Raw genomic sequence first — 57,671 nt, 5'->3', positions numbered from 1 at the left:
CTCAGACGAGTGAGCGCAGCACGTACTGCAGGATCCCGCCGTTGCGGTAGTAGTCGGCCTCGCCGGGCGTGTCGATGCGGACGACGGCGTCGAACTCGACCGTGGGCTTGCCCTCGGCGGAGAACTCGCTGGGAGCCGCGGTGACGTGGACCGTCTTGGGGGTCACGCCCTCGTTGAGCTGCTCGAGACCCGTGATCGAGACGATCTCGGTGCCGTCGAGGCCCAGCGAGTCCCAGCTCTCGCCGGTGGGGAACTGCAGCGGCACGACGCCCATGCCGATGAGGTTCGAGCGGTGGATGCGCTCGAAGCTCTCGGTGATGACCGCCTTGACGCCCAGCAGGCTCGTGCCCTTGGCCGCCCAGTCGCGCGACGAGCCCGAGCCGTACTCCTTGCCGCCGAAGACCACGAGCGGGGTGCCCTCGGCCGCGTAGTTCATGCACGCGTCGTAGATGTACGACTGGGGACCGCCGGCCTGCGTGAAGTCGCGCGTGAAGCCGCCTTCGACGACCTGTCCGTCGTTCACCGCGCTGACCATGAGGTTCTTCAGACGGATGTTCGCGAACGTGCCGCGGATCATCACCTCGTGGTTGCCGCGGCGCGACCCGTAGGAGTTGAAGTCCTTGCGCTCCACGCCGTGCTCGGTCAGGTACTGCGCGGCCGGGGTGCCCGGCTTGATGTTGCCGGCCGGGCTGATGTGGTCGGTGGTGACCGAGTCGCCGAGCGTGGCCATGACGCGCGCGCCGGTGATGTCGCCGACCGGGGTCAGCTCCATCGACATGCCTTCGAAGTACGGCGCCTTGCGCACGTACGTCGAGTCGGCATCCCACTCGAAGACGGGGCCGGTGGGCGTCGGAAGGGTCTTCCAGCGCTCGTCGCCCTCGAACACGGTGGCGTACTGCTTGATGAACTGCTCGCGCGAGATCGAGGAGTCGATGATCTCCTGCACCTCTTCGGGAGCGGGCCACACGTCCTTGAGGAAGACGTCGTTGCCGTCGGCGTCCGTACCCAGCGGGTCGGTCTCGAAGTCGAAGTTCATCGATCCGGCCAGCGCGTACGCCACGACGAGCGGCGGGGACGCGAGGTAGTTCATCTTCACGTCGGGGCTGATGCGGCCCTCGAAGTTGCGGTTGCCCGAGAGCACCGCGGTCACCGCGAGGTCGTTGGCGTTGACCGCGGTCGAGACCTCCTCGATGAGCGGACCCGAGTTGCCGATGCAGATCGTGCAGCCGTAGCCGACGGTGAAGAACCCGAGGCCCTCGAGAGCCTTGTCCAGGCCCGACTTCTCGTAGTAGTCGGTGACGACCTTCGAGCCGGGGCCGAGCGTCGTCTTGACCCACGGCTTGCTCTTGAGCCCCTTGTCGAGCGCCTTCTTCGCCAGCAGCCCGGCGGCGATCATGACCGACGGGTTCGAGGTGTTGGTGCACGAAGTGATCGCCGCGAGGGCCACCGAGCCGTGGTTCAGCGTGTACGACGCCCCGTCGGCGGTCGTGACCGGCGTGGGCTTGGAGACCGTCTTGGGTGCGTGCGAGTGGTGGTGGTGCTCGTGGTGGCTGTGCTCGTCCTCGGGCGACAGTCCGGGCGGGTCGGACGCGGGGAACGACTCCGAGATCGTCAGGTCGACCAGGTCGTGGTCGTCGTCGGCGTAGTTCGTCAGGTCGCTGTTGAACTGCTCCTTCGCGTCCGCGAGCAGGATGCGGTCCTGCGGGCGCTTCGGGCCGGCGATCGAGGGGACGACCGTCGAGAGATCGAGCTCCATGTACTCGCTGTACACCGGCTCGACGGCGGGGTCGTGCCACAGCGACTGCAGCTTCGCGTACTCCTCGACGAGGGCGACGGCCTGCTCGTCGCGGCCGGTGAGGCGCAGGTAGTCCAGGGTGACGTCGTCGATCGGGAACATCGCCGCGGTCGAGCCGAACTCGGGGCTCATGTTGCCGATGGTGGCGCGGTTGGCCAGCGGCACGGAGCCGACGCCGGCGCCGTAGAACTCGACGAACTTGCCCACCACGCCGTGCTTGCGCAGCATGTCGGTGATCGTCAGCACGACGTCGGTGGCGGTGACGCCGGCGGGGATCTCGCCGGTGAGCTTGAAGCCCACGACGCGCGGGATGAGCATCGACACGGGCTGGCCGAGCATGGCCGCCTCGGCCTCGATGCCGCCCACGCCCCAGCCCAGCACGCCGAGCCCGTTGACCATCGTCGTGTGCGAGTCGGTGCCGACGCACGTGTCGGGGTAGGCCCGCAGGACGCCGCCGACCTCGCGGTCGTAGATGACCTTCGCGAGATGCTCGATGTTCACCTGATGCACGATGCCGGTGCCCGGGGGGACGACCTTGAAGTCGTCGAACGCGGTCTGGCCCCAGCGCAGGAACTGGTACCGCTCGCCGTTGCGCTGGTACTCGATCTCGACGTTGCGCTCGAGGGCGTTCTCACTGCCGAACAGGTCCGCGATGACCGAGTGGTCGATGACCATCTCGGCGGGCGAGAGCGGGTTGATCTTGTTCGGGTCGCCGCCCAGCGCCGTGACGGCCTCGCGCATCGTGGCGAGGTCGACGATGCAGGGGACGCCGGTGAAGTCCTGCATGACCACGCGCGCCGGCGTGAACTGGATCTCGGTGTCGGGCTCGGCGCTGGGATCCCACGAGCCGAGGGCCTCGATCTGCGCCCTCGTCACGTTCGCACCGTCCTCGGTGCGGAGCAGGTTCTCCAGGAGGACCTTCAGGCTGAACGGCAGCTTGTCGTAGCCCGGCACCGTGTCGATGCGGAAGATCTCATAGTCGGTGCTGCCGACTGTCAGGGTGCTCTTGGCACCGAAGCTGTCAACACTGGACACGTGTGTCTCCTTCGTCGGCGGCGGGACGGGAGCCTTCCCATCCACGCCCATCTTCTCCCGCGCGCACAGCGTACTGCTAGTGAGGCAGTCCTAACCGCGCTCGGCGAATTTATCTCGATGTCGAGATAAATGTATCAGGTGTCCCGGCGCGGGTAGAGAGCGCGCACGGCGAGCCACGTCACCGCGACCATCGGCGCGAACAGGGGCAGCCCCATGATCAGCTTGAGCGTGCCCAGTGCGGTCACGTCGTCGGCGAAGTAGAACGGGAGCTGGACCGCGAGACGGGCGGCGAACAGGCCGGCCCACGCGATGGCGAGCCAGAAGTAGACGCGTCGCTTGCGACGATCGCCGCGCCACGCCGTCCCCTCCCCCATGAGGAAGCCGGCCGCGAGACCGATCAGCGACCAGCCGACGAGCGCAGAGACCAGGAACGCCGTCCCGTAGACCGCGTTGGTGATGAAGCCCGGCACGAAGTTGTTGGTGGCCTCCCCTGTCAGCAGCGCGAACACCGCCGCGACGCCGACGGCGACCAGTCCGCCCAGCGCCGCCGCGGCGGGCTGGCGGGCGATGAGCCGCACGAGGGTGAAGACGGCCGCGACGCCCACCGAGAGCCCGAGGGCGAGCCAGAGGGCGCCGTCGCCGGTGGCCGGGTCGATCGTCACGGTGTAGACGACGATGAAGATCAGTCCGGGCAGGACCGACTCCAGGATGCCGCGCCAGCCGCCCATCGCGTGCCACACGACATGCCCCGTCGAAGCGCCCTCGGACGGGTCGAGGCCCGCCCGCTTGGCGGCACCGCCGAGCGCCTGACCGAGCAGCTCCGAGGCGCTCGGCTCGGCCGCCGCCGGGTCGGAGGCGGCCGGTTCGGGCGCGGCCTCCTCGCGATCGCTCACGACGAGCCCGGCGTCGCGGGCATCCGCAGCGGGATGAGGTCGCGCGGGGGCATCGGCGTTCCGCCGCGCACCACGACGAGGGAGCGGAAGAGGTCCTCCACCTTCGCGGCGGCCTCGACGTCGGCGGTCGCCGCGCCTCCGATGACGCCGCGGAGGAACCATCGAGGGCCGTCGACGCCCACGAAGCGGGCCAGACGCGTGCCCGACGCGCCGCCGGCCGCCGTCACGGGCACCTCGGCGAGCAGCTCGGGGCCCAGCGGCCCCTCGCGCTCCTCGACCCGACCGCCCTGCTGCCGGATCTGACCGCGGATCTGCTCACGTGTCTCATGCCACAGTCCGCTGGAGCGGGGCGCGGCGAACGGCTGGACCTGGAGAGTCGACTCGGCGTAGTCCAGGCCCACGGCGACGATGCGCTTGGTCTGCTCCTCGACCTCGAGCCGCAGGTTGAGCCCGTCGCGCGGGAGGACCTTGATCCCTCCCAGGTCGATGTACGGCCTGACCGGATTGGCCTCGGACTCGTCGAACGGGCCGCCGGTGGTGCGATCGTCGGGCGCGGACTTCTCGGCGGGCCCGTCGGGTGTCGTGTCGCTCATGCCTGGACTTCTTCCTTCTGGTAGCCGGTCGATCCGAATCCGCCCTCGCCTCGGGTACTGTCGGGCAGGTCGTCGACCGGGATGAAGCGGGCCCGCGTGACGGGCATCACGATCAGCTGTGCGATGCGGTCGCCCACCGAGATGTCGAACGCCTCGGTGGTGTCGGTGTTCAGCAGCGCGACCTTGATCTCACCGCGATAGCCGGCATCGACGGTGCCGGGCGCGTTGACGATGGTGATCCCGTGCCGAGCCGCCAGTCCGCTGCGCGGGACGACGAACGCCGCGTAGCCGTCCGGAAGCGCGATGCGCACGCCGGTCCCGACCAGCGCGCGCCGGCCGGGCTCGAGCCGAAGGGCCTCGGCCGAGACGAGATCCGCGCCGGCGTCGCCCGGGTGGGCGTAGACGGGAGCCTCGGACGCGATAATGGGGACGTCCACGGATTCAGTCACTCCACGAGGGTAATGCAGATAACAGTGAGCCACGTCGACACCGCAGAGCCGTACCGAGAGCGCCTGAGTCCGTCACTCTGGGTGCTCGCCGCCGCCGGCGGCGCCGCGCCCATGGTCGCTTTGGTGTTCGCGCCTGTCGACACGACACTCGCGCTGGTCGTCGGCGCACTCGCCGGGGTCGCACTCATCGCGCTCCTGGTGCTGGCCTCGCCGGTGCTCGACGTGTCCGACGGCCGGCTCCGGGCGGGCCGCGCGCGCATCGACGTGACGCTGCTGGGCGCCCCCCAGGTGCTCTCGGATGAAGCGGCGCGCCTCGCGCGGGGCCAGGATCTGGACCCGCGCTGCTGGCATGTCATCCGCGGCGGCATCGACGGGATCGTGACGATCCCGGTGCTCGACCCGGATGATCCGGCTCCGGCGTGGGTGCTGTCGTCCCGCACGCCGGACCGGCTGGCGGCGGCGGTGCGCCGCGCTCAGGTCAGGCGGAGCACTCCGAGCAGATAGGGCCGTCCGCGCCGTCGTGGTCGAGCTGCGAACGATGCTTCACGAGGAAGCAGCTCATGCAGGTGAACTCGTCCTCCTGCGGCGGGAGGACGACGACATCGAGCTCGAGGTCCGACAGGTCCGCGCCGGGCAGCTCGAAGCCCGAGGGGTTGTCCGAATCCTCGACGTCCACCGAGCCCGAGCGCTTGTCGGGAACGCGCTCCTTGAGAGCCTCGATCGACTCGCTGTCGTCTTCGGACTTACGGGGTGCGTCGTAGTCGGTTGCCATAGGGGGATGTCTCTACTTCCGGAGTCTCGCAGGGCGCCCGGCGAATCGGGCGGCCATAGTTTGCATGAACAGGGGTCTTTTCGCAAATGGGATTTCATCGACCACTCGCGCATGGCCCGGAAACCCGCGCCACGCGCGGGATATTCCCGGCGCGTGCCGGGCGCTGTGTCAGCATGTTGCGCAGACGGCTGGATCGAAAGAGGCGTTCGCATGGAACAGCTCAGGCTCATTGGAACGGAGAACGACCGTCTCGTCATGGCGAACGAAGCCGGCGAGAGGTTCGCGCTCTCGCTCGACGAGGTGCTGCGCGCCGAGTTGCGCCGTGCGCGCCGTGAGCACAGTGCAGTGCCGGAACGCCCGCGCCCGAGCCCTCGCGAGATCCAGGCGCACATCCGCGCCGGACTGTCGACCGAGGAGGTCGCCGAGCTCCTGGACGCGCGCGTCGAGGACGTCCAGCGGTTCGAGGGGCCCGTGCTCGCCGAGCGCGAGCACATCGTCGGACAGGCCCTGGCGGTACCCGTGCTGGTCGCCGGCGACTTCGACTCCGACGCCAAGCCGACCTTCGGGGAGGCCGTTCGCTCCAAGCTGAGCGAAGCCGGCGCCATCGGCGAGCGGTGGACCAGCTGGAAGGAGCAGTCGGGCTGGATCGTCAAGCTCGAGTTCACGGCATCCGACGTCGACCACGACGCGCGCTGGGGATTCGAGCCGCGTCGCAGCACCCTGACTCCGAACAACGCCGATGCGGTCCAGCTCTCACGTCAGGGCTCTCTGCCCGAAGGACTGATCCCTCGCCTGCGCGCGCTCGACAACGCGGCGGAGAAAGACGAATCCCGATTCGACAGCGCGTCCTTCGACGCGCGACGCGAGCCCGAGCCCGACGCGCCGTCCGAGGTGCCCGATCTGGTGATCGCGCCGACGCCTGCTCAGGAGGCGGCGATCAAGCGTCGTGAGGAGCCGGTGTCAACATCCGCCGAGACGGCCGACCTCCTCGAGGCGCTGCGCCGTCGTCGCGGGCAGCGGGAGCCGCTGCCCGAGGCGGAGCCCGAGGAGTCCGAGAACCGGAATGCGCCGGTCGCCCTCTTCGACGCCCTGGAGCCCGGCTACGAGCCGGCGGCCGAGACCCCTCTCGAAGAGGAGGAGACGCCTCCTGCGCCCGCGGTCGCCGAGGCGGGCAGGCGCAAGGGCCGGACCTCGATGCCGTCGTGGGACGAGATCGTCTTCGGCGCCCGCACCGAGGACTGACTCACTCCGCCGCGAAGGCCCCCAGACGCAGCAGCGGGACGATGCGCTCCTCGTCGGTCAGCGAGCCGTGCTGGCCGACCATGCGCTGGGGACCCTTGTCGGCGAGGCGGTCGTCGTAGTACGCGATTCCCGCCCGCGCTGCGACGAGGACGTCGCCGATGCGGTCGCGCACATCATCGTCGACCGGGCCGAACAGGTCGGCGGAGACGGCTTCCGCGCGCGAGAGCACCCACGAGCGATGCCCCTCGGCCGCGCGCCACGCGGCGAGGACGTCGGCGGCCGCACCCTCCTCGACGTACAGGTGCAGCATGCGCGGCTCGCCGCCGATGAGCCTCACGCCCTCGGTGAGAGCGTCGCCCTCGCCCAGCAGCACATGCCGATGCCGGGGGACGTCGACCATGCCGTGGTCGGCCGTGATCACGATGCCCGTGGTCGGCGACGCGGCGTCGGCGAGCGTGCGGGCGGCGGCGTCGACGCGCTCGAGGACGCCGACCCACTCGTCGGACTCCCATCCGCGACGGTGCCCCATGGAGTCGAGCTCGGGTGCATACAGGTACGTGAAGGAGCCCGGATGGCGCCGCGCGAGGTCGGCGGCCACGTGCACGCGCTCGGCGAGGTCGTCCGCCCCGTGGAACTCGGCGCCGTCGAGCGTCACCCGCGTGAATCCCGTTCCGGAGTACTCCTGTTTGGTCACGGCGAAGCTCGGTCGCCCCGCGGCCGTCAGCGGCGCCGTCCGCTGCCACTCGTCGGCGATCTCGCCGGCGTCCCAGCCGCGAAGCTGGTTGACCACGTCGTCGGTACCCGGCACGCGCGCCCGGTAGCCGACGATTCCGTGGCGGCCGACCGGCGATCCCGTCAGCAGGCTCGTCAGCGCGCTCGCCGTCGTCGAGGGGAAGACGGTGCGCGCGACATCGCGCTTCGACCCGGCGCGGGCGAGGAATCGGGCGTGGCCGGCCCGCGCCGCCAGGTTCCGCGCCCCGAGCCCGTCGATGACGAAGGCGATGACGCTGTCGACGCCGGGGAACCATGCGGAGCGGCCGTCGAGCGATGCGATCATCTGCGACGCCACGTCGGTGAGGCTCCGGGCCCGAGCCGGGTCCACAGGTAGGCTGAGGGACATCCGGGCCAGTCTCGCACATCGCACTCCGGCCCCTTCCACCCGCCGTATCCCGAGGCCACCACATCGTCATGCCCGCATCCCGCACAGACTCCCCCGCAGCCGACCACGGCCGCATCGAAGACGTCGACGTCTCGACCGAGATGCAGGGGTCCTTCCTCGAGTACGCCTACTCGGTCATCTACTCCCGAGCGCTGCCGGACGCCCGCGACGGGCTCAAGCCCGTCCAGCGCCGCATCCTGTTCCAGATGTCGGAGATGGGCCTGCGGCCCGATCGCGGTCACGTCAAGAGCGCCCGCGTCGTCGGCGAGGTGATGGGAAAGCTCCACCCGCACGGCGACGCCGCGATCTACGACGCGCTCGTGCGCCTCGCCCAGCCGTTCTCGCTGCGCGTGCCGCTGGTCGACGGCCACGGCAACTTCGGCTCGCTCGACGACGGCCCCGCCGCCGCGCGGTACACCGAGGCCCGCCTGGCCGCACCCGCGCTGGCCCTCACGGAGAACCTCGACGAGGACGTCGTCGACTTCATCCCCAATTACGACGGCCAGTTCCAGCAGCCCGAGGTGCTGCCTGCGGCCTTCCCGAACCTGCTCGTCAACGGCGCATCCGGCATCGCCGTGGGCATGGCCACGAATATGGCGCCGCACAACCTCAACGAGGTCGTCGCCGCCGCGACACACCTGCTCGAGAACCCCGAGGCCACGCTCGAGGAGCTCATGGAGTTCGTGCCCGGGCCGGATCTGCCCTCGGGCGGCATCATCGTCGGGCTCGACGGGATCAAGGACGCCTACGCGCGCGGTCGCGGCGTCTTCCGCACGCGCGCCAAGGTCTCGATCGAGCCCATCGGCCCCCGCCGGACCGGGCTCATCGTGACCGAGCTGCCGTATCTGGTCGGCCCCGAGCGCATCATCGAGAAGATCAAGGATGCCGTCGGGGCGAAGAAGCTCCAGGGCATCGCCGACGTCACCGACCTCACCGACCGCCATCGCGGTCTGCGTCTGGTCATCGGCATCAAGACCGGGTTCGACCCGAAGGCGGTGCTCGAGCAGCTGTATCGCGTGACGCCTCTCGAGGACTCGTTCGGCATCAACAACGTCGCTCTCGTCGACGGGCAGCCGCAGACGCTGGGGCTGAAGGACATGCTGCGGGTCTATCTGGACCACCGGATCCGCGTCGTGACGCGTCGCAGCGAGTACCGGCTGGCGCGCCGGACCGAGCGCCTCCACCTGGTGGAGGGTCTCCTCATCGCGATCCTCGACATCGACGAGGTCATCCAGGTCATCCGCACGTCGGACGACGGCGATCAGGCCCGCACTCGCCTCATGGAGGTCTTCGACCTGTCGCAGGCGCAGTCGGAGTACATCCTCGAGCTCCGCCTGCGGCGTCTGACGAAGTTCTCGCGCATCGAGCTCGAGAAGGAGCGCGACACGCTGCAGGCCGAGATCGCGGAACTGCGCGAGCTCCTCGCCAGCGACGTCCTGCTGCGCGCCCAGGTGGCGAGCGAGCTCGAGGCGGCCGCCGAGGCGTTCGGCACCCCCCGACGGACGCTGCTGCTCAACGGCGGCCCCGTCACCGCCCGCGCCTCGCGGTCGAAGCAGGCGCCCGACCTCCAGATCGCCGATGCGCCGTGCCGTGTCTACCTCACGTCCACGGGCCGCATGGTGCGCGCCGAGCTGTCGGCCGAGGACCCGGCCGGAGGCATCGTGACGCCGACCCGCCGGTCGAAGCACGACGCGATCCGCTCGTCGGTGGACACCACGACCCGCGGCGACCTCGCGGCGGTCACCAGTGCAGGCCGCCTCGTGCGGTTCTCCCCCGTCGACCTCCCGTCGGTCCCGGGCAACTCGGTCCAGCCCGCCGCCGGCACGCGCGCCGACCAGTACCTCGCCCTCGACAAGGACGAGCACGTGGTCGCGATCGTGCCGCTCGTGGACTCGCCCCCGATCGCGCTGGGCACGGCTCAGGGCGTCGTCAAGCGCGTGTCGGCGACCGAGATCGCCGCGAAGCACGACGTCGAGATCATCGCGCTGAAGCCGGGCGACCGGGTCGTCGGCGCGGCGCCGGCGCCCGACGACAGCGAACTGGTGTTCGTCACGACCGATGCGCAGCTGCTGCGCTTCGGCGCCGACGCCGTGCGTCCCCAGGGCCGGTCGGCCGGCGGCATGGCGGGCGTCCGCGTCTCTGCGGACCACCGGGCGATCTTCTTCGGCGTCGTCGCGGCCGGCACCGAGGATGCCGTCGTCGTGACGGTCGCGGGAACGTCCGAGGCGCTCTCGGGCACGGATGCCGGTTCCGGAAAGGTCTCGGACTTCGCCGAGTACCCCGCGAAGGGCCGCGCCACCGGCGGAGTCCGTGCGCAGCGTTTCCTCAAGGGCGAGGACGCTCTCACGCTCGCATGGGTGGGCGCGGACCCCCGCGCGGTGGGAACCGACGGCGCGACCCGCAAGCTTCCCGACCCCGGCGCCAAGCGCGACGCGTCGGGCCAGATGCTCGACGCGGTGGTCGGCTCGGTCGGCACCGTCGTCCGCTGACCCCGCGGCGCACCGCGCACCGTCGCAGGGCGCGACGCCGTCTCCTCGGGCGACCCGGTCCGTTCTCGCCCGGTCCGTTCTCGCCCGCGTGTCGGCGCCATGTCCCACTTTCGGTCGCCCCGGCGCCGGACAAGCGACCAAAATCGGGACACCACCCCAGCAACTGCCGGAGCGTGTCCCACAATTAGCCGCCCCGGCGGCCGGCAAGCGACCAAAATCGGGACACCACCCCAGCAACTGCCGGAGCGTGTCCCACAATTAGCCGCCCCGGCGGCCGGCAAGCAACCAAATTCGGGACACCACCCGAGCAACTGCCGGAGCGTGTCCCACAATTAGCCGCCCCGGCGGCCGACAAGCAACCAAATTCGGGACACCACCCCAGCAGCTGCCGGAGCGTGTCCCACAATTAGCCGCCCCGGCGGCCGACAAGCAACCAAATTCGGGACATGGTGCGTCCCGGACGTGCCGGACGTCCCCGACGGGTCGGCGGGTCAGGCGTCGATGCGCTCGCGGGCCAGGCGATCCGACGCGTCGATGATGAACTCGCGCCGCGGCGCGACCTCATTGCCCATGAGCAGCTCGAACACGCCGGCGGCCGCTTCGGCATCCGACACCCGGACGCGGCGCAGCAGGCGCCCCGCACGGTCCATGGTCGTGCCGGCCAGCTGCTCGGCGTCCATCTCGCCCAGGCCCTTGTAGCGCTGGATCGGCTCCTGCCAACGCTTGCCGGCCTTGCCGAGCTTGGTCAGGAGCGCGTGCAGCTCCTTCTCGTTGTACGTGTAGATCGTCTCGTTGGGCTTGGAGCCGGGATTCATCACGACCACGCGGTGCAGCGGAGGCACGGCGGCGAAGACGCGTCCCTCTTCGATGAGCGGCCGCATGTAGCGGAAGAACAGCGTGAGCAGGAGCGTGCGGATGTGGGCGCCGTCGACGTCGGCGTCGCTCATGAGGATGATCTTGCCGTAGCGGGCCGCGCCGATGTCGAACGAGCGCCCTGACCCCGCACCGATCACCTGGATGATGGAGGCGCACTCGGCGTTGGAGAGCATGTCGCTGATCGAGGCCTTCTGGACGTTCAGGATCTTGCCGCGGATCGGCAGCAGCGCCTGGTGCTCGCTGTTGCGTGCGAGCTTGGCCGTCCCCAGCGCCGAGTCGCCCTCGACGATGAACAGCTCGGACTCGGCGACATCGCTCGAGCGGCAGTCGACGAGCTTCGCCGGCAGCGTCGACGACTCCAGCGCGTTCTTGCGGCGCTGGGTCTCCTTGTGGGCGCGCGCCGAGACGCGGGCCTTCATCTCGGACACGACCTTGTCCAGCAGCTGAGCCGTCTGGGACTTGTCGTCGCGCTTGGTCGACGCGAAGCGGGCGGCGAGCTCCTTCGAGACCACGCTCGAGACGATCTGACGCACCGCGGGCGTGCCGAGGACTTCCTTGGTCTGTCCCTCGAACTGCGGCTCGGCCAGGCGGACCGTGAGCACGACCGTGAGGCCGGCGAGCATGTCGTCCTTCTCGAGCTTGTCGCCTCCGACCTTGAGCCGGCGCGCGTTCTGCTCGACCTGCGCGCGCAGAACCTTCATCAGCCCCTGCTCGAACCCCTGCTGGTGCGTGCCGCCCTTGGGCGTCGCGATGATGTTGACGAACGAGCGTCCGACCGTCTCGTAGCCGGTCCCCCATCGCACGGCGACGTCGACGTGGCACTCGCGCTCGACCTCGGTCGGCACCATCGCGCCGCCGGGCTGCAGCACCGGGACGGTCTCGGTGAAGGTGCCGCTGCCGTCGAGCCGCCACGTATCGGTGACGGGCGCGTCGGGCGCGAGGAACTCCGCGAACTCCGAGATACCGCCGTCGTACTTGTAGGTGGTCTCGACGGGCTCGTCGCCGCGCTGGTCGGAGACGACCACTTCGAGGCCGGGGACGAGGAACGCCGTCTGGCGTGCGCGCTGCTCGAGCTCCTGGGCCTGGAAAGCGGCATCCTTGGTGAAGATCTGCGGGTCGGCCCAATAGCGGATGCGCGTGCCCGTGACGCCCTTGGCCGCACGGCCGACCTGGCGCAGCTGGCTGCTGTTCTCGAACGGCGTGAACGCCGAATCGGGTGCGCCGTTCGCGAACACTCCGGGCTCGCCGCGATGGAACGACATCGCCCAGGTCTTGCCGCCCCGGTCGACCTCGACGTCGAGGCGCTCCGACAGTGCATTCACGACGGAGGCGCCGACGCCGTGGAGTCCGCCCGAGGCCGCGTACGAACCGCCGCCGAACTTGCCGCCGGCGTGAAGCTTGGTGAAGACGACCTCGACGCCCGTCAGGCCCGTGCGCGGCTCGACGTCGACCGGGATGCCTCGGGCGCGGTCTCGCACCTCGACGCTGCCGTCGGAGTGGAGGATGATGTCGATGCGCGAGCCGTGGCCCGCCAGCGCCTCGTCGACGGAGTTGTCGAAGATCTCCCACAGGCAGTGCATCAGTCCCCGGGAGTCCGTCGAGCCGATGTACATGCCCGGGCGCTTGCGCACCGCCTCGAGGCCCTCGAGCACCTGCAGGTGATGAGCGGAGTATTCGGCGGTCACAATCTCCAAGAGTATCCGCGCCGTCCGCCTCACCCGCGCACAGACACGGTTCGGGCGCGCGCTCGTACGCGCTCAGCGAACTGTGACACGTTCGCGGCATTCTCGAAACAATCCCGTGGTTACATGTCAGCACCAGAAGAAGCACTGACCGCGAACGAGGAGGCACCGACATGACCACGATTTCCACGACCGCCGATCCCGCCGCCCTCATCGAGTACCGCCTGACCGCGGTGGACCGGTGCGACTCCTGCGGCGCGCAGGCCTACATCGCCGCCGAGGTCAACGGCAGCGAACTGCTGTTCTGCGCCCACCACGGCCGCAAGTACGAGGAGAAGCTCCGCTCCGTCGCCTCGACGTGGCACGACGAGACCGCTCGTCTGGCCGAGGGCGCCTGAGACCGCCGCGCGGCTCAGCGCCACCGACGCGGGATGCCGGGCGAGACCCGGACTGCGATCTCTTCGCCGATCGTATCGACGGCTTCCGCGAGCCCGGTCGCGGACGGCTCCCCTGCCCGACCGGGACCGAAGACGGTCACGACGTCGCCGGCGCCCGCTCCGGGCCACGTCTCGATGCGGCTCTCGTACGCGTCGATGCGGGTGAGACGCCGGGGGCCGGCGGGTGTGCCGACGTCCACGGCGCCCGCGAGGGACGACGGGATGCCGTGGAGCGCCCCCACGGCCGCCACGACGTGGTCGGCCGCGACACGCAGCACGGGCGCCCGGAGACTCGCGATCGGGATGATCCCCACGTCGCCGGCCGCCGGGCCGCCTGCGGGACGGATGCCGTAGGCGAACGCGCCGACCCGCACCATGTCGTAGCGGAACTCGGGGCGCGCGAACGAGGCGGCGCTGGCCGCCAGGTGCCGCAGGCGCGGTGACAGGCCGGCTTCGCGGACACGCGCCACGGCGTCGTCGAACAGCGAGCGGGCAGCGTCGTCCTCGGCGTCGGAGGCTTCGGCGATGTGACTCCACACGCCGATGACGTCGATGGCGCCGGCGCGCTGGAGCCGGGCGGCGCGAGCAACGAACGGGGCCCACTCCTCGGGTCGCACGCCGTTGCGGTGCAGGCCCGTGTCCGCCTTCAGATGGACGCGGGCCGGCAAGCCGCAGCGAGCGGCCGCGGCCGCGACGTCCTCGAGGAGAAGGGCGTCGCCGACGCCGATCTCGAGGCCTGCGGTGATCGCCTCCTCGGCCTCGGCCTGCGTTCCGACGATCCAGACGAACACATCGACGTCGTCTCCGAGCGCGGCGCGGACCGCCGCACCCGTCCGCACATCGAATGCGCCGAAGCGGCCGACCCCCGCGGCCCGGGCACGCACGGCGGTCTCCGCGAGCCCGTGGCCGTACGCGTCGTCCTTCACGACGAGCATGTGATGCGCCGGCGCGACACGGGCGCGGATCGCCTCGAGATTCGCGACGAACGCCTCACCGTCGATGACCAGCTCCGTCGTCACTCGATGACCTCCCTCACGGCGCGGACACCGATCACGGCGACGATCTCGGCGGCCGCGAGCCCGGCCGCGCTCTCCCATCCGGCCAGCGACGGCGCTCCCCGCTCGGGGTCGCCGAAGAACAGCACGTCGTCGCCGCGCTGCAGCGGAGCCGGGCCGACGTCGACCACGCACACGTCCATGGCGACGCGCCCGACGATCCCGTGCCGGCCGACGCGGCTGGCGACCTCGACGCGGTCGCCGAGCGACCGCACGATGCCCTGTGCGTATCCCCCGGTCACCAACGCGACGTTCGTGTCCACGGGCGCGCGATGGCGGTACCCGTACGAGACGCCCTCTCCGGCACGCAGCGGTTTGATCGAGAGGATCGAACCGCGCAGCGTGAGGACCGGCCGGGCGGCGTCATCGCCCCCGGGAAGCCCCAGGACGGTCCTGGTGTCGATCGTCGGCTCGGCGGACGACGAGACGGCATGGATGCCCGCTGCGCGCAGCACCGCCTCCGCCGCCGCGTCGACGCGCAGGACGTCGGCCCCGGCGCCCAGAAGCTCCTGCGCCGCCAGCAGGGCGCCGTGTCCCCAGGCATCCGCACGCACGTCGCCGACGATCCGGGCGCCGGGTGCGGCCGATCCGAGGGCGAGTCGGGCGTTGCGGGCGAGCGCGGCACGCGAGACCTGGGCGCGAGGAGAGCTGCCACCGGCGCGCGCAGGTCCGCCGAGGTTCGCCGCAGTCACGCCCCCTAGACTATCCGGGTCCCCCATCCCCGACTTTGGAGACCCATGCCCACGCTCGGCCTCGCACCCCGCCTCCGCTACCTCGCCGCCCGCGCCCGCCGCATCGACGTGGGCTCCGTGTGGGAGCGCGCCAAGGAGACCAGCGAGCTGCACGGCAAGTGGACTCCTGCCGTCGTCGTCGACATGCTGTGGTCGGCGGGTTTCCGGCAGGTCGGATTCCAGGACTACGTCGACTACGACTTCGCGATCCTCACGGCGGCCGAGCGCGCGACCTACATGACCCATCCGGTGTCCAACGAGCTGTCGCAGAGGTTCGACGATCCGGCCCACCGTCACGTCTTCCACGACAAGCTTGAGTTCGACCGCACGTTCTCGGACTTCCTGAAGCGGGACTGGATGGTGGTCGAGGAGGGCAACGCCGACGAGGTGCGCGCGTTCACCGAGCGGCTCGGAACCGTCGTGACCAAGGAGCCGATCGGTCAGGCCGGCACCGGCGTCCATCGCTACCACGCGTCGGAGGTCGAGGACTGGGAGGCCTTCCATCGCGGACTGCTGGAGCGCGGCGAGCTGCTGATCGAAGAGGTCATCCGGCAGCATCCGGATCTGGCCGCCGTGTGCCCTGGAACGGTCAACACGACGCGTGTGACCGCGTTCTTCGACGGTGAGAGGACGCACATCCTCGCGATGGCCCAGAAGTTCGGCCGCGGCGAGGTGAGCGACCAGATGACGTTCGGCGGCTTCTACACGATGCTCGACGACGACGGGCACGCTGTGGGCCCTGGCTACGACTCGCACGCCCACGTCCACGAGGTCCACCCGGACTCGGGGCTGCGCATCGCGGACTTCCAGCTGCCGATGGTCGAAGAGGTCAAGGCGTTCGTCGATCAGGTCGCCCGCGTCGTGCCGCAGGTGCAGTACGTCGGCTGGGACATCGTGGTGACGCCCGACGGGCCCGTCCTGGTCGAGGGCAACTGGGGCGCCGGCGTGTACGAGAACAAGCCGAGCGTCACCGGCATCCGCACCGGCCACAAGCAGCGCTACCGAGACGCCATCGGGTTCTGACGCGAAGTGGCCCCGGCCCGCCGAGGCGGGACCGGGGCCGGTGCATGCCGTGCGGGGCGTCAGACGGGGCGCACGATCCCGAGCGGTGTCGACTGGTGCCCCTGACCGAGCGGGTTGTCGCCCAGGATCTGCACCAGACGCTTCTCGCCGGCCGCGTCGAGCGTCGAGCCGAGGATGTTGCCGCCGAGGTCGTTGATGTCGACGACGGCGACCTCGACGCCGCGCGCCAGCAGCGTCTGCAGGTGGCGCGCGACCTCGCGAGGCTTGCTCGGGCCGAGCACGACCGCCTTGTTGTAGGGCGGGATGGTGCCGCTGGTGGGACCGTCGATGGCGCGTGCCTTGTCGCCGGCGATGCGGTAGAAGTCGCCCTTGCGCCCGAACGCCTTGGTGACGGCCGACACGGCCGCGGCGAACAGGATGCGGGGCGTGCCGCACTCGCGCAGCGCCATCTCCATCGTCTCGGGCATGCCGAGACCGATCCCGTACGGCGTGCGCGTGACGTACTTCGACAGGAAGAGCGCGAGCCTGCGTGGCTGGATCTCCTCGACCAGGTACGACCGGCCCTGCGTGATGGCCACGATCTTCTCGGTGACGAACAGGATGTCGCCCGCCTCGACGACGCCGGACGCGTACTCGCTGATGAACGCGTCCAGGTCGTCGCCGGGCATGACGACCCGCGTTCGGATCGGGATGCGCTGATACGACGCCCCGTCGACCTGGATCTCGAGTGCCTTGCCGGCGTTGGCCTGCCCGCTCACTCGAGGTAGTCCCGCAGCGACTGCGACCGCGAGGGGTGACGCAGCTTCGCCATGGTCTTCGACTCGATCTGACGGATCCGCTCCCGTGTCACGCCGAACGTGTCGCCGATCTGGTCGAGGGTCTTGGGCTGGCCGTCGCCCAGGCCGAAGCGCATGCGGATCACGCCCGCCTCGCGCTCGGAGAGCGAGTCCAGCAGCGACTCGAGCTGACGCTGAAGCATCGTGAAGCCCACGGCGTCCGCGGGGACGACCGCGTCGGTGTCCTCGATCAGATCGCCGAACTCGCTGTCGCCGTCCTCACCGAGGGGCGTGTGCAGCGAGATGGGCTCGCGGCCGTACTTCTGGACCTCGATGACCTTCTCGGGGGTCATGTCGAGCTCGCGGCTGAGCTCCTCGGGCGTGGGCTCGCGGCCCAGGTCCTGCAGCATCTGGCGCTGCACGCGTGCGAGCTTGTTGATGACCTCGACCATGTGCACCGGGATGCGGATGGTGCGGGCCTGGTCTGCCATGGCGCGCGTGATCGCCTGACGGATCCACCACGTGGCGTACGTCGAGAACTTGAAGCCCTTGGTGTAGTCGAACTTCTCCACGGCGCGGATGAGGCCCAGGTTGCCCTCCTGGATGAGGTCCAGGAACTGCATGCCGCGGCCGGTGTAGCGCTTGGCGAGGGACACCACGAGGCGCAGGTTCGCGCCGAGCAGGTGGCTCTTGGCGCGCTGGCCGTCGCGGGCGACCCACTGCAGGTCCAGGCCCAGCTGCGAGGACTTCTCGGCCGCCGACATGTGCGACAGCTTCTCCTCGGCGAACAGGCCGGCCTCGATGCGCATGGCCAGCTCGACCTCTTCGGCCGCGTTCAGCAGCGGGACCTTGCCGATCTGCTTCAGGTAGTCCTTCACCGGGTCGGCGGTCGCGCCCGTGATGGTGGTCGAGTAGACCGGGACCTCGTCCTCGTCGCCGGAGCGGATGACGATGGCGCCGGTCGGCAGCGGCTCGACGGCCGGCTTCGGGGCGCTGTCGTCATCGTCGTCGTCCGACGAGCCCTTGGCGCCCGACTTGCCCGAGTCGGCCTCGTCGGAGTCGTTGTCCGCGTCGAGATCGGCGGCCTCGTCGATGTCGACGTCCTCGTCGTCCTCGCCGTCGTTCTTCTTCTTCTTGGGCGCAGCCTTCTTCGGGGAGGCCTTGCCCTTGCGCGCGCCCGCGGCGGGCGCCTTCTTGGCGGGAGCCTTCTTCGCCGCCGTCGCCTGGGTCGCCTCGACGTCTTCCGTCTCGGTGTCCTTCGCTGCCGCTGCTCGTGCCTTGGTGTTCGTGCCTGGAGTCACGTCTCGCCTTTCACCGACGGTTCCCGTGCTGTCGCCGGTCGTCTTCGGACACTAGTAAGACCCTTGTCAAGTCCCCCCGGGCCGCACAAGTGCGTCCACGACACGGTTGACAACGGGTCAGAGCGTCCATTATCGCATACTCGTCGCGCGGGCATGGTGAATCGAACCGCGCGTCCACCCAGGTCCAACGCCCGCCGGCCGACGGGAATTCCCCGGGGCGAGAACGGATCCCCGTCCGAAGAGGCCGCGTGGCGAGGAAGGCCGACTCCCTCAGGACGAGAAGGGATCCTCATCCGAAGAGGGTCGCGTGGCGAGGAAGCGCTCGAGCTCCGCGGCCAGTTCGTCCGCGCTCGGCAGGTCGCCGGTGTGGACCATCGGCGTGGCGTTCGTCGACCCGGCCATGTAGGAGTCGTAGCGCTCCTCGAGCTGCTCGACCATGCGGGACAGCTCGTCGCTGGCCTCCACCTGCTCGTCGACCTTCGTGAGGTAGTCCTTGTTCTCCTCGCGCAGCGCATCGCCGTCGAACACGAGACCCGTCGCCGCGGTGAGCGAATCGAGCGCCGCCAGCGCGGCGGCCGGGTACTCGGTGTCCGCGAGGTAGTGCGGCACGAGCAGCACGAACGAGGCAACCGGCGTCCCGGACGCCGCGAGACGGTACTCGATCAGGTGGCCGGCGGTCGCCGGCACCTCGGTCTGGGGCTGCCACACCGAGTGCGCGGCCGTCAGCTCAGCCCGCGTGCCGCTCACCGTCGTCCCGAGGGGACGCGTGTGCGGCACCGGCATCGGGATCGCGTGGACCCACGTCACGGTCGAGACCGCGTACTCCTCGCACAGCTGGAGCACCGCCTGCGTGAAGGCGTCCCACGCGAAGTCGGGCTCGTAGCCGGCGAGGACGAGGAACGGTCGACCGTCGCTGTCGTGGGCCAGCGACAGCTCGAGGCGCGCGGGACGGAAGTCGCTGAGGTGGTCCTTGTCGAAGGCGATGACGGGTCGTCGCGCCCGGTAGTCCAGGAGCGTGTCGTTGGAGAAGACCGCCAGCGGGATCGGATCGAGGTCGTCCCGCACGAACGACACCACCTGGCTCACGGCGCTGCCCGCGTCGGTGAAGCCGGTGAGGGCGATCACCAGGGCGAGGCCCCGCGGCACGGGCGGCGCCGTGGCGGCGCGCTCGAAGATCGGTCCGGGAAACGGCATGGCTCAATGCTACGAGCCGCGCGCGACACCCGGCCGCACCAGGGTCCCGCTCTCAGCGAACACGACGTCCCTAGGATGGGTGTCATGTCGTTCCCCGACCTCGAGTCCCGAGCCGAGCCCATCCGAGAGTCCGACGCCGACGCCCTTCTGCTGGCGCTGCCTCCGGTCGCCGAGATCCCCGACGAGGTCCTGGCCGACTGGCCCGGACTGCGCGAGGCGCTCGATGCGACCGGGTTCAGCGGCGCCCCTTCGTCCTTCCAGCGGGTCTACGCCCCCGAGGCCACGACCCGTCCGCTCGCCGTCGTCGGGACCGGCCCCGCCCCCGATGCCGCGGCCGTTCGGCTCGCCGTCGGCGCGGCCGTGCGCACCCTCACCGGCTTCGAGCGCGTCGCCGTCTCCTCCCCCACCGCCCCGGAACTGTGGCGCGCGGTCGCCGAGGGGGCGGCGCTGGGCGGCTACCGGTTCGACGGGTACAAGTCCGAGTCCCCCAAGCCGCGAGCATCCGTCGTGCAGGTGCACGCGGGCGAGGCCGACGACGCGGTCCTGGATGCCGTGCGTGCGGAAGCGGCCGCCGTCGCGCTGGTGAAGGACCTCGTGTCGATCCCCGCCGAGTGGCTGGGGCCCGCCGACTTCGCGGTTCGAGCAGAGGAGGCGGTCGACGGCCTGCCGGTCACCGTCGAGGTGCTCGACGAGGACGCGCTGCGGGACGGGGGCTACGGCGGCATCCTCGGTGTCGGACAGGGCTCCGACCGCCCACCGCGTCTGATCCGCCTCGACTACGCGCCCGACGACGCCGCGCGCCACGTCGCGCTCGTCGGAAAGGGCATCACGTTCGACACCGGTGGGCTCTCGCTCAAGCCCTCGTCCTCGATGGTCGGGATGAAGTACGACATGGCCGGCGCCGCGACGGTGCTCGCCGTGCTGCGTGCCGTCGCCGCCGTCGGCGCGCCGGTCCGCGTCACCGCGTGGCTCTGCGTCGCCGACAACATGCCGTCCGGCCGCGCGACGCGCCCGGGCGACGTCCTGCGGATGGCGGACGGCACGACGGTGGAGGTCCTCAACACGGATGCCGAGGGCCGCCTCGTCCTGGCCGACGGGCTCGTCGCGGCCAGCCGCGAGGATCCCGACGTGATCGTCGACGTCGCGACGCTGACCGGTGCGATCACCGTCGCCCTCGGCACGCGCCACACCGGCGTGATGGGTGACGACGCCACGGTCGCCGAGTACCTCGAGGCCGCCGCCGGGGCTGCCGAGCATGCGTGGCAGCTTCCGCTGCCGGACCACATGGTCGACGAGCTGGACTCGCCCATCGCGGATCTGCAGAACGCCAAGATCGGCGACACGGCCGGCGGATCGCTGTTCGCCGGTCTCTTCCTGCGCCACTTCGTGGGTCGCTCCGGCGAGGGCGACGACGCTCCCCGGATCCCCTGGGTCCACCTCGACATCGCCGGCGCCGGCTGGAACAAGGGCGCCCCGCACGGCTACACCGACAAGGGTCCGACCGCCGCGTCCGTCCGGAGCCTCATCCGCTTCCTCACCGCGGAGCGCACCGCATGAGCGACCACGTCTTCGACCTCGTGGTCCTGGGCGGCGGAAGCGGCGGATACGCCGCGGCGCTGCGCGCCGCCGAACTCGGCAGATCCGTCGCGCTCGTCGAGAAGTCGAAGGTCGGCGGCACGTGCCTCCATCGCGGCTGCATCCCGACCAAGGCCCTCCTCCACGCCGCCGAAGTCGCACAGTCCGCGCGGGACGGCGCGTCGATCGGCATCCGGACCTCGTTCGACGGCGTCGACGCGGCGGGCGTCCGCGCGTACCGTGAGGGCATCGTGCACAAGAAGCACAAGGGGCTGGAGGGTCTGATCAAGGCGCGCGGCATCACCGTGGTGGCCGGCGAGGGGCGACTCGAACCGGGCCCGACGGTGCGGGTCGGGCACGACACCTACACCGGCACCGACGTCGTGCTGGCCACCGGCTCCTACAGCAGGACGCTGCCGGGCCTCGAGCTGGGCGGCCGCATCCTCGCCAGCGAGCACGCGCTGGACCTCGAGGAGATCCCGCGCACGGCGATCATCCTGGGCGGCGGGGTCATCGGCGTCGAGTTCGCCAGCATCTGGCGGTCCTTCGGCGTCGAGGTCACGATCGTCGAGGCGCTCGACCGGCTGGTGCCCGCCGAGGACGCCGCCTCCAGCAAGGCTCTCGAGCGCGCCTTCCGCCGCCGCGGCATCACGTCGCGACTCGGTGTGCGCTTCGCGTCGGCGACGCAGACGGCCGATGACGTCACCGTGGACCTCGCCGACGGGTCCAGCCTGACCGCGGACGTGCTGCTGGTGGCCGTCGGGCGCGGCCCCGCGACCGCGGGGATGGGCTTCGAGGAGGCCGGCGTCGAGCTGGACCGCGGCTTCGTCCGCACCGACGAGCGCCTGCGCACGGACACCGCGCACGTGTGGGCTGTCGGCGACATCGTCGCGGGCCCGCAGCTGGCGCACCGTGGCTTCCAGCAGGGGATCTTCGTGGCCGAGGAGATCGCCGGTCTCGCGCCGGTGCTCGTGCCCGACGACATGATCCCCAAGGTGGCCTATTGTTCTCCAGAGGTCGCTTCGGTCGGCCTCACCGAGACGGCCGCCGCCGAGGCGTTCGGCGCCGAGGCGGTGCGCGCGTACGAGTACAACCTCGCCGGCAACGGCAAGAGCGAGATCCTCGGCACGTCGGGGATCGTGAAGGTCGTCCGCCGCACCGACGGTCCTGTCGTCGGCGTCCACCTCGTCGGCGACCGCGTCGGCGAGCTCATCACCGAGGCGCAGCTCGCCATCGGGTGGGAAGCCCACCCGGAGGACATCGCCCCGTTCATCCATGCCCACCCGACTCAGAGCGAAGCCCTCGGCGAAGCGTTCCTCGCGCTGGCAGGCAAGCCCCTCCACGCGCTGTGACGTCCCGGGTCCACTCGCATCACTAAGCTAGACACCAATCAGGAATCCTGAAGGAGACATCCCCATGAGCACTTCTGTGGTCCTCCCCGCGCTCGGCGAGAGCGTCACCGAGGGAACGGTCACCCGCTGGCTCAAGCAGGTCGGCGACACCGTCGAGGCCGACGAAGGACTGCTCGAGATCTCGACCGACAAGGTCGACACCGAGATTCCCTCGCCGGTCGGCGGCGTCATCGAGGAGATCCTCGTCCAGGAGGACGAGACCGTCGAGGTGGGCGCCGTGCTCGCGAAGATCGGAGACGGCTCGGCTGCGGCCGCCCCGGCTCCGGCCGACGAAGCCGCCCCCGCCGCCGAGGCCGCCCCCGCCGCCGAGGCGGCTCCCGCTGCCGAGGCCGCTCCCGCCGCCGAGCCCGCCCCCGCGGCGGCGCCGGCCGCGACCGGAGGCAAGGACGTCGTGCTCCCCGAGCTCGGCGAGTCGGTCACCGAGGGCACCGTGACCCGCTGGCTGAAGGAGGTCGGCGACGACGTCGCGGTCGACGAGCCGCTGCTGGAGATCTCGACCGACAAGGTCGACACCGAGATCCCGTCACCGTTCGCCGGGACGCTGCAGGAGATCCTGGTCGCCGAGGACGAGACCGTCGAGGTCGGCGCCGCGCTCGCCCGCATCGGCGAGGGGGCACCTGCCGCCGCTTCCGCCCCCGAGGCCGCGCCGGAGCCTGCTCCGGCACCCGAGCCCGAGCCGGCCCCCGAGCCAGCCCCCGCGGCCGCGCCCGAGCCGGCTCCTGCTCCTGCCCCGGCTGCCGCTCCGGCCCCGGCTGCCGCTCCGGCCCCGGCTGCTGCTCCGGCCCCGGCTGCCGCGCCGGCCCCGGCTGCCGCGCCGGCTGCCGACGACTCGGTCACCTACGTCACTCCGCTCGTGCGCCGCCTGGCCCAGCAGCAGGGTGTGGATCTGACGACCGTCACCGGCACGGGCGTCGGCGGGCGTATCCGCAAGGAGGACGTCCTCAAGGCCGCGCAGGCCCCGGCTCCGGCCGAGAAGGCCGCCCCGGCCCCGACCGTGGAGGTCTCGCCGCTGCGCGGAACCACTCAGCCGATGTCGCGCCTGCGCAAGGTCCTCGCCGAGCGCGCGGTGGCGTCGATGCAGGCGACCGCGCAGCTGACGACCGTGGTCGAGGTCGACGTGACGAACGTCTCCGCCTACCGCGACCGCGTCAAGGCCGACTTCCTGGCGAAGACCGGCGACAAGCTGTCGTTCCTGCCGTTCTTCGCGCTGGCCGCCGCCGAGGCGCTGCAGGCGTACCCCGTGATCAACGCCACGGTGGACGGCGACCAGATCGTCTATCCCGCGACCGAGAACCTCTCGATCGCGGTGGACACCGAGCGCGGTCTGCTGACGCCGGTGCTGCGCGACGCCGCCGAGAAGAACCTCGCCGAGATCGCTCACGAGATCGCGGACCTCGCGGCACGCACGCGTGACAACAAGCTCAAGCCCGACGAGCTGGCGGGCGGGACGTTCACGCTGACCAACACCGGTTCGCGCGGCGCCCTGTTCGACACTCCGGTCGTCTTCCTGCCGCAGTCGGCGATCCTGGGCACCGGCACCGTCGTGAAGCGTCCCGGGCTGGTCAAGGTCGGCGGGCAGGATGCCATCGCCGTCCGCTCGTACGTCTACCTGGCGCTGTCCTACGATCACCGCATCATCGACGGCGCCGACGCGGCGCGCTTCCTGAGCGCGGTCAAGACCCGCCTCGAGCAGGCCGACTTCGAGGCCCAGCTCGGGATCTGATCGGCTTCAGCCCTCCGATGGCTGCTGTGCGACGTCGTACACGTCGCGCAGCAGCCATCGGCCGTTCTGGCGTGCGATGACCACGATCTGCGTCCCCTCCCGTCCGCCCGCCCCGCCGACCTCCGCGACGGCGACGTCCCCCAGATCGTCCAGCAGAGCCACATGCCGCTGAGAGCCGGAGAGATCGAGCGCCCACGGTGCGAACTCCCGCAGCCCGTCCGACTGGACCTCGCCGAGGCACACCGGGTCACCCGCGCAGTCGATGCGGGCGTCGAGCAGAAGGCCGACGATGGTCGCCAGGTCGGTCTCGGGTCCGGGCGTCGGGGACGGCGCGGACGCCGTGGGCGCGGCGGACACGCCCGGCGTCTCCCGGACCGCAGCCGTCGCACCGCCCGCCGCCCAGCCGGGCTCCTCGCCCGGCTGCGGCCACAGCAGCCCGCCCGCCACGACGGCGGCGCCGGCGGCGGCCGCCGCCAGCCACACCCGGCCGCGGCGGGGCTCGCGGCGCCCGGCTCGCCAGAATGCCGTCGTGACGCGCGAGGCGATGTCGGCGACGTCGGCGTCGACCGAGCGCGCTGCGCGGGCGATCCACCCGGGCTCCCCGTCCGGCGCCTGGCCCGCGCCGCCCGCGTCCGCCCGAGCATCGACGGCGAGGGAGCGCGCCGTGCGCGGTTCGCGGAGGTCGGTGGTCAGGGGCCGGGGCGCCGCCGCGGCGAAGAGCACCGCCTCGGCCTCCTCGAGTGCGCGCGTGGACACCCGTTCTCCGCCCGCGACGCGGATCGCGTGTGCCCACGCATCGGCGGCCGAGGCGGGCGCGATCCGCGTCAGCAGCGCGCACACGGCATCCGTCGCCGCTTCGTCGCCGGCTCCGGGAGCCAGAATCGGGCGCCCGTCGGCGGTGAGCCACCACTGCGCCGCTGACCGGCGACCGCCCTCGTCCAGTTCCGCCAGACCGCGCATCGCGCTCACACCGAGCGTGACGGCCTCCCCGGCCGAGATCGGCCGGTGAGCGCTCTCGCGGCGATCCAGGAAGCGATCGACCCGCTCCCGGCACAGTCGAAGGACGACGTCGTGGCCGCCGCTGCGGCGGACCACGTCGACCGGAGCGACGACGTGGCCCTCGGGATCCGCGCGCCAGCCCGCCCAGTCGGCGCCGAGCGCCTCGGCGTCGACGAGCAGGCACGGCTCCTGGGCGTCGTGCTGCGCGAGCACGCCCGCGTACGGCGACTCCCGTCCGCCGGCGACATGGCGGAGCGTGCGGTACGGCGACGCCGGATGATCCTGATCGGCCATGCGGACACGATGACGCAGGCACCGGGGGCGGGTGTCGGGGCGACGGCCTCCTGTGGACGGACCCCGGCGCATCCGCCGCTGGGGAGGAGACGGCGATGCGGCAGGAAAAGGTAGTCTGGAGGGTATGGCAGCTCGCAGTACCGCACCCGAGAAGCGGCCCGGCTTCTTCGCCCAGATCCGCACCCTCTACACCTTCACGCAGAAGAGCTTCCGCTGGCTGCCGTTCCTGATCGCGGGAATCCTCGCCCTCGGCGTCATCGCGGGCCTGGGTCTCGGCTTCCTGATCCCGCCGGTGGCGGTGTGGACGGTCATCCTGTGGGGCGTCACGGGCCTGATGGCCGGTGTTCTGGCCTCGATGATGACCATGACGCGCCTGTCGACGATCGCGATGTACCGCCAGATCGACGGAATGCCCGGAGCGGCCGGACACGTCATGTCGACGGCGCTCGGCCGTCGCTGGCAGGCGAGCGACATGCCCGTCGGCGTCAACCCCAAGACGCAGGAGGCGGTCTACCGCGCGATCGGCCGCGGCGGCGTCGTCATCGTCGGCGAGGGGGCCCGCGGGCGCCTGACGCGTCTGGTCAACGACGAGCGGTCCAAAGTGCAGCGCGTGGCGCAGGGGGTGCCCGTGACCGTCTTCTACATCGGCCACGGCGAGGACGAGGTGCCGATCTCCAAGCTCGCCTCGAGCATCAAGTCGCTTCCGAAGAAGATCGACCGCGCCACGATGGGCGCCGTCATCAAGCGCATCGACTCCGTGTCGCAGTCGGTGACGTCGCTGCCGATTCCCAAGGGCATCGACCCGCAGCGGGTGCGCGCGCAGCGCCCGCGCTGAGCTCAGGCGCGGACCAGCACCGTCCCGGCCGCCTTGTCGTGCAGGCCCCGCTGGTCCGCGTCCCAGATGGCGGCGGGGATCACCACGAGCAGCAGCGCCGTCCGGAGCACGGGCCGCCACAGTCCCACCCAGCCGCCGTCGACGCGCTGCAGGCGCATGCCGAACACGCGATGCCCGGGGCTCCCCTGGATGGTCGGGATGAAGGCGATCTGGATGATGGCGAAGATCGCCAGGATCGCCAGCGGGTCCCAGTCGAAGAACCCCGAGATCAGGTACGCCGCTCCGTAGTCGAAGAAGAGCGCCGCGACCCGCCGGCCGAGGCGGGCGATCGACCCCGATCCCTCGCTCGGCAGTCCGAGACGCTGACCGGGGTACTCCTGGGGAACCTGTGTCACCTCCTCAGCGTACTCAGGCCCGTGTAACATGCTCGAAACAAACCGGTCACTGCCGGGCAATGCCCTCCCGGTACGTTTCCAGCAAGCTCGCTTTGCGAGTTGCACTTCCCGATGCCCAGACCTCTGGAGAGTTCATGTTCAGTGATTCATCCGAGGTGCTGAAGTTCATCAAGGACGAGGACGTCAAGTTCCTCGACATCCGTTTCACGGATCTCCCTGGTGTCCAGCAGCACTTCAACATCCCGGCCTCCACCGTGGACGAGGAGTTCTTCACCGTCGGACAGCTGTTCGACGGATCCTCGATCCGCGGCTTCGCCAACATCCACGAGTCGGACATGCAGCTGATCCCGGATGTCTCGACCGCCTACCTCGACCCGTTCCGCGAGGCGAAGACGCTCGTGATGGTCTTCGACATCTACAACCCGCGCAACGGCGAGATCTACGCGAAGGACCCGCGCCAGGTCGCGAAGAAGGCCGAGAAGTACCTCGCCTCCACCGGGATCGCCGACACCGCGTTCTTCGCCCCCGAGGCGGAGTTCTACATCTTCGACGACGTCCGCTACGAGGTGAAGCAGAACTCCAGCTTCTACTCGGTGGACTCCGAGGAGGGCGCCTGGAACACCGGTCGCGTCGAAGAGGGCGGAAACCTCGCCAACAAGACGCCCTACAAGGGCGGCTACTTCCCCGTCTCGCCGGTCGACAAGACGGCGGACCTCCGCGACGACATCAGCCTCAAGCTGATCGAGGGCGGTCTCGAGCTCGAGCGCGCGCACCACGAGGTGGGCACCGGCGGTCAGCAGGAGATCAACTACAAGTTCGACACGATGGTCCACGCCGCGGACGACATCCTGAAGTTCAAGTACATCGTCAAGAACGTCGCCGAGCAGTGGGGCAAGGTCGCGACCTTCATGCCCAAGCCGCTCTTCGGCGACAACGGCTCGGGTATGCACACCCACCAGTCGCTGTGGCTCGACGGCAAGCCCCTCTTCTACGACGAGAAGGGCTACGGCGGCCTGTCGGACCTCGCCCGCTGGTACATCGGCGGTCTGCTGGCCCACGCGCCGGCCGTCCTCGCCTTCACCAACCCCACCCTCAACAGCTACCACCGCCTGGTGAAGGGCTTCGAGGCGCCGGTCAACCTGGTGTACTCGGCCGGCAACCGCTCGGCGGCCATCCGCATCCCGATCACCGGCACCAACCCCAAGGCCAAGCGCATCGAGTTCCGCGCGCCGGACGCCTCGGGCAACCCGTATCTCGCGTTCGCCGCGCAGATGATGGCCGGCATCGACGGCATCATCAACCGCATCGAGCCCCACGAGCCGGTCGACAAGGACCTCTACGAGCTGCCGCCCGAGGAGGCCAAGAACATCCCGCAGGTGCCGAACTCGCTGCTGGACTCGCTGGAGGCCCTCCGCGCCGACCACGAGTTCCTCACGCGCGGCAACGTGTTCACGCCCGAGCTCATCGAGACGTGGATCGAGTACAAGATCGAGAACGAGATCCAGCCGCTCGCGCAGCGTCCTCACCCGTTCGAGTTCGAGCTGTACTTCGGCGTCTGACTCGACACCGCACACAGGAAAGGCCCCGGTTCGCGCCGGGGCCTTTCCCGTGCGACAAGGCGCGCACCGCCGTCGTCGCGATCAGCCGTAGAAGAGCTTCTCGAACACACGGCGTGCGCGGCGCGTCGTCCCGAGGTAGTCCTCCTCGACCTGCGTCGCGGAGCGGGGCGGATACTCCAGCAGCCGTCCGATACCGTCGAGACGCACCCGGTCGGTGGGCAGGACATCGCTGGTCTGGCCCGACAGCAGGGTGTTCGCCGAGCGGAGGCGGCTGGCCAGGCGCCAGGCCGACGAGAGACGCTGGGCGTCGCTGGCGGCGATGACGCCGGCGGCCTCGGCGGCCCGCAGCGCCGCCATCGTGGACGTCGTCCGCATCTCGGGCAGACGGTGGGCGTGCTGCAGCTGCAGCAGCTGCACGAGCCATTCGACATCCGACAGCGAGCCGGGCCCGAGCTTGAGGTGCCGGTGCGGATCGGTGCCCTGCGGCAGCCGCTCGTTCTCGACACGCGCCTTGATGCGCTTGATCTCGCGCAGTCCCTGCGGATCCGCGGCCTTCGGGTACCGGAGCTCGTCGGCCAGCGCGATGAAGTCGCGGATGAGCTTGACGCTCCCCGCGACGCCACGCGCGCGCAGCAGGGCCTGTGCCTCCCAGGACACCGACCAGCGCCGGTAGTACTCGGCATAGCTGTCCAGCGTGCGCACCACCGGCCCCTTGCGACCCTCCGGTCGCAGATCCGCGTCGAGGTCGAGGGGAACGCGGTGGTCCTCCGAGTACCGCCGCAGCTCCTGCACGATTCGGTTGGCGAGGCGTCCCGCGCGCTCGGGCTCGATGCCGTTGGCGCGGTAGACGTACAGCACGTCCGCATCGGAGCCGAAGCCGAGCTCGCTGCCGCCGAACCGACCCATCGCGATGACCGAGAAGTCCAGCTCCGCATCCTCGGGCGGCACCACTTCGCGCCGGACGGCGCGCAGCGCCGCCTGGATGGTCACCTCGGTGATCGTCGTGAGGGACTGCGCGACGTCCTCGATGCTCGCCACCCCCACCATGCCGGCCATCGCGGTCCGCAGCAGCTCGCGGCGGCGGAGCGCCCGCACAGCCCGCATGGCGTCGTCGACGGTCTGGTGACGCGTCTGGATGGCGCGCGCCTCCTGCTGCAGCGCGACGCCGGCGCGCGGACGCAGCATGTCCTCGTCGTCGAGCCAGGCGGCCGCCTCGGGAATCCACTCCATCAGGTCGCCGACGTACCGCGAGCCCGACAGCACCCGCGTCAGACCCTCGGCGGCGCCGGACGAGTCGCGCAGCATCCGCAGGAACCACGGGGTGTCCCCCAGCCGCTCGCTGAGACGGCGGAACGCCAGCAGCCCGTAGTCGGGGTCGACGCCGTCGGCGAACCAGCGGATCATGACAGGCATCAGGTGGCGCTGGATGACCACCTTGCGGCTGATGCCGCTGGTGAGAGCGCCGATGTGGCGCAGCGCTCCTGCCGGGTCCTTGAAGCCGATCGCGGCGAGCCGGTCGTGCGCCTGCTCCGGCGAGATGACGCGCTCCTCCTCGGGGAGCGAGGCCACGGCCGCCAGCAGCGGACGATAGAACAGCCGGACGTGGATCTCGCGCACTTCGCGCTTGGTGCGCTCCCACAGCTCCCACACGGCGTCTCCGCTGGGGGCGAGGCCGGATGCGCGCGCGAGGATGCGGCGGTCCTCGGGCTTGGCGGGCATCAGGTGCGTGCGGCGGAGCCCGCGCAGCTGGACCCGGTGCTCGAGCACGCGCAGCACGCGGTAGTCGTTCGAGAACGCCGTGGCCTCGGTGCGCCCGATGTAGCCCTGGGCGACGAGTGCGTCGAGCGCGTCGAGCGTGCCGCGCTGGCGGATGTTCTCGTCGGTGAGCCCGTGCACGAGCTGAAGCAGCTGCACGGTGAACTCGATATCGCGGATGCCACCCGGACCGAGCTTGATCTGGAAGGGCACATCGGCGGCCGGGATGTGCTCGGTGACGCGCTCGCGCATGCGCTGAACGGAGTCGACGAAGTTCTCGCGCGCGGCGCTGGTCCACACCTTGGGCTGAACCGCATCGACGTAGGCCGCGCCCAGCGTCGGGCTGCCGGCGATGGGGCGCGCCTTGAGCAGGGCCTGGAACTCCCAGCTCTTCGCCCAGCGGTCGTAGTACGACAGATGGGACTCGAGCGTGCGGACGAGGGCGCCCTGCTTGCCCTCGGGGCGCAGGTTCGCGTCGACCTCCCACAGCGGCGGCTCGATCTCCACCTCGGAGATGCCGCGCATCAGCTGCACCGCGAGTCGCGTGGCGATGTCGACCACGCGCGACTCACCCGGGTCCACCGGCGCATCCGGATCGGCGTCGGCGACGAAGATGACATCCACGTCGCTGACGTAGTTGAGCTCGCGCGCCCCTGTCTTGCCCATGCCGATGACGGCGAGTCGCGTCGCCGCCACCTCGTCACGAGGGAACAGCCCGGCCCCGGCGCCGCCCCGGGCCACGCGGGTGCGTGCGACGCTCAGCGACGCTTCGAGCGCCGCCGCGGCGGCATCGGCCAGTGCCGCGCCCACCTGGGGCATGATCTCCACGGACGACACGTGGAGCAGGTCGTAGGCGGCGATGCGGGCAAGCATGCGCCGATAGCGGACGCGCAGCGCGATCCACGACGTCTCTGCCCCGTCTGCGGCGAAGCCGTCCTCGTCGCCCACCGCCTCCAGCAGCGTCTCCCGCAGCTCGTCCGCCGTCGGCAGCCCGTGACCGCGCACGGCGAGATCGGCGACCTCCTCGGGGTGACGGAGGTAGAAGTCGGCGAACCCGCTCGACGCCCCCAGGAGCGCCCACAGTGCGCTCCAGGCGTCGGCATCCGTCCCCAGTGGGGCGAGTGCGGCGGGGTTGCGTCGCACGACGCGCTCGAGGGCCAGGAGCGCCGCATCGGGGTCCGCCGCGATCGGGGACCGGCGGCACAGCGCTTCGCGATCGATGCCCGTCGCGTCCGAGACCTCGGTCAGCAGCTGGTCGGCTTCGGCCAGGCGGCCGAAGCCCAGGCGCGCGAGCTGCGTGAGGGATGAAGAGCGATCGCCGGCAGTCATGTGCCCGCGATCAGAGCATCTCGAGGTTGCTCTTCAGCTCGAACGGGGTGACCTGGGCGCGGTACTGCTGCCATTCACGACGCTTGTTGAGCAGGACGTGGTTGAAGACCTGCTCGCCGAGCGTCTCGGCGACCAGTTCCGACTCCTCCATGTACTCCAGCGCGTGGTCGAGGCTCGCCGGAAGCGGCGCGTACCCGAGCGCGCGGCGCTCGGCGTCCGTCAGCGACCACACGTTGTCCTCGGCCTCGAGGGGAAGCTCGTACTCCTCCTCGATGCCCTTGAGGCCGGCGCTGAGCAGCAGCGCGTAGGCCAGGTACGGGTTGGCGGCCGAATCGAGGCCCCGGTACTCGACGCGCGAGGACTGCCCCTTGTTCGGCTTGTAGAGCGGCACCCGCACGAGGGCCGATCGGTTGTTGTGCCCCCAGCAGATGAAGCTCGGCGCCTCGTCGCCGCCCCAGATGCGCTTGTACGAGTTGACGAACTGGTTGGTGACCGCAGCGATCTCGTTGGCGTGGCGCAGGAGGCCCGCGATGAAGTGCCGGCCCACCTTCGACAGCTGGTACTGCGCGCCCTCCTCGTAGAAGGCGTTGACGTCGGCCTCGAACAGCGACATGTGGGTGTGCATGCCGCTGCCCGGCTGGCCGCCCAGAGGCTTCGGCATGAACGTGGCGTACACGCCCTGCTCGATCGCCACTTCCTTCACCACGGTGCGGAAGGTCATGATGTTGTCGGCCGTCGCGAGCGCGTCGGCGTAGCGGAGGTCGATCTCGTTCTGGCCGGGGCCGCCCTCGTGGTGGCTGAACTCGACCGAGATGCCGAGGTCCTCCAGCATCCGCACCGACCGACGCCGGAAGTCGTGCGCGGTGCCGCCGGGGACGTTGTCGAAGTAGCCGGCCGAATCCACGGGCACGGGGCCCTCGGGGCCGTAGGACGAGGACTTCAGCAGATAGAACTCGATCTCGGGGTGCGTGTAGAAGGTGAACCCCGAGTCCGCGGCCTTCGCCAGCGCCCGCTTGAGCACGTTGCGCGGATCCGCGACGGCGGGCTGGCCGTCGGGCGTCGTGATGTCGCAGAACATGCGCGCGGTGGGATCGATCTCGCCACGCCACGGCAGGGTCTGGAACGTCGTGGGGTCGGGGTGCGCCAGCAGGTCGGATTCATACGAGCGCGTGAGGCCTTCGATCGCCGACCCGTCGAACCCGAGTCCCTCGGTGAAGGCGCCCTCGACCTCGGCGGGCGCGATCGCGACCGACTTGAGCGTGCCCATCACGTCCGTGAACCACAGGCGAACGAACTTGACGCCCCGCTCCTCGATCGTCCGAAGCACGAAGTCCCGCTGCTTGTCCATCGCATCCTCTCTCGAGCCGCATCGGCTCCAGCCAGACTACTCGTCCGGCGCCCGCGCGGCCGACGCCCACGCGCGCCTGGCGCGTCAGTCCTCGCGCGCCTCTTCCTCGGCCCAGGCGCGCGCGCGCTCACGAAGGATCTCGGGCGCCCGGGCGGCTTCCTCGGCCGTGTCGAACGGACCGGCGCGGTCGATCGCCGGGGAAGCGTAGCCGAACTCCACCTCACCGGTGGTCATGTTGTACCAGTACTTCTCGCTGTCCGAAGTCACAGGGTCCTCCCGTCCGGGGGCGTCGTCGTCCCGGCCCCTCCGATCCTACTGATGACGGGGGCCCTGCTGGCTAGGCTGGGCACATGACATCACAGGGGGCTCGAGCCGTCGGCATCGACATCGGCGGCACCGGCATCAAAGGCGCGTTGGTGGATCTCGAGCACGGCGAGCTGCTGTCGGACCGCGTGAAGGTGCCGACCCCGCGGGGGGCCGAGCCGAAGGACGTGCTCGCGGCGGTCCACCTCGTGCTGGAGCGACTGCACGTGTCGGACGCCGATGTGCCCCTCGGCGTCGCCTTCCCGGCGATCGTCAAGCACGGCCGCACGATGTCGGCTGCCAACGTGTCCGATCGCTGGATCGACTTCGAGGCCGAGAAGTTCTTCGAGGACGGGCTCGGCCGCGAGATCCATTTCGCGAACGACGCCGATGTCGCCGGGGTCGCCGAGCTGCGCTTCGGCGCCGCGCGCGGCCAGCGGGGACTGGCGATCCTCACGACGCTCGGCACCGGGATCGGCTCGGCGCTGCTCTACGACGGTGTGCTCATTCCGAACTCCGAGCTCGGCCACGTCGAACGGGCGAAGCACGGCAAGGACGCCGAGGCGTACGCCGCGTACTCCGCGAAAGAGCGCGAGGACCTGTCGTGGGAGAAGTGGGCCAAGCGCCTGCAGTGGTACTACGGCCACATCGAGTTCCTGTTCAGCCCCGACCTGTTCATCGTCGGCGGCGGCGTCTCGAAGCACGCCGACAAGTTCCTGCCGCTGCTGAAGCTGAAGACCCCGATCGTGCCGGCGGTCCACCGCAACAACGCCGGGATCATCGGCGCGGCCGCACTGGCCCTGCACGGCTGACGGGACTCGGGCGGCGCGTCGGGAAGCGAATGGGCCGGCCTGTACGCCGGGTTCTGTCCGGGGGCTCACGCCCCGTGGACGGTCATCTCTCTCGGCGACACGTTGCCGTGCCGCTCCAGCGGCCTACCCGGGGACTCGGCGGGCCGCGTCGTCATCCCCTGTCTGGCCTTGCTCCGGGCGAGGTTTGCCGTGCGGGTCGCGTCACCGCGACCCCGGTGGTCTCTTACACCGCCCTTTCACCCTTACCGGGCGCTGCCCGGCGGTCTGCTCTCTGTGGCACTGTCTCGCGGATCGCTCCGGGTGGGTGTTACCCACCGCCCTGCCCTGCGGAGCCCGGACGTTCCTCGGCGCGAGGCGGCGCACCGCCCGCGACGCGACCGTCCAGCCGACCCATTCGCGGCGTCGAGTCTAGCGCCGCAGTCTGGACGCAAGCCCCGTCAGTCCTTGTCCGCCGTGTCGGAGACACGAACGTCCAGCGGGAAGTCGACGGGGAAGTCGCCGAAGAGGAGTCGCGCGGCCTCGGCGGCCGACGCCTGCACATCGCGCGCGACCTGCTCGGCGAGCTCCTCGGGAGCATGGACGATGACCTCGTCATGGAGGAAGAACGCCGCGTGCGCGCGTGTGCCGAACACCGGCCCCGACGCGGCGGCCGCGCGACGGGCCGCAGGAAGCGACCCCAGTCGCCCGCGCAGATCGGCGAGCCAGACGAGAGCCCACTCCGCCGCCGTGCCCTGGACGACGAAATTCCGGGTGAACCGCCCGCGGTCGCGACCTCGCCGGCGTGCGCGCGTGAGATCGGCCGTCGATGCGCCGGACTCCGTGGCTCGACGCTGGGAGCGAAGCCACGCCTCGTCCGGCGGGGGCGATGAGCGGCCCAGCCATGTCGACACCGTCCCGCCGTCCTCGCCCGTGCGCGCGGCGTCGTCGACGAGGCGCATCGCGCGGGGGAACGAACGCCGCAGATGAGGCAGCAGCCGGCCCGACTCCCCCGTGGTCGCCCCGTACATGGCGCCGAGCATCGCAACCTTCGCGTCGGCGCGGGTGGCGATGCCCGCCTGCTCGACGATGCCGGCATAGAGATCGCGCCCTCGGGCGGCGCGGGCCAGGGCGGCGTCCGCACTCATCGCGGCCAGCACGCGCGGCTCGAGCTGCGCGACGTCGGCCACGACGAGCTTCCACCCCGGATCGGCTCGCACGGCCGTCCGCAGCTGGCGGGGGATCTGCAGCGCGCCGCCTCCCGAGGACGCCCAGCGCCCCGTGACGACACCCCCGGGCACGTACACGGGGCGGAATCGTCCGTCCTCGACCCACTCGTGCAGCCAGGCCCAGCCGTTCGCGCTGAGCAGCCGCGCGAGCTTCTTGTACTCCAGCAGCGGAGCGACGACCGGATGCTCATACTGTGCCAGCTCCCACCGCCCGGTGGTGGCGACCGGGAGGCCCCCGCGGTGCAGGGCCCGGAGCAGCTGGGGCGGCGAGTCCGGGTTCAGGGCCGGGTCGCCGAGGGCGGCGCGGACGCGCACGGCGAGCTCCTCCAGTCGCCGCGGGCGGCCGGAAGCGCCGCGATCACCGAGCGCCGCCGCGAGCACGCGCTCGTGCTCGGCGACGCTCCAGGGCACGCCTGCCGCGGTCAGCTCCGCGGCGAGCAGGGCGCCGGCGGATTCCGCGGCCAGCAGCAGTCGCAGTCGCGCCGGGTCGGAAGCGCGACCGACCGCCTCGTCCTGCTCGCGCCACTGATCGACTGCCGCGTCGACGTCGGCCGGGATGCCGGCCGACATCGGGTCCTCGGCGTCCAGGTCGAACAGCGCGGGCCGGTCCGGCGCGATCACAGCCGGCGGAGAGGCATCCCATCGTCCGCGGACGCGGACGGGGTCGGTCGCGGGCACCGAGACGGCCAACCGGAGGATCGCACGGGCCAGTCGCAGGTCGCGGCAGCGCGACACCCGCACGCCGCGTCGCAGAAGCTCCGGGTACCACTGCGCCGTGTCGCTCCAGACCCACCGGACCGCCCCGGCCGCTTCGCGCCGGGCGATCCACGCCGCGAGATCGTCGTCGTCGTCGAATCGGGGCCGGTCGACGATGCGTCCGGTCTCGTCGAGAACGGCCGCGGTGATGCCCCCCGCGTCGCGCCCGAGGGCGACGGCGGTGGCTTCAGGCACCTCGCCGCGGCGGGGTCACCGCGCTCACAGCCCCGAGTCCTCGCCGCGCACCAGGATGCAGCCGCACTCCGGGCACGTCACGACCTCGTCGGGGGCCGCCCGGCCGAGCGTGCTCAGATCCGTGCCCGACAGCACCATGCGGCAGCCCTCGCACGTGCGCCGGACGAGCGGCGCAGCGCCCACGCCGCGCGCCGCGATGCGCTCGTACATCGCCACGAGCGCGTCGGGGATCGACGCGGCGACCGCCACACGGTCCCGCGACGCCGCGTCGGCGTCCGCGGAGGCCTGCGCCACCTGGCTCTTGGCGGCTGCGCTCAGCTCGGCCCCCTCGGCGTTGGTCTGCGCGATCAGCTGCTCCTGTTCGGCGACGGCGGCATCGGCGGCCTCGAGCTTCTCCATGACGACGAGCTCACCGTCCTCGAGATCGCTCTTGCGTCGCGCGAGCGAGGCCAGCTCGTGCTCGAGGCTCTGAGCCTCCTTGGGATTGGACGAGGCGGCGAGTCGATCGGCGTCGCGCTTGGAGCGCGCGTCGACGACCTCGACGTCCGATTCGATGCGCGACAGTTCCGTGCGCAGATCGTCGCGAGCTCCGAGCCGCACCGACAGCTCCTGCGACAGCGTCTGGCGCCGCGCGAGCAGCTCCTGGACGCGGCCGGCCTGAGGCGGGTTCTTCCGGGCGTGCTCGGCGCGGCTGATGCGCGCATCGAGATCGGCGAGGTCGAGAAGGCGGCGCTGGTCTTCGGGGCTGGCGTTCACGTCACCAAACCTACCCCGAGCCTTCGAGGACGGAAGTGGGCCCTGCCGGGATCGAACCGACGACATCCACGGTGTAAACGTGGCGCTCTACCAGCTGAGCTAAAGGCCCTCACCGGCGATTCTACGAGGACGCGCAACGATGGCCGCGCACCCCCGATGTTCTGACTAGGCTGAGTGCGGTGCGTTGTGCGTCCGTGACAAACGGAACGGCGCGCCGATAGCGAATCCCTGGCACGATCTGCCAGACGACGAAAGGTCTTCTGTGACTGTCAACGATCAGGATCCGTACTCCCAGGGGCCGCAGGACAGCGACCCCGAGGAGACCGCCGAGTGGCAGGAGTCTCTCCACCAGCTCGTCGAGGCCAAGGGCCGCGGCCGCGGGCGCGAGATCATGCTGAGCCTCCTGCAGTCCTCGCACGACCTGCAGCTGAACGTCCCCCAGGTGCCCACCACCGACTACATCAACACCATCACGCCGGACAAGGAGCCCGCCTTCCCCGGCGACGAGGAGCTCGAGCGCCGCTACCGCCGCTGGATCCGCTGGAACGCCGCGCTCACGGTGCACCGCGCGCAGCGCCCCGGCATCGGCGTCGGCGGGCACATCTCGACGTACGCCTCGTCGGCGTCGCTGTACGAGGTGGGCTTCAACCACTTCTTCCGGGGACTGGACGACCCGGGCGGCGGAGACCAGGTCTTCATCCAGGGCCACGCCTCGCCGGGCATCTATGCGCGCTCGTTCCTCGAGGGGCGCCTGAGCGCCGAGCAGCTCGACGGGTTCCGGCAGGAGAAGTCGGCGGCGCCCAACGGTCTGCCGTCGTACCCCCACCCGCGGCTCATGCCCGACTACTGGCAGTTCCCCACGGTCTCGATGGGCCTCGGCCCGATCAACGCCATCTACCAGGCGATGACGAACAAGTACCTCACCAACCGCGGCGTCAAAGACCTCAGCGACTCGCACGTGTGGGCGTTCCTCGGCGACGGCGAGATGGACGAGGTCGAGAGCCGCGGCCAGCTCCAGGTGGCCGCGAACGAGGGCCTGGACAACCTGACCTTCGTCATCAACGCGAACCTGCAGCGCCTCGACGGCCCGGTGCGCGGCAACGGCAAGATCATCCAGGAGCTCGAGAGCTACTTCCGCGGCGCCGGCTGGAACGTCATCAAGGTGGTGTGGGGCCGCGGCTGGGACGAGCTGCTCAGCCGTGACGTCGACGGCGCGCTGGTCCGCCTCATGAACACCACGCCCGACGGCGACTTCCAGACCTACCGGGCCGAGGACGGCGCTTTCATCCGCAAGCACTTCTTCGACCGCGACGAGCGCACCGCCGCCCTGGTCAAGGACTGGTCGGACGACGACATCTGGGGCAAGCTCCGCCGCGGCGGACTGGACTACCAGAAGGTCTACGCCGCCTACAAGACGGCGATGGAGCACAAGGGACAGCCGACCGTCATCATCGCCAAGACGATCAAGGGCTACGGCCTGGGGCACCACTTCGAGGGCCGCAACGCGACCCACCAGATGAAGAAGATGACGCTCGAGGACCTCAAGCACTTCCGCGACTCGATGCGCATCCCGATCACCGACGCGCAGCTCGAGGAGAACCCGTACCAGCCGCCGTACTTCCACCCGGGCGAGCAGGACGAGACCGTGGAGTACATGCTCGAGCGCCGCCGCGCCCTGGGCGGATTCCTGCCGGAGCGCCGTTCGCACCACGTCGGCCTGCAGCTGCCCGACGACAAGGCGTACGCGCTGCCGAAGAAGGGCTCGGGCACGCAGGAGGTCGCCACGACGATGGCCTTCGTGCGCCTGCTGAAGGACCTGCTTCGCGCTCCCGACTTCGGTCACCGCATCGTGCCGATCATCCCCGACGAGGCGCGCACGTTCGGCATGGACGCCTACTTCCCCACGGCGAAGATCTACAACCCGCACGGCCAGAACTACACCTCGGTCGACCGCGAGCTGCTCCTGGCCTACAAGGAGAGCCCGCAGGGTCAGATCATGCACGTCGGCATCAACGAGGCCGGCGCCGTGGCGGCGTTCACCGCCACGGGAACCTCGTACGCGACGCACGGCGAGCCGCTCATCCCGGTCTACGTCTTCTACTCGATGTTCGGCTTCCAGCGCACCGGCGACGCCCAGTGGGCGGCCGGCGACCAGATGGCGCGCGGCTTCATCATCGGCGCCACCGCGGGTCGCACGACGCTCACCGGCGAGGGGCTCCAGCACGCGGACGGACACTCGCACCTGCTGTCGTCGACCAACCCGGCGACCGTCTCGTACGATCCGGCCTACGGCTACGAGATCGCCCACATCGTGCGCGCGGGCATCGAGCGCATGTACGGCGGGAATCACCCCGACCCCAACGTCATGTACTACCTCACGGTCTACAACGAGCCGCTGGTCCAGCCGGCCGAGCCCGAGGGCGTGGATGTGGACGGCATCGTACGCGGCATCCACCGCATCGCGGAGGGTTCCGGCGACGGACCCCGCGCGCAGGTGCTCGCGTCCGGCGTCGGCGTTCCGTGGGCACTCGAAGCGCAGCAGCTGCTGCGCGAGGACTGGGGCGTGTCCGCCGACGTCTGGTCGGTCACCTCGTGGACGGAGCTGCGCCGCGACGGCCTCGACGCCGACGAGCACAACTTCCTCCACCCCGACGCCGAGCCGCGCACGGCCTACGTGACCGACAAGCTGGCGGGCTCCGAGGGCCCGGTCGTCGCCGTGAGCGACTTCATGCACGCCGTGCAGGACCAGATCCGCCCGTGGGTGCCCGGCTCGTTCGTGACGCTGGGTGCCGACGGATTCGGGTTCTCCGACACGCGCGCCGCCGCGCGCCGGTACTTCAAGATCGACGGTCCGTCGATCGTGGTCCGGACGCTCCAGGCGCTGGCCGCCGAAGGGAAGGTCGACCCGTCGCTGTCGGCGCAGGCGATCGAGAAGTACCGTCTGCACGATGTCACGGCCGGCACCAGCGGGAACGCCGGCGGCGAGAGCTGACCGACCACATGCCCACGGGTCAGCCGGCGATGGACAAGGCCGAGACGCTCGCCTGGCTGCGACGCATCTCGGGCGACATCGCCACGGTGACGATCAAGCGGCTCGAGGACACCCTCCCCTGGTATGCCGAGATGCCGCCTGCGCGCCGGTCCGCCGTCGGACTGGTCGCACAGGCGGGCATCACGTCATTCATCCAGTGGTACGACGACCCCGAGTCGACGCCGTGGATCGCCGCCGACATCTTCGCGGCGGCTCCTCGTGAGCTGCTGCGCAGTGTCAGTCTGCAGCAGACGCTGCAACTGATCCGGGTCACCGTCGAGGTCACGGAGGAGCGCGTCCGCGGTCGCGGCGCGCACCTCCGGGAGGCGATCCTGCTCTACTCGCGCGAGGTCGCGTTCGCCGCAGCCGACGTGTACGCGCGCGCCGCCGAGGCGCGGGGCCTGTGGGACGCACGCCTGGAGGCGCTCGTCGTCGACTCGATCCTCACCGGCGAGGCCGACGAGGAGCTGCCCAGTCGCATCGCCGCCCTGGGCTGGCACGGGCACGGAGAGGTGGCGGTGCTCGTCGGTACCACTCCCCCGCAGTTCGATGTCGACCAGCTGCGGAGGACCGCCCGAAAACTCGGGGCCGACGTGCTCATCGGCGTCCAGGGATCGCGCCTCGTGCTCGTCGTGGGCCGCTCGGACCCGCCGAACCGGCCCGACGACGGGACCGGCGATCTGCCGTTCCTCGAGATCACGAAGCGCCTCGAGCCGGGCTTCGGCGAAGGTCACCTCGTGCTCGGTCCGACGGTTCCGGCCCTCGTGGAGGCGGGCCAGAGCGCCCGCGCCGCCCTGGCGGGCTTCGCCGTGGCGCGGTCCTGGCGCAACGCCCCGCGGCCGGTGGAGGCCGACGACCTTCTGCCCGAGCGCGCGCTGGCGGGAGATCCGCTGGCCAAGCACACCCTCGTGGACCGCATCTACCGCCCGCTGCAGGCTCACAGCGCCGATCTGGTCACCACGCTGTGGAGCTACCTCGACAACGGCCGGTCGCTCGAGGCGACGGCGCGTGAGCTGTTCGTCCACCCCAACACGGTCCGGTATCGCCTGAAGCGGGTATCCGAGGTGATCGGCTGGGATGCGACGGGGCCGCGCGAAGCGCTCATCCTCCAGACAGCGCTGATCCTCGGCTCGATCGGAACCGACACGACACGCAGACGTTCGTCGTCGGCGCGCCGTACGCCGGCCTAGTCTGTGCAGTCGCCACAAAGGAGCTCCTGATTCTTGTGATGGCATAGCCAGAGGGGCCCTCCCGATCCTTGGCAGGATGGATGGGTGATCATCGCGGTCTTCCCTGGACAGGGCTCTCAGTCCCCCGGCTTCCTCACCCCGTGGCTCGCCCTCGACGGCGCCGCCGATCGTCTCGCGCGGTACTCCGAGTGGGCGGGCGTCGATCTCGTGGCCGCAGGCACCGAGTGGGACGCCGACGCCATCCGCGACACCAGCGTCGCGCAGCCGCTCATCGTCGCCGCGAGCCTGCTGTCGTGGAACGCCCTGTCGTCCAAGGACGACATCGCGGGCGTCGCGGGGCATTCGGTGGGCGAGTTCGCCGCGGCCGCGGCCGCCGGCATCCTCTCGGAGGAGGACGCCCTGCGGCTGGTCGGCATCCGCGGGCGCGCCATGGCCGAGGCGGCCACCGCCGAGCAGACCGGAATGTCGGCTGTCATCGGCGGCGATCAGGACGCCGTGGTCACGCGCCTCACCGAGCTCGGACTGACCCCGGCGAACTACAACGGCGGCGGTCAGCTCGTCGCCGCCGGCGCCCTGGAGCCGCTGGCCGCGCTGGCCGCCGAGCCTCCCGCGGCGACCCGCGTCATCCCGCTGCAGGTCGCCGGCGCGTTCCACACGTCGTACATGGCCCCCGCCGTCGAGACCCTGCGCGCCGCCGCCGCCGACGTCGAGGCCGGCGACCCGCGCGTGACGATCTGGACCAATCGCGACGGCTCGAGCGTGCCCGCCGGCCGCGCTTTCGTCGACGCGCTCGTCGCCCAGGTCGCGTCCCCCGTTCGGTGGGACCTCTGCATGGCCTCGTTCGCCGACGCCGGCGCGACGGGTCTCGTGGAGTTCGCCCCCGCGGGAACCCTCACCGGTCTCGCCAAGCGCGCGCTGCGCGGCACTCCCGCCGTCGCGGTCAAGACACCCGACAACCTCGAGGCCGCCGACGCGCTCGTGCGCCCCGCCGACGCATGACCGGAGCACCCATGACCGCCACGCTCGCCCAGTCCACCGGACCCGCGCACACGCGCATCTACGCGTACGGAGCCGCTCGCGGCGAGATCGCGGTGCCCAACGACGACCTGGTCGGGCCGATCGACTCCAGCGACGAGTGGATCCGTCAGCGCACCGGCATCGTCACGCGCATGCGCGCCGTACCCGAGACCGACGCCATCGACCTGGCCACCGACGCCGCACGCGAGGCGATCGAGCGCTCCGGTGTCCCGGCGGACCGGATCGACGCGGTGATCGTCGCGACGATCAGCAACCCCAAGCAGACGCCGTCGGTCTCGGCGATCGTCGCCGACCGGGTCGGTGCGAACCCTGCCGCCGCGTACGACCTCAACGCCGCGTGCGCCGGCTTCGCGTACGGCGTCGCACAGGCCGACGCGCTCGTGCGCGCCGGAGCCGCGAACTACGCCGTCGTCATCGGCACCGAGAAGCTCAGCGACATCGTCGACCCGACCGACCGCAGCATCTCCTTCCTGCTGGGCGACGGCGCGGGCGCCGTCGTGATCGGCCCGAGCGACACCCCCGGGATCGGCCCGACGGTGTGGGGATCGGACGGCTCCAAGGCCGAGGCTGTCGGCATGAACCACACGCTCACCGAGTTCCGCGACGGCCAGTCGCCGTGGCCGACCCTGCGCCAGGAGGGCCCGACCGTGTTCCGCTGGGCCGTCTGGGAGATGGTCAAGGTCGCCCGTCGGGCGCTCGAGGCCGCGGGCGTCGAGGCATCCGACCTCGCCGCCTTCGTCCCCCACCAGGCGAACATGCGCATCATCGACGAGTTCGCCAAGCAGCTCGGCCTTCCCGACACCGTCGTGGTCGGCCGCGACATCGAGACGACCGGCAACACCTCCGCCGCGTCGATCCCCCTGGCCACCCACCGGCTCCTGGAGGAGCACCCCGAGCTCAGCGGCGGCCTGGCGCTGCAGATCGGCTTCGGCGCCGGTCTGGTCTTCGGCGCCCAGGTGGTCGTCCTCCCGTAGCCGGATCCACGCCGACCCTAGACTGAGTCCCGGCCCTTCCCGGGACCGCGAACCCCGAAGAAAGCAGGAGAAAAATGGCATTCACCACCGACGAGGTCCTCGCCGGACTCGCAGAGCTGATCACCGACGAGACGGGCATCTCGGCCGACGAGGTCGCCATGGAGAAGTCGTTCACCGACGACCTCGACATCGACTCGATCTCGATGATGACCATCGTGGTCAACGCCGAGGAGAAGTTCGGCGTCACGATCCCGGACGACGAGGTCAAGAACCTCAAGACCGTCGGCGACGCCGTCAGCTACATCACGTCCAACCAGGCGTAGTCCGAACCGGTGGGGGCGCCTCGCCCCCACCGGACCGATCTCCATCCGAGGACCTTCGAATCGCATGAGCACATCCCGCATCGTCGTGACCGGCGTGGGCGCGTCGTCGCCCATCGGCGGCACCGCACCCGAGAGCTGGTCCGCCCTCCTGGACGGCGCGTCCGGAGCACACACGCTCGAGTACGACTGGGTCGAGCAGTATCAGCTGCCCGTCACGTTCGCCGCCGAGGCGAAGGTGCGACCCGACACGGTGCTGGAGCGCCCGATCGCCAAGCGCCTCGACCCGGCGTCGCAGTTCGCCATGGTCGCGGCGATGGAGGCCTGGGCCGATGCGGGCGCGCCGGACGTCGAGCCCGAACGCCTCGGCGTGGACTTCGCGACGGGCATCGGCGGCGTCTGGACACTGCTGGACGCGTGGGACACGCTCCGCGAGAAGGGCCCGCGCCGGGTCCTGCCGATGACGGTCCCGATGCTCATGCCCAATGCCGCCGCCGGCAATCTCTCCCTGCACTTCGGAGCGCGCGCGTTCGCGCGCACCGTCGCCAGCGCGTGCGCCTCGAGCACCGAATCGATCGTCAACGCCGTCGAGCACCTGCGGGCGGGACTGGCCGACGTCGTGATCGCCGGTGGCACCGAGTCCGCCATCCACCCGGTCACGATCGCCTCGTTCTCCTCGATGCAGGCGCTGTCGCGCCGCAACGACGACCCGGCGACGGCATCGCGCCCCGGGAGCATCGACCGCGACGGATTCGTCATGGGCGAAGGCGCGGCCGTGTTCATCCTCGAGACCGAGGAGCACGCCCGTGCGCGCGGCGCCAAGATCTACGCCGCCGTCGTGGGCGGCGGCGTGACGGCCGACTCGTATCACATCACCGCGAACGACCCCGAGGGCCGCGGCGCCGCTCGCGCCGTGCAGCTCGCCCTCGCCTCCGCCGACGCGTCGCCCGACGACGTCACGCACATCAACGCGCACGCCACCTCCACCCCGGTGGGCGACCCCAACGAGTACCAGGCACTGAAGGCCGTCTTCGGCGACCGCATCGACGAGATCCCGGTCTCGGCGACCAAGGCCTCGACGGGACACCTGCTGGGCGGAACCGGCGCGCTCGAGGCGTTCTTCACGGTGATGGCGCTGCAGGAGCGCGTCGCGCCGCCGACGATCAACATCTCCACTCAGGACCCCGAGGTTCCCTTCCGCCTCTCGGGCGAGCCGACCGCGTTGGGATCGGGCGACCAGCTCGCGATCAGCAACTCGTTCGGCTTCGGCGGACACAACGCCGTCGCCGCGTTCGCCTCGGTCTGAGCCGACACGTCCAGACGCCCCCGGGCTTCGGCTCCGGGGGCGTCTCTCGTGCCAGGCGGTGAAACACGTTCCCGCATCCCGGGAAGTCGGCCTCCGAGCGTCGGTAGTTGCGCCTCGACCCGCCTGCGTCTGTCACCCGGCCCTGCGTCTGTCACCCGACCTTGTGCAGCCACACGACGGGTGCGTCGTCGCCCGCGTGGCGGAACGGCTCGAGTTCCTCGTCCCAGGCCGCTCCCAGGGCGATGTCGAGTTCGCGTCGCAACTCGATCGCGTCCCCTGCCGCCACTTCCATGGCGTAGCGGATGCGGTCCTCGCCGATGACGACGTTGCCGGCGGCATCCGTCTGCGCGTAGTGGATGCCGAGCCCCGGCGTGTGCAGCCAGCGGCCGCCGTCGCTGCGCGGCGTCGGATCTTCGGTGACCTCGAAGCGCAGGTGCTCCCACCCGCGGATCGAACTGGTCAGCGCCGCACCCGTGCCGACGGGGCCCTCCCAGTAGAACTCGGCACGACGACTGCCGCCGAGGACGGGCTGCTCGGCCCAGTCGAAGCTCACCGCTCGGCCGAGCGTCCGGCCGACGGCCCATTCGAGGTGAGGGCACAACGCGCGTGGCGCGGAGTGGATGAGTACCACCCCACGCGCCTGTGATGCCGCCATGATCTCTCCGTTTCGTCCAGGTACGTCTTCCCCTACGACCTGGCACGGATGCCGTGGCGATGTTCGGTTGTGTCGGGGCCATTATCGCCCAGGACCTGCGGGAATCACAAGCATGTCATTCGCGACACGCCAGAGCCCCGGCATTCCGGGCGCCCCCGAGCGGGGATCGAACCGGCACGCCGGGGCTCTCGCAGACGGGCGAGCGGGGTCAGGCCTCGCTCATGGCCCGGACCTCGGCCTTGCCCTTGGCGGCGTAGTAGGCCGCGCGCGCCGCGTCGCGCCGGGCCTGCTCGGCCTGGCCGGCGTCGATGGTCTCCTGGTCGACGGGGTACTGCGTGTAGTCCGCCGTGCCGTGGTACTTCTCGATGTACGCGTCGAGCTCGGGCCCCGAGGTCCACGACGTGATCAGGCAGTACCGCGGCTCGTCGCCGGAGTGGTGCACGGCGTGCCACAGGCGCTGCGTGTCGACGATCAGCTGGGCGCCGGCCGGCAGCGCGAGGCGGTACTCGATGCTGGGATCGGTGCGGTTGTCGCGCAGCACGAAGTAGCTGTCCTTGTCGTCGGTCAGGTTGAAGAAGCCGCGCACGACCCAGCCGGTGCCGTCGGGGTTGAGACGGTTGTTGTCGTCCTGGTGCAGGTTGTAGAGGCAGTCGGCGTACGAGTTCGGCTGCAGCTCGATGATGCGGCAGCGGCCGACGTTCGCACCGGGCTCCTGGGCGCGCTCGGTGAGCGTGGGCGCGATCGCCATCTGCGACTCGATCCACACGCCGTCCTTGTCGGTGCGGGCGGGTGTGTGATTCCAGAAGCCGTTGCACTCGATCTCGCCCTTGGCCGAGGCCAGCGGGGCGAAGCGGGTGTCGCCGGAGGACTTCCAGTCGACGTACTCGAGGTCGAGCCACTCCTTGGGGTCGATCGGCTTGTCGTAGGAGTCGAGGACGACGAAGCCGGTCTCTTCGAGGGCGGCGGACTTGATGTAACCCATGGTGAGGAATCATGCCTTTCGATCATCGGGCCAGCGCGTTTTCACAGGCCCGGCAACAGGCAAGCCTACTGGCCGACGATGCGAGGCACCCGAGTGCACCGGCGTGCATGGCGCGGCACCGCGCATCCTCGGCAGTCTGCGAGTGCTCGACTAAACTCGACGGCGGCGTGCCCGGCCGGGCCGTTCGCGCCGTGCGAAGCATCCGGAAGGCGATCCACACATGGTCACAGCCCTGACAGCCACCAACGTCGACGCGACCGCCGTCAACACGATCGGATGGCTGGCAGCCGGCGAGTGGACGATCGTCGTCCCGGTGTATCAGCGCCAGTACCGCTGGGACATCGGCGGATGCGAGCAGCTGCTGGCCGACATCCGCGCCGTCGCCGAGCTCGGCGATCGCCGTATGCACTTCATCGGGTCGGTGCTGTCGGCCGTCTCCCCGGGAGCGGACGGAGAGGAGCTCGTGCTCATCGACGGTCAGCAGCGCATGACGACGCTGATGCTGCTCGTCGCCGCGCTCGGCCACACGGTGCGCGATTCCGATCCGGAGCTGGCCGGCGAGCTGGAGCGCGTCCTGGAGCGCCCCACGAGCGCCGGCCGGACCAAGCTGCGTCCCCACCGCGCGTGGGCGGACGTGTTCGAGCGTGTCGTGCTCGACCTCCCGGCGTCCGACGGCCCCGGTCCGTCGCGCTTCGACGACAATTACGCGTTCTTCCGCAGTCAGATCAGCGCCGAGGAGGCTCCGCGCATCTGGCGTGGACTGCAGAAGCTCGAGCACGTGGCCATCACGCTCGGCGCCGGGGCGAACGCGCAGCAGATCTTCGAGAGCCTCAACTCCACCGGTGAACCGCTGCGCGACCACGAACTCATCCACAACTACGTCCTGATGGGTCTCTCGCACGCGCAGCAGCGCGATATCGAGGACCGCTACTGGCTGCCGATCGAGCAGAGCACGGGCGAGTCGATCGCGGCGTTCTGGCGCCAGTACCTCGTGATGCACACCGGACGCGAGGTCTCGGTCACGGGGGGACGCGGCGTGTACGACGTGTTCCGGCAGGAGTTCCCGCTGCTCGAGATCGAGGAGCTGCGCGGCCACGCGGAGGACTGGCGCGCCTACGCCGCGGTCTATCGCGTGCTCCTGGATCCGTCGACGGCGCTCGACGACGAGATCGCGCGGCACCTGGGCTACCTCAACACGTTCGGCTCGACTGTCTATCCGCTCGTGATGCGCGCGTACCGCGATCACGAGACCGGGCGCCTCTCCCGCACGCGGCTGCTCCAGCTGCTGGAGTCGCTGCAGTCGATGCTGCTGCGCCGCGCTGTCGTCGCCGTCCACAACGAGCGCCTCGTGGCACGGCTGTGCCGCGCCTACGACGACGGGCACGACGCGCTCGTGACGGCGATCTCGCGCGTCACGCCGTCGGACGACCGCGTCCGGGTCGCCCTGAAGTACTCCGACCTCGTACATCCGCACTACGTCCTGGCCCGACTGTCCGGCATCGGCCCCGACGCGCCGCTGGACGTCGAGCACATCGCCCCGGCGGCGCCGTCGGACGCGTGGTCGCCCGACGGCCGGCGGACCTGGGACGAACTGACCGAGGACGAGCAGAACAGCTTCCGCGCTGTGGCGGGAACGCTGGGAAACCTGACGCTGCTCGAGGAGGATCTCGCCGCGCAGGCCTTCGACAGGTCGTTCCGCGACAAGGCGGCACTGTACGCACGCAGCGGCGTGCCGGCGACGTGCGAGGTGGGCGCGCTGCCCGACTGGAGCACGACCCGTATCGCGGCGCGCTCGACCGAGCTGATCGCGCGCTTCGTCGAGGTGTGGCCGCGCACCGGCGGCCGCGTCATCGACGACGACGGGCTGACTCCGATCCTCGACGCGGTGCGCCGTCGCGGGTGGCCGCGCGGCTGGCAGCGCGAGTGGTCGTATGTCGAGTACCGCGGCGAGCACTGGGAGGTGCCCGACGTCAAGTACCTGTTCAACCGGATCTTCAAGCGTCTGTGGGCGGACGCGCGCGGCGCCGTGGTGTCCTACTCCGCGCGTCGCGGCGGCCCGGTTTACACGGCCCCGTCGTGGAACGGGCAATGGGATCGGCTCGACGAGGACAACCACCTCTACATGGGATGGGACTACAGCTACATGCTCGCCGCGGTGCAGGGCGTGCTCCAGGAGGCCGGCATCGAGTCCGAGGTCTTCGTGAAGTACTCCTACATCGGCGACGCCATGTGACACGCACCGCGTGGCCGCCCGCTCCGCGGAAGGCTCTCCCGCGCGCCGCGACGAACGGTCGCGGTCAGACGAAGCGGACCCAGTTCGCGCCGTTGCCCGTTTCGGCCCGCTGCAGCAGCTCCAGCCGTGCGCCGTCGACGGCGTACAGCGACACCGAGGTCGACCGCTCACCGGCGGCGACGAGCCGGGAGCCGTCCGGGCTGAGGGCGAAGCCGCGCGGCTGCGTCTCGGTCACCGTGAACTCCGTGGGGGGCATGAGCGAACCGTCGCCGCGGACGGCGACCGCCGCGAGCGTGCTCTCGGTGCGCTCGGAGGCCCACAGCGTGCGGCCTTCCGCGCCGGCGTGCAGGTCGGCCCCCCAGATGTAGTGGTTCGCGCGCGGATCGGCCCCGAACTCGCTTCGGCCCAGGCCCGCGCTCGTGTCGAAGGCCGTGACCGATCCGACCATGGACAGGGCACCCGTTGCGACGTCGCGCCGGTAGTGCAGCACCTCGCCGGTGAACTCGGTCAGAACGTAGACCGCGTCCTGCGCCTGCGAGAGCACGAGGTGACGGGGCCCGCTCCCCGCGGGCGCGGGCGCGGTCGCCGGGGTGAGCGGTGTGAGCGCCAGATCGTCCGCGATCGCGAACTGCGCGATCAGGTCGGCGCCGAGCGAGACGAAGTAGGCGAAGGCGCCGTCCGCGCTCGCAAGCACGGAGTGCAGGTTGGGGTACGCGATGCGCGACACCGGCTCGCCGACGCCGGACGCGTCCACCGGCGCGATGAGGCCGAACCCGCCGCCGTACGAGGCGCCGAGCAGCGCCGACCCGTCCCGGGTGAGTGCGACGTAGTTCAGACCCCCGCCCTGCACGTCTCGACGCGCCAGCGGCGTGAGCACGCCGGATCCACGGTCGAGCGACAGGGTGACGATCGCCGCGGGGTCGCCCTTCACCGCGGCGTAGACCCGGTCGCGTTCGGCGTCGACCACGAAGTTCGAACAGCCCGTGAGGCCGTCGGCCGTGGCGAGGAGCTCGAGTGCGTCGCCCGAGAATCGGAATGAGCTGATGGTTCCGTCGCCGGAGTTCGCGACGAGGACGAGGGAAGCTGTCACCCCTCGATCGTAGGAGACGAGCGAGGGCGCGGCTCTCGAATCCGCCTCAGCGTGCGTCGGCGCCGCCGAAGCCCTGCGGGCTCGTGAACACGACGTCGGTCATGTCCGCCGTGCGTGCGACGATCCGGATGACGGATGAGCGGCGGAGGTCGGGATGCGAGGCGAGGCGACCGTGCTGCACGCGGATCTCGACGCCTTCTACGCGTCTGTCGAGCAGCGGGATGCGCCCGCGCTGCGCGGCCGGCCCGTCATCGTCGGCGGCGGTGTCGTGCTGGCGGCGAGCTACGAGGCGAAGGCGCGCGGTGTGCGGACCGCGATGGGCGGCCGACAGGCGCGGGAGCTGTGTCCGGACGCGGTCGTCGTCCCTCCGCGAATGGATGCCTACTCGGCCGCGAGCCGCGCCGTCTTCGCGATCTTCCGCGACACCACGCCGCTGGTCGAGGGACTCTCGATCGACGAGGCGTTCCTCGAGGTGGGCGGCCTCCGACGCATCGCCGGGTCGCCCGCGGAGATCGCGGTGAGGCTGCGTGAGCGGGTCCGCTCCGAGGTCGGCCTGGCGATCTCGGTCGGCGTGGCGCGCACGAAGTTCCTCGCCAAGGTCGCGAGCGCCGTCAGCAAGCCCGACGGGCTGCTCGTCGTCGAGCCCGACGGCGAGGAGGCGTTCCTGCTCCCGCTGCCCGTGGAGCGGCTGTGGGGGGTGGGCCCGGCCACCGCCGAGAAGCTGCACCGGCTGGGCATCCGCACGGTCGGACAGCTGGCCGAACTGGAGTCGGCCGCCGCAGAGCGACTGCTCGGCAGGGCCGCCGGTGCCCACCTGCACGCGCTGGCCCGCCTGCGGGACCCGCGTCCGGTCGACACGACCCGGCGTCGCGGCTCGATCGGCTCGCAGCGCGCGCTCGGCAGCCGTCCGCGCTCGCCGCAAGAGCTCGACGTCATCCTCACCCAGATCGTCGATCGACTCGCCCGCCGCCTGCGCGACGGCGGGCGAGGATGCCGCACCGTGGTGCTGCGCCTGCGCTACGGCGACTTCGCGAAGGCGACCCGGTCGCGCACGCTGCGCTCCGCGACCGATCACACGGCCGTCCTCCTCGCGGCCGCGCGCGGGCTCCTCGCCGCCGCGGAGCCGGAGATCGCGGCCCGCGGGATCACGCTGATCGGCGTCTCGCTGTCGCAGCTCGTGCGCGCCGAGGGGCTTCAGCCCGAGCTGCCGATCGAGTGGGGCGACGGCGAGCGCCTCGATTCCGTCCTCGACACCGTGCGGGACCGATTCGGTGCGGCGTCGGTCTCTCGAGCGGCTCAGCTCGGACGTGATCCGGGCTGGTCCACGCCGCTGCTTCCGGAACACGAATGAGCACGTGCTGCGCCGGATAACTCCTGGGACACGTTCACGGCCGGAATGTGCGCGCCTCGCCGCACGGGGAGGCATACTGGCAGGATGACTCCCCCGGCACGCAAGACCGAGATCGGGCCTGTCCAGGCCGCGTAGGACGCAAGCGCGATGAACCCGTACAAGAGAACGCTCGCCGGTGTGATCACCGGCTTCGTGGGGCTCATCGTGCTCAGCGTCGTCGCCGCTCTGCTCGTCGTGACGCCCCTCGTTCCCGGTCTGGTGCTCGCGGGGAATGCCGGCTACAAGGCGGTCTCGCTCTTCGACGGACTTCCGGGCTACCTCGAGATCGACCGGCTCATGCTGCCGACGACGATCTACGCCCGTGATCCCGACACGGGCGACGATGTCGAGCTCACGTCCTTCTACGACCAGAACCGTGTGCCCGTCGACTTCGACGAGATCTCACCCGTCGTGTTCGACGCGATCCTGTCGTCGGAGGACCCGCGCTACTACGAGCACGGGGGCATCGACATCATCGGCACGACCCGCGCGCTCATCTCGAACGCGCAGGGCGGCGCGACGCAGGGCGGTTCCTCGATCAGTCAGCAGTACGTCAAGAACGTCCTCGTCCAGCGCTGTGAACGCGACGCCGTCGCCACCGAGGACCAGACCCGCGACGAAGTGCTTCAGGCGTGCTGGCTCGACGCCACCAACGCATCGGGCACCGACGGCTACCAGCGCAAGCTGCAGGAGATCCGCTACGCCATCGAGCTCGAGCAGGAGTACTCCAAGGGCGACATCCTGCTCGGGTATCTCAACATCTCCAACTTCGGTGGCACGACCTACGGAATCGAGGCGGCGGCCCGCTACTACTTCGGCTCGACGGCCTCCAAACTCTCGGTCGGCCAGGCCGCCGTCCTCGCCGGCATCGTCCAGAACCCCAACACCTACCGCATCGACCGGCCCGAGGGCTCGATCTTCGGAGCGGACGGCGCCGGCTACAACAAGGCGGCCGACGGCTCGGTCGACGATGTGGATCCCGGGACGCTCGCGGGGCTCGACACGCTTCTGGCCGAGGGCACCATCACCCAAGAGGAGTACGTCGCCGCGGGCGACCCCTACAGCGCGACCAAGGGCCGCCAGCTCTACGTCCTCGACCGCATGCACGAGGACGGCCGCATCACCGACGAGCAGTATCTCGCCGCGGCGGTCGAGCCCATCACCCCGAAGATCACGCCCGCGCGCATCGGGTGCGCGGCGACGAAGGCGCCGTTCTTCTGCCAGTACGTCGTGAACACGATGCGATCGGACCCGGCGTACGCCGACGCGTTCGGCGAGACCGCGCAGGAGCGCCAGCGCGCGATGACGCGGGACGGACTGCACATCTACACGACGCTGGACTGGCGCGTTCAGAACGCCTCGCAGTCGGCCGTGAGCAAGTACACACCGGCGACCGTTCCCGGCATGAGGTTCGGGGCGGCGTCGGTGAGCGTCGAGGCGACGACGGGGCGCATCCTCGCCATCAGTCAGAACAACAAGTTCTCGGAGGACGCCGAGCTCACGGCATCCGACCGGTCCTACACATCTCTCGTGTACGCCGGCGACTCGACGCACGGCGTGTCCGCGGGCTTCCCCACCGGGTCGACCTTCAAGCTGTTCACCCTGATCGACTGGCTCGAGAAGGGGCACTCGCTCTACGAGAGCGTCAACGGCAGCGTGCGCCCGATCCCCCGTCTCAACAATCGTTGCGACGGGCCCTGGATCAACGTCGAGAACGCCACCGTCCTCAACTTCGCGAAGGCACGCGGGTACACCGGCACACCGATGCAGTTCACCGCCCAGTCGCTGAACAGCGGCTACCTCGGCATGGCCGAGAAGCTCGACATGTGCGACATCGAGGACGTCGCCACCCGCATGGGCGTGACGCAGGGCAACGGCAGGCGCGTGGAGATCATCGGCGCCGCCTCGATCATCGGCACCAACAACATCGCGCCCGTCGCGATGGCGGCCGCCTACGCGACCGTGGCCAACAACGGCGTCTACTGCGTGCCCCGGGCGATCGAGCGCGTGGTGAACGCCGACGGCCAGGAGCTGTCGGTGCCCGGCGACGAGTGCTCGCGGGTGCTCGACCCCGACATCGCCGCCGCAGCGGCCTTCGCGCTGCAGGGCGTCATGCGGCCCGGCGGCACGGGATCGCTCGGCAACCCGAACGACGGCACGCCGCTGATCGGCAAGACCGGCACGCACGAGGCGTTCCAGACGTGGCTGATCGAGTCGAGCACGCGGGTCACCACCGCCTCGTGGGTCGGGAACACGCTCGGCGAGGCCGACCTCTTCCGCACGTGGTACGACGGCGCCCTGCTGTCGGGCGCCCGCTATTCGATCGGCCGCGACGTGCAGACCGCCGTGAACCGGTACTACGGAGGAGACGCGTTCCCCGCGCCCCCCAGCCAGTTCCTGCGACGTCCCTACGTGCCGCCGCCGCCGTCCCAGGACTCCGGCGACGACAACGGCGGTGGAAACGGGCAGGGCGGCGGAAACGGCGGCGGAAACGGTCGCGGCAACGACTGAGGCGCGCCACGCCGACACCGCACGGAAGGGCCGCTCCGCTCGGACCCGGTCGCGACTGCTCGGGTCGATCGAGCACACTCACAGTAGGGCGGGTGGGACTTGAACCCACGATCGTCGGGTTATGAGCCCGCTGCCTTCACCAGCTTGGCCACCGCCCCTCCCCCACGAGAATACCGGCCGACGAGCGCGCATCCCGCCATGGGACCATGGAGGAATGGATGCCGTCGCCTGGACCATCGCCGCCGGGACGGCCGTCGCCCTCGTCGTCCTCGTCGCGATGGCCCCGCGCATGAAGCGCACCCAACGGCGCCGGCAGCTCGAAGGCTCCGCGGGTGGCTCGATGGCGGGCGTCGTTGCGGGGCTCGACGCCGTGTGGCAGCCGACGGCCGAACAGGCGCGTGCCGACTGGGAAAGTCGGCTCGAACTGCCCGCTCCGGCACCGACACCGGACGGCGACAGCGGGATCGAGCACGGGCGGCTCACCATCGTCGTCCCGAACGGCGGTTGATCAGCCGTCGCGATCGGTCTCGCCGGGCTCGGGATCGGGATCGTGCACGGGCGGCTCGGGCCACACCTTCGACACCGCTTCGGTGATGCGGACGGATCCCGTGGTCGGGTGCGCGATGTCGCCCTCGCCCGAGCTCCCGCGCGTGAGCGGGAGCTCCTGACTGTCGCTGATGATCTGCGGGTGGTGCCTCGCGAGCTGGAACACGCCCCACACGGCGATCGCCCCCACGACGCCGAAGCTGATGTAGGCCCACAGCGGAGCGCCCGCGGCCTCGTCGAGGACCATGAGGCCGATCAGGATCGCGACGATCGGGTCGATCACCGTGAGTCCGGCGATGACGAGGTCGGGCGGTCCCGACGAGTAGGCCGTCTGCACGAAGTACGCGCCGATGATGGTGCCGGCGATCAGGGCGGCCAGACATGTCAGCGTCAGCCACTCGAAGTTGCCCGACTGGATGCGGTTGATGACGACCTTGGCGAGGGTGGCCACGAAGCCGTAGATCACGCCGGCGGCGATGATGTAGAAAAGCGCGCCCATGCGAGCCCGCAGCCATACCCACAGGATCGCGAAGACGATCGTCACGGCTGCCAGCAGGAGCAGCACGGTGATGAGCTGACGATCCGAAATCGGCTTCTCGGTCGCGAAGAGCGCTGCGATCGTGACGAAGACGAAGATCCCGCCGACGCAGGCGGCGATCGAGATCATGGAGCGGCGCGTCGGGCGATGACCGCTGATCCGAGCGTTCAGCAGGGTCGTGATGACCAGCGACACCGCCCCGAGCGGCTGCACGACGATGAGCGGCGCGAACGAGAGCGCCGCCAGCTGGCACGCGATCGCCAGGGCCAGCATCGCGGTGCCCAGCACCCACGACGGACGTGACATCAGCCGGCCGAGCTGGGCGAACGTCAGACCTTGCGACGCGGCTGATCCGGACATCGCCTCGACCTTGATCACGCCACGATGCTGGTACTGCGCACCGAACGACATGAACACGGCCCCGAGCAGGGCCAGCGGGATGCCGATGAGGATGCCGGGGTTCTGGAACGCGCCGACGAGCGTGTCGCCGACCTCTCCGATGTTGCTCGCAGCCCAGACCACGATGTCGACCCTATCCGCCCCGACGGCTCGGATAGGCTCGGCACGTGGCAGTTCTCCCGATTCGCATCATGGGCGACCCCGTGCTCCACGCGCCCGCCGCCCCCGTCGACGAGATCACGGAGGAGATCCGCACGCTGGTCGCCGACATGTACGAGACCATGGATGCCGCACCCGGCGTGGGTCTGGCCGCGCCTCAGGTGGGCGTCGCCCTGCGCATCTTCGTCTACACGTACCAGGACGACGACGGCGCGCCGTGGCGCGGCGTCGTGATCAATCCGCAGCTGTGGATGCGCCCGCTCGAGCCGGGTGCACCCGACCAGGACGAGGAGTCCGAGGGCTGCCTGTCGTTCCCCGGCGAGCGGTTCCCGCTGCGACGCTCGGACGACGTGCTCGTCACCGGAATCGACCTCGAGGGCGACCCCGTGCGCATCGAGGTCGACGGATGGCGCGCGCGCATCATGCAGCACGAGTTCGACCACCTCGACGGCGTCCTCTACATCGACCGCATCTCGGACGGTGACTGGAAGACCGCGCAGAAGGTGGCGCGAAAGCGCGGCTGGGGCCGTCCCGGCAGCTCGTGGATGCCGGGGGTCGACGACCTCGACGCGTAGCGCGCACCTGCGTCCGCCGACGACGAAAGCCCCGGGCGATGCCGGGGCTTTCTGCTGCTCCCCCACTTGGACTCGAACCAAGAACCTACCGGTTAACAGCCGATTGCTCTGCCAATTGAGCTATGGAGGAATACTCGCCGCCTCCGCGGAGGCAACTCCAATATCTTAGCAAAGCCGAGAGGGTGGTCTGTACCGCAGGGGCCGATCAGGAGGCTATGAGCCGCGGATCGGCATCCCCGCTGGGCGTCCACAGCAGATCGTCGGTGCTGTGCCCGTATGCGACCGGGTGCCCGTTGCGCAGGACCAGGACGTCGGCGTCGAGTTCGCGCACCGCGGCGGTGTCGTTCGTGACGATGAGGGCGGACATCCCGACGTCGCGGCGCCGCCGCAGCAGGGCATCGCGTGCGGCCTGGTGGACCTCGATGTCGAGATTCGCGAACGGCTCGTCCGCGACGAAGAGCCGAGGCTGGAGGACGAGCGCGCGGGCGATCGCCACGCGCTGACGCATGCCCGCGCTGAGTTCGTAGGGATACTTGGCGGCGCTTCCCAGCGGCAGCATGAGCTCGTCGAGCAGAGCGGCCACGCGAATGGAGAGCGCCCGCTGATTCACGCGCGAGTCGCGACTCGTGATGGGCTCGGAGATCGCCTCCGACACCGTCAGCCGCGCGGGCAGCTTCGCGCCCGCCGACTGCGGGAGATAGCCGGTCGCGTACGTGAGATAGCGGTGGGCGCGCCCGGGGCGCCGCACCGAGACGCCGAGTGCCTCGGCATCACCGCCCACGACGGCGATGCCGTCTCCGGCCGCTCCGGCCAGCACGGCCGCGAGCGTGGACTTGCCCGAACCGGTCGGCCCGAGAACGGCCAGCGCTTGCGCGTGCGGGAGGACGAAGGAGACGCCGTCGACGACCCTCTCGTCCGAAGCGCCCCGCGACGCGCGGGCGATCGAGAGGTCGGTCGCGCGGATCGCCACGTCTGGCTCGCTTCGTCGGGGCATGAGCTCATCCTGCCGTGACCGCGGCCCGAGCGCCACTTCGACACGGACCATCGACGCGCTCAGCGGTCGGCGATGATCTGCTGGCGCTCCTGGTCGAGCTGCCGCAGACGCACCCGGATCCGGCGCCCCTCCTCGGAGTCGGCGGGCACGCGCTGCACCGCGCCGAGCAGTTCGGACTTCTCGGAGTCGAGAGCGCGCAGCAGCAGCCGTCGCGCGAGATCCGCCGTCGAGGCCACCGCCTCGGCGTCGGTGAGCGCCGGGAAGTCCGCAGCCAGCAGCTCGCCGCCCAGCGACCGATACGGTTCACGCACGGCGGCGACCGCCTCGGTGGCCCAGCCCGCGCGCTCCAGGTCGCCCGCGTCGGCGACCGCCCGACGGACGGCCTCGAGTGCGGGATGACGGAAGGGGTGCGCCAGCGCACGACTCACCAGCTCCCGGTCGAGCCGGTGTCCGAACTGCAGGAAGCCCATGAGCGCGTCGCGCTCGAGCGAGACCTCGGCCGTGCGCGGGAGCCCCGCGAGGGTCACCCGCGCCACAGGCTCGGGAGCGGGCTCGTCCGGTCCCGGACGCGGCGTGGGTGCCGGACGTCGGTTCTCGGCGCGGCCAGCCCTCTCCACCTCGCGACGCACGTCCTCGGTGTCCATGCCCAGGCGCCGCGCAAGGACGCGGACGTACTCCGGCTGCAGCAGCGGATCACGCAGCTCGGCCACGACGGGCGCGGACTGCCGCAGAGCGCCGACACGGCCCTCGACGCTCGCGAGGTCGTACCCGCTGATGCGCTGATCGAGCACGAACTCGACCATCGGGGTCTTCTGCTCCACAAGACCGCGCACCGCCGCGTCGCCGCGGGCGAGACGCAGATCGCACGGGTCCAGGCCCTCGGGCCCGGTCGCGACATACGTCTGCGCATTGAACCGCTTGGCATCGGCGAACGCCCGCAGCGCCGCCTTCTGGCCCGCCGCATCCGGGTCGAACGTGAACACGACC

Annotated in this window: 48 protein-coding genes, 3 tRNA genes and 1 other RNA gene (1 of these 52 running past the window's edge); 22 read left to right on the top strand and 30 right to left on the bottom strand. The window is 70.7% G+C overall.

The window, feature by feature from the left end:
* Position 1: 1 nt before the first annotated feature.
* The 4 genes from P0L94_04895 to dut all read right to left on the bottom strand — a co-directional run bounded on the left by P0L94_04895 (position 2) and on the right by dut (position 4,765).
* Positions 2-2,830, bottom strand: a complete 2,829-nt coding sequence (locus P0L94_04895) for an aconitate hydratase (protein ID WES65409.1) — start codon at positions 2,828-2,830, stop codon at positions 2-4.
* 134 nt (positions 2,831-2,964) lie between these two features.
* A complete protein-coding gene (locus P0L94_04890; GenBank protein ID WES65408.1) occupies positions 2,965-3,723 on the bottom strand; it encodes a DUF3159 domain-containing protein in 759 nt (252 codons plus the stop codon).
* Positions 3,720-4,316 carry a DUF3710 domain-containing protein gene (locus P0L94_04885; GenBank protein ID WES65407.1) on the bottom strand — a complete coding sequence of 199 codons (597 nt, stop codon included), beginning with the start codon at positions 4,314-4,316 and terminating at the stop codon, positions 3,720-3,722. Before P0L94_04885 ends, P0L94_04890 begins: the two co-directional genes overlap by 4 nt.
* The gene (gene dut / locus P0L94_04880; protein ID WES65406.1) at positions 4,313-4,765 is read right to left on the bottom strand and encodes a dUTP diphosphatase; all 453 of its coding nucleotides are present in this window, start codon (positions 4,763-4,765) and stop codon (positions 4,313-4,315) included. The genes P0L94_04885 and dut overlap by 4 nt, the downstream gene beginning before the upstream one ends.
* A gap of 24 nt (positions 4,766-4,789) precedes the next feature.
* Here dut and P0L94_04875 point away from each other — a divergent pair, with 24 nt between their 5' ends.
* Entirely contained in the window at positions 4,790-5,269 is a 480-nt protein-coding gene (locus P0L94_04875; protein ID WES65405.1) for a DUF3093 domain-containing protein, read from the top strand.
* Here P0L94_04875 and P0L94_04870 read toward each other — a convergent pair.
* Positions 5,244-5,537 carry a DUF4193 domain-containing protein gene (locus tag P0L94_04870; GenBank protein ID WES65404.1) on the bottom strand — a complete coding sequence of 98 codons (294 nt, stop codon included), beginning with the start codon at positions 5,535-5,537 and terminating at the stop codon, positions 5,244-5,246. The two genes, P0L94_04875 and P0L94_04870, sit on opposite strands and share 26 nt — an antisense overlap.
* A gap of 210 nt (positions 5,538-5,747) precedes the next feature.
* Between P0L94_04870 and sepH the strand changes: the two genes are divergently transcribed.
* Positions 5,748-6,779, top strand: a complete 1,032-nt coding sequence (gene sepH, locus P0L94_04865) for a septation protein SepH (GenBank protein WES65403.1) — start codon at positions 5,748-5,750, stop codon at positions 6,777-6,779.
* Between the two features lies 1 nt (position 6,780).
* Here sepH and P0L94_04860 read toward each other — a convergent pair whose 3' ends face one another.
* A complete protein-coding gene (locus P0L94_04860; protein ID WES65402.1) occupies positions 6,781-7,848 on the bottom strand; it encodes an alkaline phosphatase family protein in 1,068 nt (355 codons plus the stop codon).
* Positions 7,849-7,967: 119 nt separating this feature from the next.
* Here P0L94_04860 and P0L94_04855 point away from each other — a divergent pair, with 119 nt between their 5' ends.
* The gene (locus P0L94_04855; protein WES65401.1) at positions 7,968-10,427 is read left to right on the top strand and encodes a DNA topoisomerase IV subunit A; all 2,460 of its coding nucleotides are present in this window, start codon (positions 7,968-7,970) and stop codon (positions 10,425-10,427) included.
* A gap of 491 nt (positions 10,428-10,918) precedes the next feature.
* Here P0L94_04855 and P0L94_04850 read toward each other — a convergent pair whose 3' ends face one another.
* Complete coding sequence (locus P0L94_04850) at positions 10,919-12,988, bottom strand: DNA topoisomerase IV subunit B (GenBank protein ID WES65400.1); 2,070 nt, start codon at positions 12,986-12,988, stop codon at positions 10,919-10,921.
* A gap of 170 nt (positions 12,989-13,158) precedes the next feature.
* On the opposite strand from P0L94_04850, the gene P0L94_04845 reads away from it, so the two are divergent.
* Positions 13,159-13,383 carry a hypothetical protein gene (locus tag P0L94_04845; GenBank protein ID WES65399.1) on the top strand — a complete coding sequence of 75 codons (225 nt, stop codon included), beginning with the start codon at positions 13,159-13,161 and terminating at the stop codon, positions 13,381-13,383.
* 14 nt (positions 13,384-13,397) lie between these two features.
* On the opposite strand, the gene P0L94_04840 is transcribed toward P0L94_04845, so the two are convergent.
* Positions 13,398-14,441: an alanine racemase gene (locus tag P0L94_04840; GenBank protein ID WES65398.1), complete on the bottom strand. Its 1,044-nt coding sequence runs from the start codon at positions 14,439-14,441 to the stop codon at positions 13,398-13,400.
* Positions 14,438-15,169 (bottom strand): alanine racemase C-terminal domain-containing protein, encoded by a 732-nt coding sequence (locus P0L94_04835; protein ID WES65397.1) that lies wholly within the window; start codon positions 15,167-15,169, stop codon positions 14,438-14,440. The genes P0L94_04840 and P0L94_04835 overlap by 4 nt, the downstream gene beginning before the upstream one ends.
* A 45-nt stretch (positions 15,170-15,214) precedes the next feature.
* Here P0L94_04835 and P0L94_04830 point away from each other — a divergent pair, with 45 nt between their 5' ends.
* Positions 15,215-16,231, top strand: coding sequence for a sugar-transfer associated ATP-grasp domain-containing protein (locus P0L94_04830; protein ID WES65396.1), 1,017 nt, complete (start codon positions 15,215-15,217; stop codon positions 16,229-16,231).
* Positions 16,232-16,290: 59 nt separating this feature from the next.
* On the opposite strand, the gene P0L94_04825 is transcribed toward P0L94_04830, so the two are convergent.
* The 3 genes from P0L94_04825 to P0L94_04815 all read right to left on the bottom strand — a co-directional run bounded on the left by P0L94_04825 (position 16,291) and on the right by P0L94_04815 (position 19,502).
* Positions 16,291-16,989, bottom strand: coding sequence for a coenzyme F420-0:L-glutamate ligase (locus P0L94_04825; protein ID WES65395.1), 699 nt, complete (start codon positions 16,987-16,989; stop codon positions 16,291-16,293).
* On the bottom strand, positions 16,986-18,308 hold the full coding sequence (locus tag P0L94_04820; protein WES65394.1) for an RNA polymerase sigma factor: 1,323 nt from the start codon (positions 18,306-18,308) through the stop codon (positions 16,986-16,988). The genes P0L94_04825 and P0L94_04820 overlap by 4 nt, the downstream gene beginning before the upstream one ends.
* 270 nt (positions 18,309-18,578) lie before the next feature.
* A complete protein-coding gene (locus P0L94_04815) occupies positions 18,579-19,502 on the bottom strand; it encodes a PAC2 family protein (protein WES65393.1) in 924 nt (307 codons plus the stop codon).
* Between the two features lie 84 nt (positions 19,503-19,586).
* Between P0L94_04815 and P0L94_04810 the strand changes: the two genes are divergently transcribed.
* The 3 genes from P0L94_04810 to sucB all read left to right on the top strand — a co-directional run bounded on the left by P0L94_04810 (position 19,587) and on the right by sucB (position 24,212).
* Positions 19,587-21,059 carry a leucyl aminopeptidase gene (locus P0L94_04810; GenBank protein ID WES65392.1) on the top strand — a complete coding sequence of 491 codons (1,473 nt, stop codon included), beginning with the start codon at positions 19,587-19,589 and terminating at the stop codon, positions 21,057-21,059.
* Entirely contained in the window at positions 21,056-22,429 is a 1,374-nt protein-coding gene (lpdA, locus tag P0L94_04805) for a dihydrolipoyl dehydrogenase (GenBank protein ID WES65391.1), read from the top strand. The genes P0L94_04810 and lpdA overlap by 4 nt, the downstream gene beginning before the upstream one ends.
* Positions 22,430-22,493: 64 nt before the next feature.
* Positions 22,494-24,212, top strand: a complete 1,719-nt coding sequence (gene sucB / locus P0L94_04800; GenBank protein ID WES65390.1) for a 2-oxoglutarate dehydrogenase, E2 component, dihydrolipoamide succinyltransferase — start codon at positions 22,494-22,496, stop codon at positions 24,210-24,212.
* 6 nt (positions 24,213-24,218) lie between these two features.
* On the opposite strand, the gene P0L94_04795 is transcribed toward sucB, so the two are convergent.
* The gene (locus P0L94_04795) at positions 24,219-25,505 is read right to left on the bottom strand and encodes a hypothetical protein (GenBank protein WES65389.1); all 1,287 of its coding nucleotides are present in this window, start codon (positions 25,503-25,505) and stop codon (positions 24,219-24,221) included.
* A gap of 124 nt (positions 25,506-25,629) precedes the next feature.
* On the opposite strand from P0L94_04795, the gene P0L94_04790 reads away from it, so the two are divergent.
* Positions 25,630-26,340 carry a DUF4191 domain-containing protein gene (locus P0L94_04790; GenBank protein WES65388.1) on the top strand — a complete coding sequence of 237 codons (711 nt, stop codon included), beginning with the start codon at positions 25,630-25,632 and terminating at the stop codon, positions 26,338-26,340.
* Between the two features lie 2 nt (positions 26,341-26,342).
* Here P0L94_04790 and P0L94_04785 read toward each other — a convergent pair whose 3' ends face one another.
* Entirely contained in the window at positions 26,343-26,735 is a 393-nt protein-coding gene (locus tag P0L94_04785) for a hypothetical protein (protein ID WES65387.1), read from the bottom strand.
* A gap of 134 nt (positions 26,736-26,869) precedes the next feature.
* On the opposite strand from P0L94_04785, the gene glnA reads away from it, so the two are divergent.
* Positions 26,870-28,294 carry a type I glutamate--ammonia ligase gene (gene glnA, locus P0L94_04780; protein ID WES65386.1) on the top strand — a complete coding sequence of 475 codons (1,425 nt, stop codon included), beginning with the start codon at positions 26,870-26,872 and terminating at the stop codon, positions 28,292-28,294.
* A gap of 81 nt (positions 28,295-28,375) precedes the next feature.
* Here the strand turns inward: glnA and P0L94_04775 are convergent, their stop codons facing one another.
* The 3 genes from P0L94_04775 to P0L94_04765 all read right to left on the bottom strand — a co-directional run bounded on the left by P0L94_04775 (position 28,376) and on the right by P0L94_04765 (position 32,993).
* The gene (locus tag P0L94_04775; protein ID WES65385.1) at positions 28,376-31,378 is read right to left on the bottom strand and encodes a bifunctional [glutamine synthetase] adenylyltransferase/[glutamine synthetase]-adenylyl-L-tyrosine phosphorylase; all 3,003 of its coding nucleotides are present in this window, start codon (positions 31,376-31,378) and stop codon (positions 28,376-28,378) included.
* A gap of 10 nt (positions 31,379-31,388) precedes the next feature.
* Positions 31,389-32,726: a glutamine synthetase family protein gene (locus P0L94_04770; protein WES65384.1), complete on the bottom strand. Its 1,338-nt coding sequence runs from the start codon at positions 32,724-32,726 to the stop codon at positions 31,389-31,391.
* Between the two features lie 84 nt (positions 32,727-32,810).
* Positions 32,811-32,993, bottom strand: a complete 183-nt coding sequence (locus tag P0L94_04765; GenBank protein ID WES65383.1) for a hypothetical protein — start codon at positions 32,991-32,993, stop codon at positions 32,811-32,813.
* Positions 32,994-33,076: 83 nt separating this feature from the next.
* Here P0L94_04765 and P0L94_04760 point away from each other — a divergent pair, with 83 nt between their 5' ends.
* Positions 33,077-33,841, top strand: a complete 765-nt coding sequence (locus tag P0L94_04760; protein WES65382.1) for an ROK family protein — start codon at positions 33,077-33,079, stop codon at positions 33,839-33,841.
* A gap of 26 nt (positions 33,842-33,867) precedes the next feature.
* On the opposite strand, the gene rnpB is transcribed toward P0L94_04760, so the two are convergent.
* The 4 genes from rnpB to P0L94_04740 all read right to left on the bottom strand — a co-directional run bounded on the left by rnpB (position 33,868) and on the right by P0L94_04740 (position 36,862).
* Positions 33,868-34,234: RNase P RNA component class A (rnpB, locus tag P0L94_04755), an RNA gene on the bottom strand.
* Between the two features lie 44 nt (positions 34,235-34,278).
* Positions 34,279-35,997: a bifunctional 3'-5' exonuclease/DNA polymerase gene (locus P0L94_04750; protein WES65381.1), complete on the bottom strand. Its 1,719-nt coding sequence runs from the start codon at positions 35,995-35,997 to the stop codon at positions 34,279-34,281.
* Positions 35,998-36,021: 24 nt separating this feature from the next.
* Positions 36,022-36,753, bottom strand: coding sequence for a C4-type zinc ribbon domain-containing protein (locus tag P0L94_04745; GenBank protein ID WES65380.1), 732 nt, complete (start codon positions 36,751-36,753; stop codon positions 36,022-36,024).
* A gap of 36 nt (positions 36,754-36,789) precedes the next feature.
* Positions 36,790-36,862: transfer RNA gene (locus P0L94_04740), tRNA-Val, on the bottom strand.
* Between the two features lie 153 nt (positions 36,863-37,015).
* Here P0L94_04740 and aceE point away from each other — a divergent pair.
* From aceE to P0L94_04710, 6 genes are all read left to right on the top strand, one after another.
* The gene (gene aceE / locus P0L94_04735) at positions 37,016-39,745 is read left to right on the top strand and encodes a pyruvate dehydrogenase (acetyl-transferring), homodimeric type (GenBank protein WES65379.1); all 2,730 of its coding nucleotides are present in this window, start codon (positions 37,016-37,018) and stop codon (positions 39,743-39,745) included.
* Between the two features lie 8 nt (positions 39,746-39,753).
* Positions 39,754-40,974, top strand: coding sequence for a helix-turn-helix domain-containing protein (locus P0L94_04730; GenBank protein WES65378.1), 1,221 nt, complete (start codon positions 39,754-39,756; stop codon positions 40,972-40,974).
* 84 nt (positions 40,975-41,058) lie between these two features.
* Positions 41,059-41,973, top strand: coding sequence for an ACP S-malonyltransferase (locus tag P0L94_04725; GenBank protein WES65377.1), 915 nt, complete (start codon positions 41,059-41,061; stop codon positions 41,971-41,973).
* Between the two features lie 11 nt (positions 41,974-41,984).
* Entirely contained in the window at positions 41,985-42,986 is a 1,002-nt protein-coding gene (locus tag P0L94_04720) for a ketoacyl-ACP synthase III (protein ID WES65376.1), read from the top strand.
* 74 nt (positions 42,987-43,060) lie between these two features.
* Complete coding sequence (locus P0L94_04715) at positions 43,061-43,309, top strand: acyl carrier protein (protein WES65375.1); 249 nt, start codon at positions 43,061-43,063, stop codon at positions 43,307-43,309.
* A gap of 64 nt (positions 43,310-43,373) precedes the next feature.
* Positions 43,374-44,612 (top strand): beta-ketoacyl-[acyl-carrier-protein] synthase family protein, encoded by a 1,239-nt coding sequence (locus P0L94_04710; protein ID WES65374.1) that lies wholly within the window; start codon positions 43,374-43,376, stop codon positions 44,610-44,612.
* A gap of 151 nt (positions 44,613-44,763) precedes the next feature.
* On the opposite strand, the gene P0L94_04705 is transcribed toward P0L94_04710, so the two are convergent.
* Together P0L94_04705 and P0L94_04700 are read right to left on the bottom strand one after the other, a co-directional pair.
* Complete coding sequence (locus P0L94_04705; protein WES65373.1) at positions 44,764-45,267, bottom strand: DUF3145 domain-containing protein; 504 nt, start codon at positions 45,265-45,267, stop codon at positions 44,764-44,766.
* Positions 45,268-45,475: 208 nt separating this feature from the next.
* On the bottom strand, positions 45,476-46,249 hold the full coding sequence (locus P0L94_04700) for a hypothetical protein (GenBank protein ID WES65372.1): 774 nt from the start codon (positions 46,247-46,249) through the stop codon (positions 45,476-45,478).
* 220 nt (positions 46,250-46,469) lie between these two features.
* On the opposite strand from P0L94_04700, the gene P0L94_04695 reads away from it, so the two are divergent.
* On the top strand, positions 46,470-48,482 hold the full coding sequence (locus tag P0L94_04695) for a DUF262 domain-containing protein (protein ID WES65371.1): 2,013 nt from the start codon (positions 46,470-46,472) through the stop codon (positions 48,480-48,482).
* A gap of 64 nt (positions 48,483-48,546) precedes the next feature.
* Here P0L94_04695 and P0L94_04690 read toward each other — a convergent pair whose 3' ends face one another.
* On the bottom strand, positions 48,547-49,572 hold the full coding sequence (locus P0L94_04690; GenBank protein ID WES65370.1) for a beta-propeller fold lactonase family protein: 1,026 nt from the start codon (positions 49,570-49,572) through the stop codon (positions 48,547-48,549).
* A gap of 46 nt (positions 49,573-49,618) precedes the next feature.
* Positions 49,619-49,753, bottom strand: a complete 135-nt coding sequence (locus tag P0L94_04685) for a hypothetical protein (protein WES65369.1) — start codon at positions 49,751-49,753, stop codon at positions 49,619-49,621.
* Here P0L94_04685 and dinB point away from each other — a divergent pair.
* Together dinB and P0L94_04675 are read left to right on the top strand one after the other, a co-directional pair.
* Positions 49,745-50,923 (top strand): DNA polymerase IV, encoded by a 1,179-nt coding sequence (gene dinB, locus P0L94_04680; protein ID WES65368.1) that lies wholly within the window; start codon positions 49,745-49,747, stop codon positions 50,921-50,923. The genes P0L94_04685 and dinB overlap by 9 nt on opposite strands.
* A gap of 147 nt (positions 50,924-51,070) precedes the next feature.
* Positions 51,071-53,473 carry a transglycosylase domain-containing protein gene (locus P0L94_04675; GenBank protein ID WES65367.1) on the top strand — a complete coding sequence of 801 codons (2,403 nt, stop codon included), beginning with the start codon at positions 51,071-51,073 and terminating at the stop codon, positions 53,471-53,473.
* Positions 53,474-53,557: 84 nt separating this feature from the next.
* On the opposite strand, the gene P0L94_04670 is transcribed toward P0L94_04675, so the two are convergent.
* Positions 53,558-53,631: transfer RNA gene (locus P0L94_04670), tRNA-Ile, on the bottom strand.
* A gap of 56 nt (positions 53,632-53,687) precedes the next feature.
* Here P0L94_04670 and P0L94_04665 point away from each other — a divergent pair.
* A complete protein-coding gene (locus tag P0L94_04665) occupies positions 53,688-53,981 on the top strand; it encodes a hypothetical protein (protein ID WES65366.1) in 294 nt (97 codons plus the stop codon).
* On the opposite strand, the gene P0L94_04660 is transcribed toward P0L94_04665, so the two are convergent.
* Complete coding sequence (locus P0L94_04660; protein WES65365.1) at positions 53,982-55,079, bottom strand: DMT family transporter; 1,098 nt, start codon at positions 55,077-55,079, stop codon at positions 53,982-53,984.
* Between the two features lie 44 nt (positions 55,080-55,123).
* On the opposite strand from P0L94_04660, the gene def reads away from it, so the two are divergent.
* Positions 55,124-55,690 carry a peptide deformylase gene (gene def / locus P0L94_04655; protein WES65364.1) on the top strand — a complete coding sequence of 189 codons (567 nt, stop codon included), beginning with the start codon at positions 55,124-55,126 and terminating at the stop codon, positions 55,688-55,690.
* Between the two features lie 57 nt (positions 55,691-55,747).
* Here def and P0L94_04650 read toward each other — a convergent pair.
* From P0L94_04650 to dnaG, 3 genes are all read right to left on the bottom strand, one after another.
* A tRNA-Asn gene (locus tag P0L94_04650) sits at positions 55,748-55,820 on the bottom strand.
* Between the two features lie 75 nt (positions 55,821-55,895).
* Positions 55,896-56,684, bottom strand: a complete 789-nt coding sequence (locus P0L94_04645; GenBank protein WES65363.1) for an ATP-binding cassette domain-containing protein — start codon at positions 56,682-56,684, stop codon at positions 55,896-55,898.
* 59 nt (positions 56,685-56,743) lie between these two features.
* On the bottom strand, positions 56,744-57,671 hold the 3' portion of the coding sequence (gene dnaG, locus P0L94_04640) for a DNA primase (protein WES65362.1). 926 nt of this gene lie beyond the right edge of the window; 928 of the gene's 1,854 nt are visible here — the last part of the coding sequence; its start codon lies beyond the right edge, outside the window; the stop codon is at positions 56,744-56,746.

Origin of the sequence: Microbacter sp. GSS18, assembly GCA_029319145.1 — a bacterium.
GTDB lineage: Bacteria > Actinomycetota > Actinomycetes > Actinomycetales > Microbacteriaceae > Microbacterium.
The sequence above is the reverse complement of the archived record's forward strand: the minus strand, read 5'-3'. Positions and strand labels throughout refer to the sequence as shown.

Coding starts and splice junctions, on each gene's coding strand:
- P0L94_04885 (WES65407.1), bottom strand. CDS start 4,316: ATGAGCGACACGACACCCGACGGGCCCGCCGAGAAGTCCGCGCCCGAC.
- P0L94_04870 (WES65404.1), bottom strand. CDS start 5,537: ATGGCAACCGACTACGACGCACCCCGTAAGTCCGAAGACGACAGCGAG.
- sepH (WES65403.1), top strand. CDS start 5,748: ATGGAACAGCTCAGGCTCATTGGAACGGAGAACGACCGTCTCGTCATG.
- P0L94_04855 (WES65401.1), top strand. CDS start 7,968: ATGCCCGCATCCCGCACAGACTCCCCCGCAGCCGACCACGGCCGCATC.
- P0L94_04845 (WES65399.1), top strand. CDS start 13,159: ATGACCACGATTTCCACGACCGCCGATCCCGCCGCCCTCATCGAGTAC.
- P0L94_04830 (WES65396.1), top strand. CDS start 15,215: ATGCCCACGCTCGGCCTCGCACCCCGCCTCCGCTACCTCGCCGCCCGC.
- P0L94_04815 (WES65393.1), bottom strand. CDS start 19,502: ATGCCGTTTCCCGGACCGATCTTCGAGCGCGCCGCCACGGCGCCGCCC.
- P0L94_04810 (WES65392.1), top strand. CDS start 19,587: ATGTCGTTCCCCGACCTCGAGTCCCGAGCCGAGCCCATCCGAGAGTCC.
- lpdA (WES65391.1), top strand. CDS start 21,056: ATGAGCGACCACGTCTTCGACCTCGTGGTCCTGGGCGGCGGAAGCGGC.
- sucB (WES65390.1), top strand. CDS start 22,494: ATGAGCACTTCTGTGGTCCTCCCCGCGCTCGGCGAGAGCGTCACCGAG.
- P0L94_04795 (WES65389.1), bottom strand. CDS start 25,505: ATGGCCGATCAGGATCATCCGGCGTCGCCGTACCGCACGCTCCGCCAT.
- P0L94_04790 (WES65388.1), top strand. CDS start 25,630: ATGGCAGCTCGCAGTACCGCACCCGAGAAGCGGCCCGGCTTCTTCGCC.
- glnA (WES65386.1), top strand. CDS start 26,870: ATGTTCAGTGATTCATCCGAGGTGCTGAAGTTCATCAAGGACGAGGAC.
- P0L94_04775 (WES65385.1), bottom strand. CDS start 31,378: ATGACTGCCGGCGATCGCTCTTCATCCCTCACGCAGCTCGCGCGCCTG.
- P0L94_04770 (WES65384.1), bottom strand. CDS start 32,726: ATGGACAAGCAGCGGGACTTCGTGCTTCGGACGATCGAGGAGCGGGGC.
- P0L94_04760 (WES65382.1), top strand. CDS start 33,077: ATGACATCACAGGGGGCTCGAGCCGTCGGCATCGACATCGGCGGCACC.
- P0L94_04730 (WES65378.1), top strand. CDS start 39,754: ATGCCCACGGGTCAGCCGGCGATGGACAAGGCCGAGACGCTCGCCTGG.
- P0L94_04720 (WES65376.1), top strand. CDS start 41,985: ATGACCGCCACGCTCGCCCAGTCCACCGGACCCGCGCACACGCGCATC.
- P0L94_04715 (WES65375.1), top strand. CDS start 43,061: ATGGCATTCACCACCGACGAGGTCCTCGCCGGACTCGCAGAGCTGATC.
- P0L94_04710 (WES65374.1), top strand. CDS start 43,374: ATGAGCACATCCCGCATCGTCGTGACCGGCGTGGGCGCGTCGTCGCCC.
- P0L94_04705 (WES65373.1), bottom strand. CDS start 45,267: ATGGCGGCATCACAGGCGCGTGGGGTGGTACTCATCCACTCCGCGCCA.
- P0L94_04700 (WES65372.1), bottom strand. CDS start 46,249: ATGGGTTACATCAAGTCCGCCGCCCTCGAAGAGACCGGCTTCGTCGTC.
- P0L94_04695 (WES65371.1), top strand. CDS start 46,470: ATGGTCACAGCCCTGACAGCCACCAACGTCGACGCGACCGCCGTCAAC.
- P0L94_04675 (WES65367.1), top strand. CDS start 51,071: ATGAACCCGTACAAGAGAACGCTCGCCGGTGTGATCACCGGCTTCGTG.
- P0L94_04665 (WES65366.1), top strand. CDS start 53,688: ATGGATGCCGTCGCCTGGACCATCGCCGCCGGGACGGCCGTCGCCCTC.
- P0L94_04645 (WES65363.1), bottom strand. CDS start 56,684: ATGCCCCGACGAAGCGAGCCAGACGTGGCGATCCGCGCGACCGACCTC.